Raw genomic sequence first — 54,338 nt, 5'->3', positions numbered from 1 at the left:
TTTGGAGCGCTGCTGCTCTATCTGTCTACGATCGCCTCGGTCAAATGGATCGGGTTTCGCCGCTTCGATAATTCCCGGCCACGCGACCCCGCCTTCTATGAGGACGCGCTCTCGCAGCGCGCGCTCGGCGCGCACCAGAACGGCATCGAGACGTTCCCATTCTTCGCCTTCGCGGTGCTGCTCGCCGAATACAGGGATTCGCCGCAGCGGCTGATCGACGAGCTCGCGGCATTGTTCCTGATCGTACGGATCGCCTATGTGCTGACCTATCTCGGCAACCGCCCAACGCTGCGCTCGATCCTCTGGACGGTCGGCTTTGCAATCAACCTCGGGATCTTCCTCATGCCGGCACTGAAGCGGTTCCTGCCGGTGTGAGGCGGCCTCATGGCGCCAGATGACGTTCCCGTGTCGCGATCAGCCCTCGCATCGAGGCCGGGATCGTGACCGGACGATGAGTCTCCTGGTTGGTGTAGACCCAGACGATCTCGCCGGTGACCAGCGCCTCCGTGCCGCCTTTCAGGAAGATGGCGAGTTCGAAGACGAGGCTCGAATTGCCGATCCGGGCCACACGCACGCCGACGTCGAGCTCCCAGTCGAAGCGGACCGGCGCCTTGTACTCGATGACGGACTTGACGACGTGGAAATCAATGCCGCTCGCCTGCGCGTCGGCATATTGGTCGAAGCCGAGCGCGCGGAAATATTCGGTAATGGCAGTGTCGAAATAGGTCAGATAATGCGCGTTGAAGACGACGCCCTGCCCGTCGATCTCGGAATAGCGCACCCGGAACGGATGAAAGAACCAGAAATTTTCGCGCGACATAAGATCCCCCGGCCGAGATCATTTCGGCTCGTCATTGCGAGGCGCCCTTGCGACGAAGCAATCCAGACTGCCGCCACGGAGGCACCCTGGATTGCCTCGCTACGCTCGCAGAACAGGTGCACGAGCGTCATGCCTAACTGAGCGCAGCGAGCCACGAAGACTACTCAAAAACACGTCGTCCGTTCGGCCGCGATATAGCCCAGCAACAGGCCCGCGCCGAACAGCAGCACGACACCCGCGGCCGCAAACTCGATGCCGCGCATGAACAGCGCACCGCCGCCATCCCGCCCTGCGCTGAGGCGAGCGGCGATGTCCTTGGCGGAGACGGCCACGACCGCGATGGCCGCGACCGTAATCGCAGTGCCGAGCCCCATCAGGAGGGTCGCGGCAATACCGGCCCAGAACAGGCCCTGCGCGAGCGCGAACACCAGCACCAGGATCGCACCCGAACAGGGGCGGATGCCAACGGTGACGATCGCGGCAAGGCCACGCCGCCAGCCACCGGGGCCCGCCAGCTCGCTCGGCGTGGGGCCGTGGGAATGGCCGCAATGCTCGTCATGGACATGATCGTGCACGTGGTGGTGATGCGCGTGACCGTGGTCGTGGTCATGATGACCATGCGCATCATGATGATGATGATGGTGATGGTCGTGATCATGGTGATGTGGCACGCCGGCGATTGCCGGCACCGGCTGGATCGCCTGGAGCGCGCGGATGAAGGTGCGGCCCTTGACCCAGACGAGGCGCAGCCCGAACAGTGCGATCAAGGCGTAGCTCGCGATTTCGATGACCCCTTCCGCCTTGCACATGGTTTTGGCGGTCGCGTTCAGCACCCACGCCGAAATGCCGACGATCAGGATCGCTACCAGCGACTGCATCAGCGCCGAGGCAAACGACAGCGCGATGCCACGCCGGGCAGTCTCGCGGTTGGCAACCAGATAGGAGGCGATCACCGCCTTGCCGTGGCCGGGGCCGGCGGCGTGGAAGATGCCGTAGGCGAACGAGATGAACAGCAGCGTCCACACTGCCGACCCGTCGGACTTCGCTGCCCGGATCGTCGTCGACATCTGGCGATAGAATTCCGACTGTTTTGCCAGGAGCCAGCCGATCAAGCCGCCCGCCTCGGGCTGGGCCGCTTGCGCCGGACGCGGCGCGCCAAAGGGGTTTTGCGCGAGGAGATCGTGAAGAACGGCGTCCGCGACCCCGAGCACGACGACAACCGCGGCGCAGGCGAGAAGCCCGCGGGCGAACGGGGATCGAAGAGGACCGATCAAGGGCAATCCACCGTGATCTTGTTGGCGAACATCATGCCGAAATTGGTGTTCTCGCCGTTCAGGAAGGTCTGCTCGTTGAGCTTCTGCGCACTGGCGGTGCCGTCATTCGGCCGCTCGAGCTTCGTCTGGCAGCCGGCGGGCGCGCCGACCAGCTTGACCGGATTGTCCTTGGCCATCTTGAAGTCGATGAAGAATGAACGGTCGAACACTTCGAGCACCAGTTGCTTGGGCTTGACCGGGTTCTTCAGCGGCAGCGTGAAGTGCAGCGTCAGCACGGTGTCCTTGTAGTCGAGGAAATAGTCGACCGGCTCCTGGAAGCGCTCCTTCTTGCCGTCGGCTCGCGCAAAGGTGAAGTAGGCATATTCCTTCAGCGACTCGACGTTGGTCTGCGCCAGCGGACCGAGCTCCTCGCGCGTATAGGCACCCTTGGTCTTGCTCTCGAGCCCCTGCACCGCATAGGTCGAGAACATGTCGTCGAAAGTCCACGCATGGCGGACGCCGGTGACGGTGCCGTCGGCCGCGTAGAGCAGCTCGCTGGTCGCGGTGATCCAGACATGCGGATGCGCGCTCGCCGCGCCCGCCGCGAGCATCGTCGCGGCGGCGAGCAGCCATCCGAACAAGCGGCGCATACTCATCAGGCTGCCTTGGCGTTGTCGAGCAGGCCGCGGCGGCGGAGCAGCGCGTCGGGCTCCGGCGGGCGGCCGCGGAAGGCCTCATAGGCCGCTTCCGGATCGACCGATCCGCCGCTCGCGTAGATATCGTCGTGCAGGCGTTTGGCCACCGCCGGATCGAAGATGTCACCGGCCTCCTCGAACGCGCCGAAGGCGTCGGCATCCATCACCTCCGACCACATGTAGCTGTAATAGCCGGCAGCATAATGGTCGCCGGTGAAGATGTGACCGAACTGCGTCGGGCGGTGACGTAGCGCGATCTCCTCGGGCATGCCGATCTTCTCCAGCGCGCGTCTCTCGAAGGCACGGACATCCTGCGCAGCGGAAGCCGGCTGGGTGTGGAATTCGAGGTCCACCAGTGCCGAGGAGACGAACTCGACCGTGGCAAAGCCCTGGTTGAATTTTCGCGCGGCAAGGAACCGTTGCAACAGCTCGTCCGGCAGCGGCTCGCCGGTCTGGTAGTGACGGGCGAACTTCTGCAGCACCTCGGGCCGCTCCTGCCAGTGCTCGTAGAGCTGCGAAGGCAGCTCGACGAAGTCGGTGAATACGGAGGTGCCCGACAGCGACGGATAGGTCACGTTGGAGAGCATGCCGTGCAGGCCGTGGCCGAACTCGTGGAACAGGGTGCGGGCGTCGTCAGGCGACAGCAGCGAAGGCTCGCCGCCGGCTCCCTTGGCAAAATTGCAGATATTGAGGACGAGCGGGGCGACGTCGCCGTCGAGCTTCTGCTGATCGCGCAGCGAGGTCATCCAGGCGCCGGAGCGCTTCGACGGCCGGGCGAAGTAGTCGCCATAGAACAGCGCCTTGTGCTTGCCGTCGGAGCCCTTGACCTCCCAGACCCGGACGTCGGGGTGCCAGACCGGAACGTCCTTGCGCTCCTCGAAGGTGATCCCGAACAGGCGCGTGGCACAATCGAAGGCGGCTTCGATCATGTGGTCGAGCGAAAGATACGGCTTGATCGCCGCGTCGTCGAAATTGGCGCGCTGCAGGCGCAGCTTCTCGGCGTAGAAGCGCCAGTCCCAGGGAGCGAGCCTGAAATTGCCGCCCTCCTCCGTGATCAGCGCCTGCATCTCGTCGCGGTCGGCGAGCGCCCGGGCGCGCGCGGGCTTCCAGACCCGCTCCAACAGGCCCCGCACCGCGTCCGGCGTCTTGGCCATGGAATCCTCGAGCCGGTAGGCGGCGTAGGTCGGATAGCCCAGGAGGTTCGCGCTCTCTTCGCGCAGCTTCAGTATCTCGACGATGGTGCCGTTGTTGTCGTTGGCATTGCCGTTGTCGCCCCGCGCAATGAAAGCCTTGTAGACCTTCTCGCGCAGGTCGCGCCGGGCCGAGCTCTTAAGGAACTGTTCGACCGAGGAGCGCGACAGCGTGACGATGGCCTTGCCTTCCATGCCGCGCTCTTCCGCCGCAGCCTTGGCGCTGGCGACGAAGCTCTCCGGCAGGCCCTGGCGATCGGCCTCGCCGAGCTCCATGAACCAGTCCTGCTCGTCGCCGAGCAGATGATGGCTGAAGCCGGTGCCGAGCTGGGCCAGCTTCTCGTTGATCTCGGCCATCCGCGTCTTGGCCTCCTCGGAGAGGCCGGCGCCGGCGCGATGGAAGCGGGTGTAGGTGCGCTCCAAGAGGCGGAGCTGCTCGGGGGTGAGACCGAGACCGGCGCGGTTCTCATGCAGCTGGCCGATGCGACCAAACAGCACGGCGTTCATCATGATCGGATTCCAGTGCCGCGCCATCCGCAAGGAAACCTCTTTGTCGATCTCCAGGATGGCCGGGTTGGAATGCGCCGAGACGAGGTCGTAGAAGACCGCCGCAACTTTGCTCAAGAGCTTGCCCGACCGCTCCAGCGCCGTGATGGTGTTGGCGAAGTCCGGCGCGGCGGGATCGTTGGTGATCGCCGCGATCTCGGCGGAGTGGTCGGCGAAGGCCTGCTCGAAGGCCGGGAGGAAGTGCTCCGGCTCGATCTCGTCGAAGGGCGGGGTCGCAAACGGCGTTACCCAGGCCTTCAGCAGCGGATTGGTCGCGGAGTCCGTAGTTTGGCGGGGTTCTGACATCGCAAGTCCCGGTTTTCATGGGTCGATTGTTGCGGCCAGCTATAGCACGCGATGGGGCTTTTTTGGGCCATTTGGCCTTGCTCCCGCCCGCCTTTTCGGGGAGATTGCGGCCCTTGATTGGACCACGGACCCCTGAGCTAATGAACGCGCCTTCCTCGTCTTCCCGTCAGATCGCCTGGCCAAGCGTCATCACGGTCATCAGCGCCGCCATCTTGATCGGCGCCGAAGTGTTCGGCGCGGCCTTTGCGGGCGGCTGGGCACTCGCGATCCTGTTCGGGCTCGGCGATCAGGGCACGCACATCCTGCAGGCCGTGCTGTTCGCACTCGGCGTGCTGGTGATGACCGCCTTCATCCGCGCAGCTCAGCGCATCGAGCCGTTCACGAAGCGCGGCTGACGCACGCGCGAGCATGACGCTCGCGCCGGCTTGAAAACTTAACGCCCGTTCATCTTCCGCGTCGCTCGCGCAACACTGCGCAAGCAGATGTTAGGCAATTCTGTTCTCAGCCTAAAAAAATTCTTGCGAAGCAGAGTCAAAACGCTTATGTGCGCTCTTGCCCAATTTCGCACGTGCCTGTGGTCGTGTGTCAGTCGGTAGGTATCCGGACAAGAGGCCGGACAGCCGCCAAGGGGTGAAGAAGCCGAGGGGCTCTTCGGAAGTGCGGAAGTCGGAAGGCTCATAGCCGGAAGACGAAAGCAAACCCGGAGCGTCCAGCATCTCTCTCAAGAGATGCCTTGTCGAAGGTGACTTCACTTTTTGCAACCGTGACTGGCAGCCGGAGGCGAACCGGCGCACCCCGCTCTCAACGGGGGACGCGACTTAAAGCAACGACGGATCGGGCTTTTTTGGTCTCTACCGGCATTCCAACGCCGGCGCGGGCTACTGAAAAGGCTTGTCCTTCATTGCCAGGTGTGCGGGCGGGAAATTCCCAACCAATCCACGGCAGCACAGTCTGATTTGAGTCTTTGGCTCGTCGCGCCTCCATCGCGCGATCTGGCCGGGGCGCTTATCCGACGACATTTTTTGAACGGATCCCCGTCGCTGGGCCGTTTGGGAGAGTGCTATGACCGAACGTATTCAGGAATTCCTGCGCAACCGCCGCAGCGAGGGCCAGGACACCGAGCCGTGCCTCGTCGTCGACCTCGAAGTCGTGCGCGACAATTACCAGACCTTCGCCAAGGCGCTGCCCGACAGCCGCGTGTTCTATGCCGTCAAGGCGAACCCGGCGCCGGAAGTGCTGTCGCTGCTTGCGTCCATGGGCTCCTGCTTCGACACCGCGACGGTCGCCGAGATCGAGATGGCGCTGGCCGCGGGTGCGACGCCCGACCGCATCTCCTTCGGCAACACGATCAAGAAGGAGCGCGACATCGCGCGCGCCTTCGCGCTCGGCATCCGGCTGTTCGCGGTCGATTGCTCCGCCGAGGTCGAGAAGATCGCCCGAGCCGCCCCCGGCGCGAAGGTGTTCTGCCGCATCCTCTATGACTGCGCCGGCGCCGAGTGGCCGCTGTCGCGCAAGTTCGGCTGCGACCCGGAAATGGCCGTCGAGGTGCTCGACGTTGCCAAGCGCCTGGGCCTGGAGCCGTGCGGCATCTCGTTCCATGTCGGCTCGCAGCAACGCAAGGTGAAGGCGTGGGACCGTGCGCTGGCGATGGCCTCGCAGGTGTTCCGCGACTGCGCCGAGCGCGGCATCAACCTGTCCATGGTCAACATGGGCGGCGGCTTCCCGACCAAGTACTTGAAGGACGTGCCGCCGGTCGTCACCTACGGCCGCTCGATCTTCCGCGCGCTGCGCAAGCACTTCGGCAACCAGATTCCGGAGACCATCATCGAGCCGGGCCGCGGCATGGTGGGTAACGCCGGCATCATCGAATCCGAGGTCGTGCTCATCTCGAAGAAGAGCGACGAGGACGAGGTGCGCTGGGTCTATCTGGACATCGGCAAGTTCGGCGGTCTCGCCGAGACCATGGACGAGTCGATCCGCTATGCCATCCGCACCCGTCACGACGGCGCGGACATGACGCCGTGCGTGCTCGCAGGTCCGACCTGCGACAGCGCCGACGTGCTGTACGAGAAGAGCCCGTATCCGCTCCCCGTCACGCTGGAGATCGGCGACAAGGTGCTGATCGAAGGCACCGGGGCCTATACGTCGACCTACTCGTCGGTGGCGTTCAACGGCATCCCGCCGCTGCGGACGTACCACATCTGATCCGCCTCTCTTTCTCCGAGGCCTGACGAACCCGGGAGCCGGCTTGCCGGCTCCTCCTCCACATCTCGATATCTGACGACGTCTTGAACTGGCGTGCCGCTCGCACGTCCGTTCAAGCGGGGATTGACGCGCCATGACCGCTTTTCGGAAGCCACAGATCGCCCTCACCTCGAAAGCCGCTCCGTTCGTGATCCGTGCGGAACGTGCTGCCGACGTCGCGATGCGTGAAGCGCTGCTCGATGCCTGCTTTGGCGAGAACCGCCATGGCCGCACCTGCCAGCGCCTGCGTGACGGACGTGCGCCCGCCACAGGCCTTGCCCTGTCGGCGGTGCGCGAGGGCAAGCTCGTGGGAACCGTGCGGCTGTGGCACGTCAGCGCCGGAGGCAGGCCCGCTCTGGTCCTCGGACCGCTGGCGGTCGACCCTGCCTTCCGCGAGCTCGGGATCGGCGCCGCGCTGATGCATCAAGCGCTGGCCGCCGCCCGGGCGCGCGGCCATGCCGCCGTGATCCTGCTCGGCGACGCGCCCTATTACGCCCGCTTCGGCTTCTCGGGCGAGAGGACCGGCGCGCTGTCGCTGCCCGGCCCGTTCGAGCGCGACCGCCTGCTGGCGATCGAGTTCGCGGAAGGCGCGCTCGACGGCGCCGCGGGGATGATCGTCCCGACCGGCGCGCCCCTGCCCAAACGGAGGTCGGTTCGCGCGCTCCACGCGCGCGCGGCCTGAGGGATCGCCATGATGGTGGCGACCGAAGCCGCCGCGAGCGGCCCGGCCACGCCTGCGCTAAGCCCGTTCGTTTAGGGTTGCGCAGGCGCCGGAAACGCCCTTTAACCCCGCGAAATCCTCCCGTCAGTCGAGGCCCAAGACATGTCCCGTCGCCTGATTTCCACTGGCTCCCCGTTCGAGAAAACCGCCGGCTACAGCCGCGCCGTGATCGACGGCGAGTTCGCCTTCGTCGCGGGAACCACGGGCTATGACTACACCACGATGACGATGCCGGCTGATGTCACGAGCCAGTCACGCAACTGCTTCAAGACCATCGAAGCTGCCCTGAAGGAGGGCGGCTTCGAGATGGCCGACATCGTCCGCGTGACCTACTACCTTACCGACATCAAGGACGCAGACGCGCATTTCGCCGTCTGCGGCGAAGTCCTCGGCGACATCCGCCCCGCCGCCACGCTTCTCGTCGTCTCGGCGCTGTACAAGCCCGAGATGAAGGTCGAGATCGAAGCCACCGCCAAGCGCCGCAGCATCTGAAGCGCCGCGGCGCCTGATCCACCCACCGTTTGCCTGCCAGCACGTTCCGGAGAAACCATCCCATGAGCCCCACCTCGCAGATCTACGCGAAGATCACCGGTCCCATCGTCATGGTCGGCTTCGGCTCCATCGGCAAAGGCACGTTGCCGCTCATCGAGCGGCATCTCGACTACGACAAGTCGCGCGTCACCGTGATCGATCCCAAGGACGAGGGCCGCAAGGCACATTGCGAGAAGCACAATGTCCGCTTCATCCAGAAGGCGGTGACCAGGGACAATTATCGGGAGTTGCTGACCTCGCTGCTCACCGAAGGCGGCGGCCAGGGCTTTTGCGTCAATCTCTCGGTCGACACCGGCTCCACCGACATCATGGAGCTCTGCAACGAGCTCGGCGCGCTCTACATCGACACCGTCAACGAGCCCTGGCTCGGCTTCTATTTCGATTCGTCGAAGGGGCCGGAAGCGCGCTCCAATTACGCGCTGCGCGAGGTGACGCTGGCCGCCAAGAAGGCGCGCCCGGCGGGCTCGACCACGGCCGTCTCCTGCTGCGGCGCCAATCCCGGCATGGTCTCCTTTTTCGTCAAGCAGGCGCTGCTCAACGTCGCCGCCGATCTGAAGCTCAATGCGCCCAAGCCCAAGACCAAGGCCGAATGGGCTGACCTGATGCGGCAGGGCGGCATCAAGGGCATCCACATCGCCGAACGCGACACCCAGCGCTCCAAGAAGCCGAAAGAACCGGATGTTTTCGTCAATACCTGGTCGGTGGAAGGCTTCCTGTCGGAAGGCGTGCAGCCGTCCGAGCTCGGCTGGGGCACTCATGAGAAATGGATGCCCGAGAATGCGCGGACCCACGAGGCCGGTTGCGGCGCCGCCATCTATCTGATGCAGCCCGGCGCCAACACGCGCGTGCGCACCTGGTGCCCGACCCGCGGCGCGCAATACGGCTTCCTCGTCACCCACAACGAGTCGATCTCGATCGCCGATTACTTCACGGTGCGTGACGCCTCGGGCACGGCGGTCTACCGGCCGACCTGCCACTATGCCTATCACCCCGCCGACGATGCCGTGCTGTCGCTGCATGAAATGTTCGGCCGCGCCGCCAAGATGCAGGAGAAGCACCACATCCTCGACGAGAACGAGATCGTCGACGGCATCGACGAGCTCGGCGTGCTGCTGTTCGGCCACGACAAGAATGCGTACTGGTACGGCTCGCAGCTCTCGATCGAAGAGACCCGCGCGCTCGCGCCCTATCAGAACGCCACCGGCCTGCAGGTGACCTCCGCCGTGCTCGGCGGCATGGTGTGGGCGCTGGAAAACCCGAAAGAAGGCATCGTCGAAGCCGACGAGATGGATTTCGATCGTCTGCTGGAAATCCAGCTGCCCTATCTCGGCCCGGTGAAGGGCTTCTATACCGACTGGACGCCGCTGACGGATCGTCCCGGACTGTTTCCGGAAGATATCGACACGTCTGATCCGTGGCAGTTCAAGAACGTTCTGGTGCGGTGAGGGCGCCTCTCTCGGAGAGGCCTACTTCTTGTCCATCGGCGGCGCGATCTTCTCGGGCGGAGCTGGCGGCAATGCCGGCTTGGCGGCACCCGCCGCGCCCTGCGTCTGGGAATCGGGCCGCGCCGGCTCGGGCGCCGGCGTAGTCGGCCGGTCGCCGCCGGGCTTGGCTTCCGCGGGCTTGTTCTGATCGTCGGACGGCGTGCCCTGGAGCGGCTGCGTCGCCTGCGCCAATTCCATCCGGCTCTGGGCTCGGATTTGTGCGAGCGACATTCCCGACACCACCACGCCCGCCGCGAACAGCGAACAGGCGACCATCAGGTCGCGTTTCAGTCTGCGCTTGTCATACTGGCCGGGCATGTCGATCACCGCCTTTGTCTGCGGGACCAACGAATTTGGCCAGTTGCGGTTCCTTGGCCAGCACGACGGGAACCGAACACCTGCGCGCCAAAACGCCGCGCTCACTCCGTCGTGCTGGCTTCCCACGTCGCATGGCGCACGCCGGGCAGGTGCTGGAGATCCGTCGCCACCGCGTTCAGCTCATTCGGGTCCACCGCGGACGCGACCAGCTTTGCGACGATCTCGATCAAATCATCCCCCGTCTCGACCACGTCGATATCGGCCACCGGATAGTTTGCGCCCTCGAGTTTCTCGACGAGCCGGTCGCGCATGTCGGGCACGGCATCCGCCGCGACCGCGAGCTTGAAGTAATAGGTCGCCTCCAGCGCCTTCTCGTTCAGCGGGATGCGGTTGATGGCGTTGACCAGCGGGCGCAGCATGGTGTTGCCGGCGATGACGAACACGGTCAGCGCAGCTGCCTGGGCGACCATGTCGGCTCCGGCGCAGGAGCCGACCGCGGCCGAAGCCCACAGCGTCGCGGCGGTGTTGAGCCCGCGCACGTCCATGCCCTGTTTCATGATGACGCCGGCGCCGAGGAAGCCGATGCCCGAGACGACATAGGAAATCACCCGCACCGCCCCGTCGGCGCCGGTCAGATGCATGGCAAGATCGACGAAGGCCGCGGCGCCAACCGCGACCAGCACGTTGGTGCGCAGGCCCGCGGTGCGCTGGCGATATTGCCGCTCGGCGCCGATCAGGGTGCCCAGCACGAAGGCCGTGAACAGGCTGACCAGCGTGTCGCCGAAGTCTGCTAGCTGGAAGGTCGTTAGAAACCGCATGGTCCCCTATAGGGCCGGAACCATGACAGATTAAAGCTCGAGCAGGCCGCCGTCCCCATTTTCATCGGCAAACGCCAGCAGCGTGCCTTTCGCATTCCAGGCGAGCGCCGCGACCGGTGGCGTGCCGTTGCGGCGGACCAGGATCTCCGCGCCGTCCTCCAGCCGCACCATCAGCACGGTGCCGTCGCTGTACCCGGCGGCGAGGATATCGTTCTTCGGATGGCAGGCGACCGCCGCCACGCGCGCCTGCAGCGGCGCGAGCATCGCGGGCTCCTTGCCCATCGGACCGTCCTTGCTGCCGAACGGCCAGATGATGACGGTGTCGGCGCCAGAGGTCGCCAGCCCCTTGCCGCCGGCGCTCCAGGACATCGAACGGACACGGCCGGGATAGCCGGTCATGCGCATGTGCCTGTTGTCGGCGAGCCGCCAGCCGTGCAGCGCGGCCTCGTGCATCGTGGTGACCAGGAACTTGTTGTCCGGGCTGAAGGTGACGCCGAGATGCGAGCCGGCCCAGGGCAGGAATTCGGCCGATCCCTCCATGTTCGGAAACCACAGCGTTGCGCCGTTGTAATGCGCGATCGCGAGCCGCAGACCCTTCGGCGCAAACGCAAGCCCGCCGACAGTCGAGGGCACCTCGAGCGACTTCTCCTCGTTCTTGCCGCTCTTGACGGTCGCGACCTTGCCGGCCGACCAGGCGAAGGCGCCATCCGGATGCAACGCCACCGCGTCGATCCAGCGCCGCTTCGGATCGGTGGCGAGCAGCGTCACCTCGCCCTTGGCGTCGAGCGACACGACCTTGCCGTCGTCGCCGCCCATGATGAGGCGCTTGCCGTCAGTTGCGGTCGAGAGAACGCCGCCGCTGTGCACGGCGACCGTGGTGATCTCTCCCTTGGCGTCGACGAATGCGACGTTCTCCTCGCCGCCGACGAAGGCGGCGCGGGGCCCGAGGAAGTGCACCGAGGTCACGCTCATGCCGAGCGCAACGGGCTTGACGCGGTCGGTGACGGAGACGATCGAGGCGGAATCGGGGGCGGGCGTGAACTCTTTCATCACGAGACGATGCAGCTCTCAAAACCCTCGCGGATCGCCTTTTCCGGCAGTTCGCGGCCGATGAAGACGAGGCGGCTCTCGCGCGGCTCGCCGTCCTTCCATTTCCGCTGGTGGTTGCCCTCCAGCATCATGTGGACGCCCTGGAAGACGTAGCGGTCATCATCGTCGTGGAAGGAGAGGATGCCCTTGGAGCGCAGGATCTTGCCGCCCTCGACCTGCACCAGGTTCTGGAGCCAGGGCATGAACACGTTGGGATCGAGCGGCTTGTCGGTCTTGAGCGAGAGCGACTGCATGTCTTCGTCGTGATAGTGCTTCAGACCGTGGCCGTGATCATGGTGGTGATGGTCGTGGCCGTGATGGTGATCATGATCGTGGTGGTCATGATCGTCGGCCGTCAAGAAATCCGGCTCGATGTCGAGAATGCGGTCGAGATCGAAAGCGCCGCGATCGAGCACGTCGGCCAGGGCCACCGAGCAGCGCTCGGTGCGGTGGAGTTTCGCATAGGGGTTGATGCCGCGGATGCGGGCTTCGACCTCGGCGAGCTCGCTCTTGCTGACGAGATCGGTCTTGTTCAGCACGATGACGTCGGCGAAGGCGATCTGGTTCTTGGCCTCGGGCGCATCCTTCAGCCGGTCGGACAGCCATTTGGCGTCGGCGACCGTCACGACCGCATCGAGGCGGGCATTCTTCTGCACGTCCTCGTCGACGAAGAAGGTCTGGGCCACGGGCGCGGGGTCGGCAAGGCCTGTGGTCTCGACGATGATGGCGTCGAACTTGCCCTTGCGCTTCATCAGGCCGTCCATGATGCGGACGAGGTCCCCGCGCACGGTGCAGCAGATGCAACCGTTGTTCATCTCGAACACTTCTTCATCGGCGCCGATGATGAGGTCGTTGTCGATGCCGATTTCGCCGAATTCGTTGACGATGACGGCGTATTTCTTGCCGTGGTTCTCCGACAGGATGCGGTTCAAAAGCGTGGTCTTGCCGGCCCCGAGATAGCCGGTCAGCACGGTCACGGGAATCTTGGAGGAGGTCGCTTCAGACATAAGAACTCCGACATCAGGCTTGTTCGCGCGACGCGAGGCGGGGTGGCCCCTGCCCTATTGGTCAAGCGCGCTGGTCAGGGTCTTTATATTGTGCCTGACCATGTCAATGTAAGTGGGTGCCGGCCCCTTTTCGCCCGTTAAACTGTCCGAAATCAGGGTCCCGCCGACCTTTGCGCCGGTCTCCGCCGCGATCCGCCGGATCAGGCGGTCGTCGCTGATATTCTCCAGAAATACCGCCGGGATTCTCTGGGCCCTGATCTGGCCGATGATGGCAGCGATGTCCCGCGCGCTGGGCTCGGTTTCGGTGGAGACGCCCAGGGGGGCGACGAACTGGACACCATATTCGGCTGAAAAATAGCCGAAGGCGTCATGGGTGGAGATCACCTTGCGCCGCTCCGGCGGGATTCTGGCGATCGCTTCCCGGATCTCACGATCGAGCGTGTCGAGCTTTTCCAGATAGGCCTTTGCCTGAGCGCGGAAGACATCCGCGTCATCCGGGGCAGCCGCGGAGAGCGCATTGGCGATGTCGGTCACGTAGACCTTGGCGTTGGGGACGGACTGCCAGGCGTGGGGATCTGCGGCCGAGCCGAGCTTCAGCGGCACGATGCCGGCACTTGCAGTGACGACCCGCGCCTTGCTGCCGGAAGACTGCACGAGACGCGGCAGCCAGCCCTCCAACCCGAGCCCATTGACGATGACGAGCTTCGCCTGCGCAACGCGCTTCGCATCGGCTGGTGCCGGCGTGTAGACGTGGACGTCGCCGTCGGCGCCGACCAGCGTGGTCAGATTGATCCTGTTACCGCCGACATTGCGGACGAAATCGGCGAGGATCGAGAAGCTCGCGATGACGTTGAGCCCCTCCGCGGCTTGGAGCGGCGAGGCGATCAGCAACAGGGCACAAAGCAGGATGATCCGCATCGTCACGCTTCCAGATGCCGGCCGGGAAACAATTGCCGGACGATGCCGCCGACGCGGCCGAACAGGACAGAGACGATGTAGAGCACCGTCGCCACCAGAATGACCGCGGGCCCCGACGGCACACGGGTCTGGAACGACAGCACGAGGCCCGCATAGCCCGAGACCGCGGCAGCAACGACAGCGATGCAGATCATGCCGGTGAGATCGCGCGACCAGAACCGCGCGATGCCAGCCGGCAGGATCATCAACCCGACCGCAAGCAGCGTGCCGAGGGCTTGAAAGCCGTTGACGAGGTTGATCACGACGAGCGCGAGGAAGGCGAGATGCGCAGGTCCGCCGGCACGGCTGACGGTCCGCAGGAACAGTTGGTCCACGCTTTCGATCACCAGGGGGCGGTAGATCACCGCGAGCACCAGCAGCGTCACGGTGGCGTTGAAGGCCACCACCAGCAGCGTCTGATCGTCCATCGCGAGGATGTTGCCGAACAGCACGTGCAGCAAATCGATGTTGGTGCCCTTGATCGAGACAATGGTGACGCCGAGCGCCAGCGAGGCCAGGTAGAAGGTCGCCAGCGAAGCATCCTCCTTCAGCCCGGTCGAGCGCGCAACCACGCCGGCGAGGATCGCGACCGCAAAGCCGGCGATCAGGCCGCCCGCCGTCATCGCAAACAGATTGAGACCGGACAGCAGGAAGCCGACCGCCGCGCCGGGCAGGATCGCATGCGCCATGGCGTCGCCGACGAGGCTCATCCGCCGCAGCATCAGGAACACGCCAATCGGCGCGCCGGCCAGCGACAGGGCGATCACGGCGGCAAGCGCGCGCCGCATGAACTCGAATTCGGTGAACGGGCCGATCAGCGCGTCATGGAGCATCGGATATCAAGCCGCCCGCGAACGGGCATCGTCAGCCGCACAGGCCGCGGCGCTGTCGTCAAAGGCCTCGCACATCCGCATCGCGACCAGCAGGTTCTCCGGCGTCAAAACCTCCGCCGTCGGTCCCCATGCCACGGGGCCACGCGCCAGCACCAGCGTCTGGCTGAAATGGTTACGCACCATCTCCATGTCGTGCAGCGCGGCGAGCACGGTCCGGCCCTCGCCTTGCCACCGTTTCACCAGCGCGAGCAGATCAGCCGTGGTCTTGCTGTCAATGGCGTTGAAGGGCTCGTCGAGCACAATGAGCGCAGCATCCTGCAGCAGCACGCGCGCGAACAGCACGCGCTGCATCTGGCCGCCCGAGAGCGTGCCGATCGGGCGGTTCTCGAAACCATTGAGCCCGACGGAAGCGATCGCGCGGAGGATCTTTTCGCGGGCGGCCTTGCCGATGCCGCCGAACAGGCCGGCCTCGCGCCAAAGCCCCGTGCCGACGAAATCGAACACCGAGATCGGAAAGCTGCGGTCGATCTCCGCGCTCTGCGGCAGATAGGCGATGTCCCTGCTATCGAGCCCGCCGAGATGGATGCTGCCGTCGAGCGGCTTGAGGATGCCGACGATGCCGCGCAGCAGGGTCGACTTGCCCGCGCCGTTCGGGCCGATCACGGCGACCAGCGCACCTCGCGCGACCTCGCCGTTGAGATGGTGCACGGCCGGGTGCCGGTCGTAACCAAGCGTGACGTTGCGGAATGCCAGCTGTGCCACGGTCACCTCATCGCCAGGAAGACCACGCCCCAGAGCACGGCACAGACGGCGAGCGCAGCCGCAAGGCGCGCGGCCATGGTCATGCGCAGAATCGACCAGGGCGCCGCCTGGGCAGGATGTGGCGAGGCCGCATCGTGGACATGGGCGTGGGTATGGTCGTGTCCATGCCCGTGCGCATGTGAATGGCTGTGAGCATGGTCGTGACGATGGGCGTGGGACGCGGCGGGAACCATGGCTGGACGTTATATTATAACATTACCCCTGTCCACGGCGGCTCAGGGCTTGCCGATCACCATGGCGATGGCGGCCGCCACGAAGGGAAACGGCACCGAGACGGCACAGCGGAACCAGACGAAACGGGCCGGCATGAACGGGATTTCCCACAGGATCACGCGCTGGAAGGCAAACAGGGCCCAGGCGACGACATAGGCGACCACCTGCGGCATCCCGCCGCCCGACTTCAGCGCAACCGTGCCGATGGAGAAGCCGACCACGGGCCCGCCGGGCGTCGCCGCGCCGGCGACCACAGCGGTCGCAACGCCAAGCCAGCCGCTGTCCGGCCCAAGCCAGCCGGTGATCACCTCCTGCGGAATGATGGCGGCGATATAGCCGGAGCCGATCACACCGAGCGCGATCCGCGGCACGATGTTGACGAAATCCATCGAGCCTTCACGCAGCGAGGCCTTGAACACGGCCGGGCCACGGCGGAAGGCGATCAGGCCGACGCCGAAGACCGAGCCCCACAGAAGGATATCGATCAGTAGGGACGCACTCACGTCTCCTCGTCCTTCCGCTCGGGCTTGGGATAGAGCCGGACATAGACGAAGCGGCCGAGGGCGCCTGCGAGCACCGGGAGCGGCAGCGAGATCAGGATCCGCCACAGCGTGAAATCGGTGCCCATGATCGGGATCTCCCAGGCCACCGCCCGGCCATAGCCGATCAGGGTCCAGCTTACGACCATGGCGATGGTGGCTCCGAAATCGGCACCGACTGCGAGCAGCGCGCTCGCCACCGGATAAGCGGTGAAGGGACCGCCGGGCAGGATCGCGCCGAAGGCGGTCCCGATCAGGAGACCCATCAGGCCGGACTTCGGCCCGAGCGAGCGCGACACTTTTTCGTGCGGCAGGATTTCCGAGATGAAAGCCCCGAGCAGGCAACCGGCCAGCACGCGCGGCAGGATGCCTGAGAACAGCGAAAGGTCATGGGTCAGGATGTCGAGAACGCCGTCGGTGCCGTCGCGGCGCCAGACAAGTGCCGCGCTCACCGCCACCAGCACGGCAATGATGATGGTCGACCAACCGATCGGCTTGCGGACTCGTCCCGGCCGCGGCTCGGACTCCGCGTCCTCGGCGGGCGCCGGGTTCTTCGGGGAAGGTTCTGACAACGGGTGCCGGTCGGCTCGAGGGTGATGCACGTCCTGATTAAGGGCGGTATTCCCCGGATGCAAACGATAGGACGGCAGACCCATGCGCGCGCCGCGCAGGGCTTTCCAAACAGCAAAAAGGCGGCCGCACATGCGACCGCCTTTCGCTATTCTTGTCATTCCGGGGCGGCGAAGCCGAACCCGGAATCTCGCGCCATAACTTCTGGATTCCGGGTTCGCCCTGCGGGCGGCCCGGAATGACCGAGAAGCTCAAGCCTTCTCGAACAGGGACTCGACGTATTCCCAGTTCACGAGGTTCTCGACGAACGCCTTGAGATAGTCGGGGCGGCGGTTGCGATAGTCGATGTAGTAGGAGTGCTCCCAGACGTCACAGCCCAGGATCGGGGTGGCGCCGTGAACCAGCGGATTCTCGCCGTTCGGGGTCTTGGAGATCTCGAGCTTGCCGTTCTTCACCTGGAGCCAGCACCAGCCGGAGCCGAACTGGCCGACGCCGGCCGCCTGGAAGTCGGTCTTGAACTTCTCGAAGCCGCCGAGGTCCTCGTTGATCTTCTTCTCGATCTTGCCCGGCAGCTTGGTGCCGCCGCCATTGGGCTTCATCCAGCTCCAGAAGTGGATGTGGTTGTAGTGCTGGCCGGCATTGTTGAACACCGCGGGGTTCTTGCCGAACGAGCCCTTGACGATCTCTTCAAGGGATTTGCCTTCCCATTCGGTCCCCTTGAGCGCGTTATTGCCGTTGGTGACGTAGGCCTGATGATGCTTGTCGTGGTGGAATTCCAGCGTCTCCTTCGACATGAACTGGCCGAGGGCGTCATAGGCGTAAGGGAGTGGGGGCAGCGTAAAGGTCATGGGTGTTGTCCGCGACTGATGGGGGAACGAGTTCTAACGGTCACCCCTTATAGAAGGTTCCGTGGCCGTTAAATACCGCCAATTTGCCAAAACGCGTGATGCGGCCGCTTGGCACGATTGCAAAAATCGGCGCGGGCGGCGGACGATCGCCCAGGGTTGGCCGATCGCCGCAAAATATCATTGCCTTTGAAGCGGTTATGACAGAACGAATGCACCGCGAACCGAACATGCGAGAGACGGAGCGATGAGCGTCGAGATCGACATCCTGAACGGCGATGCCTCTTGGCCGATCGCGGAGCCACTGCATCAGGCAATTTGGGCACCGCATCTGGTCGCCGACAAGCCCTGGGCTCACGTCAAATGGGCCAATGCCGATCTGCGCGTGCTGATCGAGACGCCCGAGGACGGCCTCGTCTGTCATGTCGGCATCTACTTTCGGACCGTCACCTGGAACGGACAGAAGACGCATATCGGCGGCATCGGCGGGGTCTGCACCCGCGAAGACCGGCGTGGCCGCGGCTACGCGACCCTGGCGATCGACGCGGCTGTGCACACCATGCGCGCGAATGAGGCGGTCCGGTTCGCACTGTTGTTCTGCGAGCCGCACAACGCCGCGTTCTACGCGGCCCGGAGCTGGCTGCCATTCGAGGGCGAGGTCTATTGCGAGCAGCCGGAGGGGCGGATCCGGTTCACCCACATGGCACCCTACGTCTTCAACATCGTCCGGGCGCCGACCTTGGGCACCATCGACCTATGCGGCTTGCCGTGGTGACCCCTGCGTGAGGTGAGGCTGCCGCCGGGCCCTGCCTGCCCCTATAACATGTCAATCATCATCTAAATTCCGTCCGGTGACACATGACGATCGACGCCACCCTAGACGCCGCCCCGCCGCGTGCCCCGGTCGCCTCCTCCATCGCCAGCCTGCTGACGGCGCCCATCCTGCCCACGTTGCTGCGGCTCGCGATTCCCAACATGATCGCGATGGTCGGCAGCACGCTGGTTTCGATCGCCGAGACCTCCTATATCGGCCGGCTCGGCACCGTTCCGCTCGCCGCGATCGCGCTGGTGTTTCCGTTCGCGATGCTGACGCAGATGATGAGCGCGGGCGCGATGGGCGGCGGCGTCTCATCCGCGATCAGCCGCGCGCTCGGCGCAGGCGATCGGGACCGCGCAGCGACGCTGGCGCTGCATGCCGCCATCATCGGCCTCTGCGGCGGACTGTTCTTCACGGTGATGATGCTCGTCTTCGGCCGCTCGTTGTTCGCGCTGCTCGGCGGACGCGATCACGTGCTCGAGGAAGCCTGCGGCTATTCGCAGGTGCTGTTTTCCGGTGCGGTCGCGATCTGGCTCGTCAACACGCTGGCCTCGGTGATCCGCGGCACCGGCGATATGCGCATTCCCTCGATAACGTTGATCGCGGCGGGCGTGCTCCAGATCGCGCTCGGCGGCACGCTGGGGCTCGGTCTGTTCGGCGTGAAGCAGTTCGGCATGCCCGGCGTCGCGAGCGGCCAGTTGATCGCGTTCAGCTTCGCCGCGATCTTCCTCCTCTGGTATCTCGCCTCCGGCCGCAGCCGACTGCCGCTGAACCTTCGCGCGTTTCATTTCGAGCGCGCAATGTTCCTGGACATTCTCAAAGTGGGCGCGGTGGCCTGTCTGTCGCCGCTGCAGACCGTGCTCACCATTCTGATCTTCACGAAAATCCTCGCCACCTTCGGCACCGAGATGCTGGCAGGCTACGGCATCGGCTCGCGGCTGGAATTTCTGCTGATCCCGATCACCTTCGCCTTTGGCATCGCCTCGGTGCCGATGGTCGGCGTGGCGATGGGCGCGGGACATGTGAAGCGCGCGCGACGCGTGGCCTGGACTGCAGCTGCGGCCTCCGGACTTACGGTTGGCCTGATCGGGCTCGTCATCGCGATCTATCCCTCGCTGTGGGTCACGCTCTTCACGCGGGATCCCGCCGTCACCGCCGCCGCCTACAGCTATTTCCATTGGGCCGGCCCGGCCTTCGTGTTCTTCGGCATAGGTGTGTCGCTCTACTTCTCCTCGCAAGGCGCGACGCGTGTCGGTGGGCCCGTCCTGGCCTCTACCGCGCGGCTTCTGATCGTTGCGATCGGCGGCATCGGCCTGATGACGGCGCAGGCGCCGGCCTGGACGTTGTTCGCGCTGGTCGGCGGTGCCATGGTCGTGTTCGGCCTGTCGACTGCGGCCTCGGTGGCCGTCGCGCGCTGGGGCAAATGAGCGCAGCCAAGTGAGCGGACGAATAAACGCAGGAATGTGATTCCGGCCAGCGTTGCACTATCCCGCCGGCCTGCTATGGAGGCGCTCCATTTTTCGGAACCCCTCTCCATGACTTCCAGATTCTCTGCTCTCATCGTCCTCATCGCCGCGCTGCTTGGCGCATCTGCCGCGCGTGCGCAGAGCGCCGACGGGACCTGGCTCACCCAGGCGGGCGATGCGCGCGTCAAGATCAGCAGGTGCGGCGACGGCATCTGTGGCCACATCGTCTGGCTGCGCGAACCCTACGACACCGCCACCGGCCAGCCCGCCACCGACAGCAAGAATCCCAATCCCGCGCTCGCCAGGCGTCCGATGATCGGTCTGCCATTGTTCAGTGCCATGCAGCCGTCAGGCCAGAACAAATGGTCGGGCCAGATCTACAACGCCGACGATGGCAGTAGCTATGCCAGCAGCGTCACCGTAACGTCGGCGGATTCGCTACGGGTCGAAGGCTGCGTCGGCGCGCTCTGCGGCGGCGAGACCTGGACTCGCGCCGGGCGCTGACGCCTCACGCCATCATTGCCTTCAGCGCGGTTGCCGCCGAGGCGTAGCCGCCTCGCGCGCCATCTATGAAGTGCACGTGATCGCTGCGCAGCACCGACGGGGTGAAGCATGTCATCATCGCAGCATCCTGCCGATGGAGGCCGTAACGCACGACGCCCTCGCCCGCGGCGGCCGCGAGGCGATCGCTCAACGCGCGTTCGAGCTCCTGCGTACAGTCAAGGATCATGCGCAGGCCGTCATCATACTTCCTGAAGTCCGAGTTCTCGACCACCTGACGCCTGTAGACGTTTGCCACGAAGCCGCCGACGTTAAGGTCGAAGCGCATGACGAGATAAACGAACAGCGTATAGGCCAGCACGCTGGCGCGGCGCGCGAGCAGCGGACCACCGCGCCTTGTGCGGGCCTCGAAGTCCAGCCCCTGCGGCGGCCATTTCAACGGTGGCCCTTGCGGGGGCACCGGGCGCGCACCATCCGGGCTGCGTTCGACGAGATGGATGATGTCCTCGATCACCTTGCGGAAGGCATTCGGATCGCCCCCGCGAGCGGGCATCACCAGAACCGACAGGATCAGGCCACGTGAGGCCGGTATCACCTCGAAGCGGCAGGACAGGCCGGAGAGATCCGGCTGCGTGCCCGCCGGCGCTTCGGGAACGGCAAACTCCCCGCGCTTCATCGCAGCATCGGCCCAGGCGAGGCCGCCGCCGGAGAACATCGCATAGGACAGGTTCGCCGAGGGACCGAAGCGTGCCACGCGCACATCGAGGCCTTGCGCGCGGATGGCGCTGACCGGCACCAGGGCCACCCGCATCTCCAGATCGAGATCCTCCCGCACCCAGGTCGCAGTTGCAGCCAGCGCGTCGCGGGCCAGTTCGGCATCGTGAGGCGCAACCGCAAAGCTGGCGCCGTCGCCGCCGAACACGAAGGGGAATTCGCGCCCCGCGAGCGCGTTCGTCACCGCCGCGATCACGGCCGCGCCGGCCATGTTGACCGCCTTGTAGCGCTGCGCCGCGATGGCCTTGGTGGAATCGACGATGTCGGCAACGCCGATGCTCCAATCGTCCGGCAGCGGCGCATAGAGCGCAGGGTCCATCAGGCTGGTGAAGCCGCGGAAGACGGGAATGCCGCCATAGAAGGATTCGCCTGAGGTCATCGCGGCTGCTGGGTGTCTGGAATGCGAAACAAATACGGGGCGGAATGGATCCGGTTTCGCCGGCCGGCGTCCCTTTCAATCTTTGGCCGAAACCGGCCAGGACAACAAGGTGCGGCGGCAACAAGATGTAACCGCGTTGCAATGCCGCAGCATGTCATTGATCGGCATCAAGCGAGGGGCCGGGGAGTGCGGCTATCCTTTTCGAGTTCAAGGGTTGCAAGGGATGATCGAGGTGTCCGACTTCGGCAACAAGGACTCCACCGTTCCGGTCCGCCGGCGCACCGGCATCGAGCCGGTCAGCGCGGTCAAGCTGCCCGAAAGACTGACGGAGGCGGTCGATGCCTGGGCTGAAGCCCATCGCCTGACCCGCTCGGACGCAATCTGCAAGCTGATCGAGCTGGGTCTGAAGATCGCGCCGCCGGCGCCCCTGGCGGGGCATCCGATCGCCTCGGACGACACCAGGATCGAAGAGATCGCAGTTCACGAGATCGAGACCCTGCTCGATCCCGCATTGCCGGCGGACGAACGCGAGCGCCGGATCCGCCGCCTCACCGAAGGCCCGCCGGAATTCTCACACCAACGAATCGACCTGCCGAAGCACCGGACGTGAGGAGCTGACGCATGATCCGGAAAATGGCCGCGGTTTTCCGAAAAGATCATGCTCGAACAAGAACCTGAAGCGCGATAACGATTCTTCCAATCTCGGCGCGCGTTAGTGCAGCTTCTCGTCCTGACGCTTGCGCAAGGTTTCGAGAGAGGCATCGTGGCAGCCGACCAGGCGCACGAATTGCTGCGGGTACATTTCATGGCCGTGACCGCCGGAATTCTGATGCGTCATCGGCGGACAATGGCCATCATTCGGCTTTGCGCGGGATTGTGCCGTGGCGTCCTGATTTGAAGCGGTCATGTCAGGCATGGCCATGGACTGCTCCCTGTCGATTAGGGCAGATCGATTGACGTAACCCAATCGATTGCGAGGCATCTTACGACCAGATCCGGCTGACTGTCATTGCGCCGGATCAACGCAGTGTTGATGTCACGGTTCCGCCTATGCCGTATTCCCGGCATCGACAGTGAACACGGTCCCGGTGACATTGCGGCCGCCCTCGCCGAGCAGGTATTCCACCATGCGCGCGACGTCGTCCGTCTCCGGCAGGCGGCGCAGCGCGCTGCGGCCGGCGATGCGCTTGCGGCCTTCGTCGGAAAGATTATGCGTGAGCTCGGTGTCGATGAAGCCCGGCGCGATGGCATTCACCGTGATGCCGACCTTGCCGACCTCGCGCGCAAGCGATCGGGTGAAGCCGGTGGCGGCAGCCTTGGTCGCGCCGTAGACGGACAGGCCGTTATAGCCGGTCGTGGCAATGATCGAGGAGATGTTGATGATGCGGCCGGCGCCGTCCGCCATCATCTGCCGCGCCACATATTTGGTGAGGATGATCGGCGACAGCACGTTGAGCTGCACCAGCGCCTCGATCTCGGAATTATGCATGGTGGCGAGCAGGCCTTCAGTGCCGAGGCCGGCATTGTTGACGAGGCCGTAGACCGGGCCGAATTCGTCGCGCACCAATTTTGCAAAGGCCGGAATGGCGTCGATCACCGCAAGGTCGCATGCACGGAAATGCAGCCGCCCGTCGGACCTGGCAATCGCAGCCTTGAGCTCTTCGCTCTCACGCCGCGCCGCCGCGATCACGTTGTAGCCGGCGCCGGCGAGGCGTCTGCCGATCGAAAGACCTATGCCGCGACTACCGCCGGTGACGAGAACGTTCTTATGCATCGGTTCGCGCCAGTTTTCCGGCCGGGGTGACATCGAGCGCCTCGACGAAGCGAATCACCGCCGGCACCTTGTGGGAGGCGAGCTGCGCGCGGCACCGATCCAGGATCTGGTCGCGAATCTCTTTGGCGCGCGCGGGATCGGTACCCGCAGTGAGGATCACGTCGGCGACGACGATGCCGCCGGTGATCGGGCTCTTCCGCGATTTTGCCCGCGACATCCGCACATCGGGATGTCGGTTGATCACCGCCTCGATCTCTTCGGGGTGGACCTTCAGCCCGCCGATATTGATGATGCCGCCGCGGCGGCCGACGAAGTAATAGCGGTCACCGCGCAGCTCGACGATGTCGCCGCTGTCGACAAATCCGTCGTCATCGGTGAGCGCCCCGGCGCTGCGGCCGACATAGGCATGCGCGGTGCGCGTCGAACGGATACGGAGCGAGCCGTCGACCACTTTCATCTCGACGCCGTTGCGATTGCCGAGATAATCGGCCGGAAAGCCCTCCAGCCCGTCATTCACGGCGAAGCCGACGCCGGCTTCGGTCGAGGCATAGGCATGACCGATGGAGGAGTTGGGAAATGCCGCCTTCAAACCATCGAGCACCGCCTGGTCGGCGATCTCACCGGAGAGACGGACGTACGCCGGGGCGAATTGCGTGGCCGAACCGCTCATCAGGAGCTTGCGCCAGTGCGAGGGTGTGCCCGAGATGTGGGAGACCCCGCGCGCATTCAACCGTGCGACGTGATCGGCCAGCGCCTCCTGCGGATCCGACAGCACCATGGAGCCGCCGGAGAGGATGGCACGGAGGAAGATTTGCAGGCCGCCATAGCGGCGGATGTCGTAGAACGTCGCCCACACCGGCGCAGGTCCGCGTGCGGGGCCCTCGGCGACGATCGCGCCGGTCAGCGCCTCCAGCGTATGGCCCGCGATTTTCGGCACGCCGGCCGTGCCCGACGTCAGCATCAGCCATTCGGTTGCGCGTTCGGACTTGGCTGGCGTGGCGGCTTCGAGTGGCAATTGCGCAGTGACGACGAGCGCGATGCCCGTGTCGGTCCAGCGGTCGGGCTCGTCGGTGACGACGGCGTCGATCGCGGCATCTGCGATCAGCGCGTCGAGATGTGCCGCGTTGAGATCGGGTGGACATAGCAGCATGCGACGGGCGATGCCGTCGAGCTCGATCATGGCAAGGCCGGAGCGAAGCTGGTCCGATAGTTTGAGCAGGACGGCGCGGCCCGACAATTCGCGCAGGCGGCCGCCCAGGACCGTGTGCGACAGGACGTCGGTCAGCGACACGACATCGTGCGCATCGGAGATCGTGCGGCCCTTCAGCTCCGCGCTGAGATGGTCGCGGAGCGCAAAGATCTCACGCGGGGACATTTTCGTAGGCCCGCACGAAATCGCCCACCGTGGCGGGAAATGCAGCGTCCTCGGAGATGGTGAAGGGGTCGACGCCGGTCTCGTCCTCGAGACGCGCGACCAGAATGGCGAAGGCGAGCGAGTCGAAGCCCGTCTCGTGCAGGGACAGATCGTCCGAAAGAGCGGGAAGCGTGACGTGCTGCTCCCTGGCGATCTGCTGGATCGCCTCAATGACCTTAGACCTTACCGACATGGCTGGCTCGCTTTGTTATCGTTGCTGTTGCGGCGGCTCTTGCTGGCCGCCTCCCCATGGCCGCTTGTTTACCCGAGAGAAGTAAATGGCTTCTTGGACAATTCAGATAAAATTGGACCTATCTGCGGATTTTGCCGGGTTTACAGCCTGATGGAGCCGTCCAGGATTCGTGCATAAGCCTCGGCGTCCAGCGGGACGTAGGCTCCGGATCTCGGGTCGACCATGAACAGCGGATCGGAGATCGCGGCGGGATCGAAGCCTTCCCGCGCGAGATCGCCCTTCTTCTGCTTGAACGTCTCGGTCGCATCGATCTCGCTGGAGATGCGGATGAAGACGGGACGTGCATAGGCCGGCAGGCGTTGCGCCAGATGTGCGGGCAATGCCCCAATGTCAAAGCCCTCGTTGACGACGATCGCGCTCATGCCGGCGCGACCGTCGGTGCCGGAGATGCCGACGCCGTAGGTGGTCGCATCGACCACGCCGGTGAAGTCGCGCATCGCGTCGTTCACCTCCGATGTCGCGACGTTCTCGCCTTTCCAGCGGAAAGTGTCCCCGATGCGATCGACGAAATGGAAGAAGCCCTTGTCGTCGATCCGCATCAGATCGCCGGTGCGGAACCAGGCATCGCCTTTGGCAAAGACATCACGAAGGATCTTCTTCTCGGTCTCGCCGGCGTCGGTGTAGCCCTCGAAGCGGCCGCCGCCCTCATCGGCGGTGCCGATGCGGCCGATGGCTTCGCCGGCCTCGCCGCGAGCGCAGGCGAGGCAAAATCCCTCTTCATTGCGTAGCGGCACGCCGCTGCCGGGGTCGAGCTTGACGAGATTGGCTGGAAAGCGATGCGCGAGCAGCGGCGGGACACGGCCGATCGCGCCCGGCTGGCCCTCGACGTTGAACAGCGAGAAATTGCCTTCCGTCGCCGCATAGAATTCGAGGATGCGGGGAATGGCGAAACGCGCCTGAAAGTCGTCCCAGATGTCGCTGCGCAGGCCGTTGCCGCAGACGAGGCGGAGACGATGACGGTTCTCGTATTCCGACGGCGGCGCCTTGAGCAGATAGCGGCAGAGCTCGCCGATGTATTGAAACAGCGTGCAGTCGTGCCGGACGATGTCGGGCCAGAAATGCGACGCAGAGAATTTCTCCGCGATCACCACCGAGCCGCCGGCGGCCAGCATGCTGCACGGCGCGACGATGCCGCCGACCGAGTGGAATAACGGCAGGCAATCATAGAGCCGGTCCTGGGGGGTCGCGCCGGTGAGGCCGGCGAACCAGAAGCCCCAATTGAGAATGCGGCGGTGGCTGATGCTGGCCGCCTTCGGCAGGCCTGTCGTGCCCGAGGTGTAGATCAGCAACGCACGGTCGTCGATGGTAACCTCGCCGCGCTCCAGCGGCGAAAGAGGAGCGTCGTCCAGCACGGCAAGCGCGACATCGATGGCACGATCGCTGCGGGCATCGCCATGCGTCCAGACCTTGGCCTGGGTCTTCAGATGCGGCGTTGAACTCTCGAATATCTCCGTGAGCTCGTGCGCCACGATGATATGCCTGGGCTTGGCGACGTCGATGCAATGCGCGAGCGACTGACCGACCAGCTTGGTATTGAGGAGCGCGACCACACCGCCGACGCGGCTGATGCCGAGCCATGCCGCGACATAGTCGATGCCGTTCGGCATGATCAACGCGACGATATCACCCTTGGTCACGCCGACCGAGAGCGCCCAGCGCGCGTAGCGACTGATCCGCTTCGACAGGCCTTTATAGTCGAGACTCGCGTCATCGGCGACCAGCGCGACACGGTCGGGCTGGCGCTGCGCCCAGTCGTCGATGACGTCGGCGAACAGGCGTCCCGGCAACGTCTCGATCCGCGCGGTGAGCTCGATGGCTTTCAGCCAGATCTTTGATGCCGAAGGGGCACGCCCGGTTTTCGGTTGCTCGATGACAGCGGTCGTCATTGCCGTTCATTCTTTCGGAACGTTTCTGCTGGTTCCGGCAACTTAGCTCGCGCGCCCTGCCCAGGTGTTAAAGGACAAGGTAAAACCCGGTTAGTGCGGAATTAACGCTAGCTATCCTTTACCAGGCCGGCGATCTCGGCGGCATGGTGTCGGCGCAGGCCGATGGCCGGCGCAAGATGGGCGGAGCGCCTGGCCCTCACATCATCTGCACAAGCGGACCACGATTGGCTTGGTGGCCTGTGCAGTGGCGCTAGCCGCTGCGCCGGTGACGCTGGCGCTGCGAGGGTGCATTGGACCGATAATACGGATTGAGATCGCAAGTGGCAGCGCGGCCCGAGGCTGTGGCGCGGCACTGCGGCATCGAGGTGAAAGAGCAATCATACCAATTCAGGCCGCCGCGGCCGGAATAGACGTGCATGCAGACGGGATAGCTCGGATCGTAGGTCTGCGCATGCGAGGGCGTGAGCGCGAGCAATGCCGCGACGACGATGATGGGGCACGACCAGAGACGCATGAAGAGTGCTCCTGCACGCCGCATCGACGATCGCTAGTGCGGCTTCTTGTGGCGCCGGCGAGGCGGCGACTCTTTGGGCGCGTAGTAGGGATTGACGTCACAGCTCGCCGCGAGCCCTGACGCCGTGGCCCGACATTGCGGCATCGAGGTGAAAGAACAGTCGAAATAATCACCGCCACCACCGCCGAAGCCGCCACCGGCCGTGTAAACGTGCATGCACACCGGATAGCGCGGGTCGTATCTCTGAGCATTGGCCGGTGCCGCAACGAACAGCGCCGCAGTCGCGGTGAGGGTCAAGATCGGCAGGCGCATGGACTTAATCCTCGAATCGACGACGTCGGCGGCGGGTCTGATGCCAACGGCCTGCTATGGCATAACACGAAGCCGGCGGCGACAGTTCCTGGATCGGATGACGGCAAGGTGAGCGCAGCGGGCTACGGCGCTATGCGCCGAGCCCCTGCAGCACCAGCCGGTTCAGCCTCGCCGCAAACGCGGCGGGATCTTCCGGCAATTCGCCATCGAGAATCTGCGCCTGTTCGAGCAGGAGCAGGCTGAGATCGTCGACCGCCTTGGAGCCGGCCTGCGCCTTGGTGATCGCGCCCACCATCGGATGGCGCAGATTGATCTCCAGGATCGGCTTGGTCTTCATGCCGCGGTTCTGCTGCGCCAGGATTCGCTCGAGCTCCCGGCTCGGCCCCTGGCTGTCGGCGACGAGGCAGGAGGCCGAGCTGGTGAGGCGCGTCGAGGCCTTGACGTCGCTGACGCGCTCGCCGAGCGCGGCCTTGATCACAGCGATGGTGGCGGCCTCGTCGGCTTCGGGCTCATCCTTCTTCGCCTCGTCCTTGTCGTCGACGCGCGGAATCAGGTCGAGATTGAGATCGCCCTGGCTCAGCGACTTCAGCGGCTTGCCCTCGAACTCCGAGGGCATCGAGGTCCAGAAGGCGTCGACGGGATCGGACAGCAGCAGCACCTCGATGCCGCGCGCCGTCGCGGCCTCGAGGCGCGGGTTGGACCTCAGCCGCTCGATGCTGTCGCCGACGAGATAATAGATCTCGGTCTGGTTCGGCTTGAAATCGGCGATGACCTGCTTCAGCGAACGCTTCTCGCCCGACGTCGTGGTGAAGCGCGACAGCGCCAGCAGTTTCTCGCGCCGCTCGAAATCCTCGTAGATGCCTTCCTTGAGCACCGCGCCGAAGGCGTCCCAGATCTTGGCGAAATTGTCCGGATCCTTCTCGGCGAGGCTTTCGAGCTCCGACACGACCCGGGTCGCCACCGCCTTGCGGATCTGCGCGAGCTGGGGATTGTTCTGGAGCATCTCGCGGGAGATGTTGAGGGGAAGGTCCTCGCTGTCGACGACGCCTCGGACGAAGCGGAGATAGCCCGGAAGCAGATCGGCATCGTCGGTGATGAAGACCCGGCGGACGTAGAGCTTCACCCGGCCCTTGCGGTTCGGCTCGAACAGGTCGAACGGCTTGGTCGAGGGAGCGAACAGCAGCACGGCGTAGGAATAGCGGCCCTCGGCGCGGTAATGCAGCGTCATCGCGGGATCGTCGAAGGCGGACGCGATCTGCTGATAGGCTTTCTTGTAGTCTTCTGCCGTGAGCTCTGATTTCGAGCGCTGCCATAGCGCGCTGGCCGAATTGATCTGGCGCGGTTCGCCCTCTTCCGGCACGAGCTCGATGGGAAACAGGATGTTGTCGGAATAGGCACCGACGATGCGCTCGATCTCGTAGGCCTCGAGGTATTTCTTGGCATCGTCCTTGAGATGCAGAACGATCTCGGTGCCGCGCGTCAGGCGCGCCGCCTCCTCGTCGCTGGCGCGGGCGATCTCGAAGCCGGAGCCACCGGAAGATGTCCAGGTCCAGACGTCGCTCTCGCCGGCACGGCGGCTGACCACGGCGATCTTCTCGGCGACCATGAAGGCGGAATAGAAGCCGACGCCGAACTGGCCGATCAAGCCGAGGCCATCCTTGGCCTCCTTCAGCTTCGATACGAACGCCTTGGTGCCGGAGCGGGCGATGGTGCCGAGATGATCGATCAGCTCCTGCCGCTCCATGCCGATGCCGTTGTCGGCGATCGTGAGCGTCGCGGCTTGCTTGTTGGGAATGATGCGGATCTTGAGCGCGTCGCCCTCGCCCAGCAACGCCGGGCTGGCGATCGCCTCGTAGCGCAGCTTGTCGCAGGCGTCGGAGGCGTTGGAGACGAGCTCGCGCAGGAAGATGTCGGTCTCGGAATAGACGGAATGCACCATGAGGTGCAGGAGCTCGGAAACTTCGGCCTTGAAGGGCTGCGTATGCACAGCCGTGTCTGACGTCGTCATGCGTTTACCCGGTCAAAACGAAGGGGAAGAAACCCGGGATATAACGCGAGCGTGCGGGGGATCAAGTGGACGTGAACGATCTTGCTCTCGGCGGAAGGACGCCCGGTCCGGCGTCCTTGCGGATCAGGTCACGCAACGGCCGGGCTGAAGCAGCTTTGCGACCTCGGTCAGGGAGCTGACCATCGGCTCGCAGGCGATCGTCGGCTTGTTGCGGACCTTCTTCTGGTTCTGGAGCAGCATCGGCGGCTTGGCGTTGCCGGTCTCGATCACCGCGGGCACCCGCAGCAACACCGAGGTATTGGCGAGATCGTTCAGCCGCATTGAGACGGTGCGGACGGGTACCGGTGCGGGCTTGATGTCGGCAAGCCGGTCGGCCTTGCCGGCGCGGTTGACGTTCTGGCTTGGCGCGGAGGTCGAGCCGTGGCTGGGGATATCGGCGACCGCCTGCCAGCGGTCGGCCAGATCGTGGCCGGAGGCCAATTGCGCCGCGCCGAGCGTTGTGGCAATCGCGATGGCGCCCAAAAATGCCTTGTAAATCTGTGACATGACTGCCGATCCCTCGCCCCATGGCGATCACGGGAACAACGCCGGCGGTGGACCAGGGGTTCTTGACCGTTACGATCACTTAACCGTGTGCGACAATGGCCGCAGCGCGCGCAAAATATTTCGCGGGGCGTGGAACGACTCGCGCAGGCAGGAGTCGTCTCAGCAGCCGGCTATTCCCCCCTGCCCCATAAGCCGGCGACGTAGGGCGCGACTGTGGTGATGCCAGTCGCGCCTTACTTTTTTCTGGGGCTCGCTTGAGTCGCGCTATTTGGCTTTTTCCGCGAGCCACTCCCGCCCCTCGCCATATAGCTTTTCGACCTCTGCGCCGGTCAGGCCCGGCATGTCGCGCTTGACCTTGTAGCCGATCAGCTCCTGCATGTAGGCGAGGTGGCGGTAGCCTTCGGGCAGCGCGGCGAGCGCCTTCTGGTCGAGACGGAGTGTCGCGGCGGGATCGACCGGGTCGATCCGGTCCTTCTCATAGATCGGCTGGCGGCGGACGATGCCCCATCTTTCCTGGCGCTTCTCCAGGAAATCGTAAAAGCGCCCGGTGCAGACGACGTCGCAGAGCACGTCGTGCACCAGGGCACGCTGCGAGATCGTCATCTTGGTCTGGGCAATGGCCCGCTCGCCCTTGAGGTCGATGCTGGTGCCGCCGAGGAAGTGCAGGATGCGCACGCCCTTGGCGAAGCCCTCCTGGCTGACGCGCATGAAATCCCGCGCCGGCCCCTGAAACCAGGTCGCGGACATCCAGCCCTCCTCGTGCCAGACCGTGGCAAAGCGCTCCCAGTCGCCGGCATCGCGCCACACCGCCCAGTTCTCGACGAGGTCGCGGATTGCGAGGCGGTCGAGGAGTTGCTGGTCCATGGTCCGTCTCCGGCTAGATTCATGCATGAGGTATGAGCGGCGCCGCGGATGCGCGTCAAGCGCGGACAACCGACACGAAAAATCCGGCGTGCCCTGCAGCACGCCGGATCAAATCGTTTCGCGAACGATGCCTTCCTTACGCCGCCGGCGCCTTTGGCGCGCGGTTGCGCGAGTTGCGCTGGAAGAACAGGGCCTGGCTCGCCACCGCCGACACCATCGCGGGCTGGAAGGGCTTCGAGATCAGGAACGCCGGCTCGGGACGCTCGCCGGTGAGGAAGCGCTCGGGGTAGGCGGTGATGAACACCACCGGCACCTCGAAAGTGCGCAGCAGCTCGTTGACGGCGTCGAGGCCCGACGAGCCGTCGGCGAGCTGGATGTCGGCGAGGATCAGGCCGGGCCGCTTGTTCTTGGCCAGCGCCACCGCATCGGCATGGGTGCGCGCGACGCCGACGACGTTGTGGCCGAGATTCTTCACCAGGCTCTCGAGGTCCATGGCGATGAAGGTCTCGTCCTCGATGATCAGCACGTCGGTCGCGATCTCGGCCGCCATCTCGCGGCCTGCGGCGTCCGCAAGGCGCCGCGTCTCGGCGACGTCGGTGCCGAGGATGTAGCCGACTTCCTCCTCCGAAAACCCCTCCAGCGAGAGCAGGAGGAAGGCCTGCCGTGGCAGCGGCGTGATGTTCGACAGGCGCCGCTCTGGCGGCATCGGCAGGGTCGTCACCTCCGAATCGTCGTTGACCGAGACCGAATTCCAGATCTGGGTGAACAGCCGGAACAAGCCGGCGCGCGGTCCATGGCTCTCGTCGAGCACCGCCGGATCTCCCAGCATGGCTTCCAACATGGCTGCGACGTAGGCGTCACCGGAGGCCTGGCTGCCTGTCAGGGCGCGTGCGTACCGGCGCAACAACGGCAAGTGTTCAGCAACAAGCTGTGAACGGGACATCCCCACTCCATTCGTGTTCGGGCCGGCCTTGAGGTCGAAATCCTGAGGTCAGGCGTCACGCGGGGGGCCCGGGTTCCCCTGCTGGGCTGATTACGCCTCAACTTGAGAAAAGTTCCGTCCGGCCGGGAACTTTTTCTCGAACCTGGAATTGTGCCTAACCAGGGAACGGCTCCCGGTTGAGAAAACCTCTCGAACTTACAGTCACTTAACTCGGGGAAACGTGGAACAGGTCATGAAAGATCTCAAGTCTCAAGCCAGCAGAAGCACGACCCCCGGCAAGGGAGGCCTCACTCCGGAGATCCAATCCCGGATAGGGCATCAGTTGCGCGCCATGTATGATGATGTCGTGCGACAAGGCGTTCCGGATCGGTTCGCAGAGCTGATCAAGAAGCTTGATGCGCCGGGAGCGACACCCCAATTGGGCGATGAGGGCGGATCCAACGACAACAACAATGGGAGGGACTAATGCCTCTCACGGATTCCCTGCGTAACGACATCCTGGCGGCCGTGCCCAGTCTGCGCGCGTTCGCCATTTCGCTCAGCGGCAATGCGGACCGCGCCGACGATTTGGTCCAGGAGACGCTGCTCCGCGCGCTCGCCAACATCGACTCGTTCCAGCCCGGCTCCAATCTGCCGGCGTGGCTGTTCACGATCCTGCGCAACCTGTTCCGTTCCGACTATCGCAAGCGGCGGCGCGAGGTCGAGGATGCCGAGGGCAACTACGCCAAGACGCTGAAGACACAGCCCTCGCAGAACGCACATCTCGAGTTCGAGGAGTTCCGCACGGCGCTCGAGAAGCTTCCGCAGGACCAGCGTGAAGCGTTGATCCTGGTCGGCGCCTCGGGCTTCTCCTACGAGGATGCGGCCTCGATCTGCGGCTGCGCGGTCGGCACGATCAAGAGCCGCGTGAACCGCGCCCGCTCGAAGCTCGCCGCACTGCTCTATGTCGACGGCGCCGAGGATTTCGGGCCTGACGAGACGGTGCGGGCGGTGATCGGCGGCAGCGGCGGCTGACGGCCATTCGACCGAGACAGACGAAGGCGGCCGTTTCCACGGCCGTCTTCGCGCGCGTCTGAGGCCGACGGCGCGGGACCACGCCGCTCGATCACTCCTCTGCGAAGGTGACCGTATCTGCCACGCTCGCACGCGAGGTGCGGTAGCTGTTGACCTTGTGGGCGTCGTCCGCATAACCGAACGAGATGCCGCAGACGATCCGGCGATCGTCGGGCAGGTTGAAGTGGCGGCGGATCAGACCGGAATGCCGCGCCAAGGCGGCCTGCGGAATCGTGCCGAGCCCGAGCGCCTGCGCCGCCAGCATGAAATTGCTGACATAGGCGCCGCAATCGATCGCACCGTAAATGCCGAGCGGCTCGTTGGTGTGGATGATCGCGACGTGCGGCGCGCCGAAGAAATTGTAGTTCTCCAGCGCTTGCTTGGCGTAGGCGCTTCTGTCGCCGCGGGCGATGCCCAGCGTGTTGTACAGCTGAAAACCGCTCTCGCGGCGCCGCTCCAGATAGATCCCGACATATTCGCGCGGCGGCGTGAAGTCGTAGTCGTCGCCGAGACCACCAGAAGCCTCCTTGTAGATCGCCTGGCGAAAGCGCTCCTTGGCAGCGCCGCTGGCGATGACGACCTGCCAGGGCTGGCTGTTGCACCATGAGGCCGTGCGCTGCGCGGTGGTCAGCACATGCTCGATGGTGGCGCGGTCGACTTCCTTCGGCAGGAAGGCGCGGACGGAATAACGCTCATTGAGGAGCTCTTCGAGCACGCCGATACGGTCTTCAGTGGAGTGGCGGGCATTGGGTGCTTTAGCGTCCATGGCTTGACTCGCTTTCGTGCCCCGGACGCGACACAGCACGAAGTGATGCGGCGCAGAGCCGGGGCCCATTGTGGAATTCCGGGTCCCGGCTCACGGCGCGCTGCGCCGCGTCCGGGACACGAGGATAATCACCGCCCCTTGGTCGGGATCTTGTTGTACGGCACGTCCTTGTCGACACGAATGTCGCCCGGCAGCCCCAGCACGCGCTCGGCGATGATGTTGCGCAGGATCTCGTCGGTGCCGCCCGCGATGCGCATCGAGGGCGCGGACAGCAGCATCTGCTGGAACTGGCCCTGCACCGTTTCCTCGTCGTTTCCGGTGAGAACACCGGCCGCGCCCTGTAGGTCCATCGCGTAGGTCGCAATGTCCTGGAGCATCATGCCCGAGACCAGCTTCCCGATGGAGTTCTCCGGGCCCGGCCGCTCGCCCTTCGAAAGGGCCGAGATGGTGCGGTAGCTGGTGTATTTCAGCCCGCTCGACTTCGCCGCCCAGCTCGCAAGCTTCGAGCGCACGGCGGGATCGTCGATGGCGAGCCCCTCCTCCAACATGAGGTTGGAGCAGAAGTCGAACATCTCGGGGACGCCGGTCGCAAGCCGCGAGCCGATCGACATGCGCTCGTTCATCAGCGTGGTCAGCGATACGCTCCAGCCCTCGCCGACGGCGCCGAGGCGCTGGCTGTCGGGAATCACAACGTCGGTGAAATAGACTTCGTTGAACTCCTGCATGCCATTGGCCTGCTTGATCGGCCTGACCTCCACGCCGGGGCTCTTCATGTCCAGGAAGAACATGGTGAGGCCCTTGTGCTTGGGCACACTCGGATCGGTGCGCGCGATCAAAAGGCCGTAGTCGGAGTAATGCGCGCCCGAGGTCCAGATCTTCTGGCCATTAACAACCCAATTGTCGCCCTTCTTCTCCGCGCGTGTGCGCAGACCCGCGACGTCCGAACCAGCGGACGGTTCGGAGAACAACTGGCACCAGATCTCCTCGCCCGAGGCGAGCTTCGGCAGATACCTGCGCTTCGCATCCTCGCTGCCGAACGCCATCACGGTCGGGCCGCACATGCCCTCGCCGATCTGGAACGGCTGCGTCAGCTTGCCGTAGACGCCCTCCTCCTGCTGCCAGATCACCTTCTCGATCGGCGTCGCGCCGCGGCCGCCATACTCCTTAGGCCAGTGCAGACAGGCCCAGCCGCCTTCGGCCTTTTTCTTCTGCCAGGCCTTGCCGACATCGACGATGTCGTGGCTGGCAAGGCGAATGCGGCCGAGCGAGGATTTCGACAGCTCGGCATGCAATTCCTTCGGCGCGTGGGCGTCGATCCATTTCCGCGCGGTCTCGCGGAATGCGGCTTCCTGCGGGGTGTCGTCGAAATTCATGGCGGACCTCTACCCTCTTCCCTTCGTCGGGATCTTGTTGAACGGCACGTCCTTGTCGACCCTGATATCGCCGGGCAGGCCCAGCACCCGCTCGGCGATGATGTTGCGCATGATCTCGTCGGTGCCGCCTTCGACGCGCGTGCCGGGCGCGCGCAGCAGCATCGCCTGGAAACGGCCGGCGAGTTCGGCATCCTCACCGCTGACCACGCCGCTAGCCCCCTGCAGATCCAGCGCGTAGGTCGCGACGTCCTGAATCATCGAGCCCGCCACCAGCTTGCCGATGGAATTTTCCGGCCCCGGCCGCTCGCCCTTCGAGAGCGCCGAAATCGCGCGCATGCTGGTGTATTTCAGCCCGCTCGCCTTCACCGCCCAGTTCGCCAGCTTCGCGCGCACGGCGCGATCCTCGATCGCCGGCCCGTCGTCGAGCATCAGGCTGGAGCAATACTCGAACAATTCAGGGAAGCCGGTCGAGACGGCCGCGCCGATCGCGCTGCGCTCGTTCATCAGCGTGGTCAGCGAGACGTTCCAGCCGTCACCGACCTCGCCGAGACGCTGGTGGTCGGGGATGCGGACATTGGTGAAATAGACCTCGTTGAAGTCGGAAGCGCCGCTGGCCTGCTTGATCGGCCTGACCTCGACGCCGGGGCTCTTCATGTCCAGGAAGAACATGGTGAGGCCCTTGTGCTTCGGCACGGTCGAATCGGTGCGCGTGAGCAGGATGCCGTAATCGGAATAATGCGCGCCCGACGTCCAGATCTTCTGGCCGTTGACGACCCACTCGTCGCCATCCTTCTCTGCGCGCGTGCGCAAGCCCGCGACGTCGGAGCCGCCGGCCGGCTCGGAGAACAGCTGGCACCACACCTTCTCGCCTGATGCGAGCGGCGGCAAATAGGTCCGCTTATGCTCCTCGCGTGCGAACGCCATCATGGTCGGCCCGCACATGCCGTGGCCGATGATGAACATGCGTGAGAGCTGACCAAACGGCCCCTCTTCCTGCTGCCAGATTACGCGCTCGATCGGCGACGATCCGCGGCCGCCATACTCCTTCGGCCAGTGCAGGCAGGCCCAGCCAGCGTCGGCCTTCTTCTTCTGCCAGGCCTTTGCGACCTCGAGAATGTCGGCATTCCTAAGCACGGTGCGGCCGAGCGAGGATTTGCGCAGCTCGTCCTCGTATTGCTTCGGCGCGTTCGCGCCGATCCAGGCGCGCGCGGTGGCGCGGAATTCGGCTTCCTGCGGGGTGTCGTCGAAGTTCATGGTTCTTTATCTCTTCTTCCGTCATTCCGGGGCGATGCGCAGCATCGAACCCGGAATCCAGAGGTTATCGACTCAACTCGAGATTCCGGGTTCTCGCTTCGCGAGCCCCGGAATGACGACAACATCAAGCCGCGTTCTTCTTGCGCATGCGGTCGATCAACTGGTCCTCCCAATAGGACAGGCTGCCGAGACCAAGCGCCATGGCGTTGGCGCGGCGATAGTACATGTGGCAGTCGAACTCCCAGGTGAAACCCATGCCGCCGTGAACCTGGATGTTGTTCTTGGCGCAGTGCTGAAACGCCTGCGTCGCGCTGATCCGGGCGGCAGCCGCAGCTTCCGGCAGCTCGCCAGCATTGGTCGAGAGCGCCCAGGCGCCGTAATAGCAGTTGGAGCGCGCCAGCGTCGCCGAGACATACATGTCGGCAAGCATGTGCTTGACCGCCTGGAACGACCCGATTTGCCGGCCGAAGGCGATGCGGTCGAGCGCGTAGTCCCGCCCCATCTCCAGCGCGCGATCGGAGCCGCCGACCTGCTCGAACGCGCAGAGCACCGCGGCGCGATCGAGCACCTGGGTGAGGATGCTCCAGCCCTCGCCGGCAACTCCTAGCGGCTCGGCCTTGCAGTCCTTGAAGATGATCTCGGCCTGACCGCGGGTCGGATCGAGATTGGTGAGGCTCTTCACCTCGACGCCACCGGACTTGAGGTCGACCAGGAACAGCGAGATATCGCTGTCCCGGCCGCTCGATCCGGTACGCGCGGCAACAACCGCGAAATCGGCGATGGCGCCGTCGGCGACCGGCTTCTTGACGCCATTGAGCACGCCGTTCGCAGCCGTGAGCTTGACGTTCTTCGGCGACGGATTCCCCTTGCCCTCGAATAGCGCCAGCGTGCCGATCGCCTCGCCCGACGCGATCGCCGGCAACCATTTCTTTTTCTGCGCGTCGCTGCCGGCGATCAGCAGCGCCTCGGCGGCGAGATACACGGTCGAGGAGAACGGCACCGGGGCATTGGCCCGTCCCATCTCCTCCGCGATCACGCAGAGCTCGAGATGGCCCGCACCCGCCCCGCCAAACTCCTCGGGAATCGCAACGCCGAGAAAGCCCATCTCGGCGAGGCCCTTCCATAGCTCCTTGTCATAGGGCGCCTTGCCGTCGAGCACGACGCGCACCGCCTTGGGCGAGCATTTTTCGGCAAGGAATTTGCGCGCCTGGTCGCGGAGCTGCTTCTGATCGTCGGAGAAATCGAAGTTCATGGCGGGCTACCTCTTGTTTGTTCGTCTTGTTCATTTTGAGACCGTCATTCCGGGGCGCGACGAAGTCGCGAGCCCGGAATCCATTTCGCCGCGTTTATGCGGCCTGATGGATTCCGGGTTCGCGCTGCGCGCGCCCCGGAATGACAGGCGAGAACGGTGCGTCATCGCAGCACGATCACATCCTGGTCCGGCTTGTCAGCATAGAGCCGCCCAACCAACACCGCTCTGCGCTCCAGGCCGGCGCGCTGGTTGATGTAGCCCTTGTCGGTGAGCTCGTTGCCGTCGATCGACGGCGGCTCGTCCATCAGCATGGCGCGCGCGATGATGCGGCTGCTGGCGCCTTCGCATTCTTTGTTGTGAGCTTCCAGCCCCCGTCTGAAGCAGGCAATGACCTCGGGATGCTTCACCGCATCAGCAAAGCTGAGATCGGGATTACCAACGAGCTGCCGGCAAGCGTGAAGGTTCGGCCAGGCGAGCAGGCCGATGAACGGGCGATCCTGCCCCGCGACCAGCGCGTCATGAACCACGGGCGTCGCCGCCGCGATCGCATCGGTCCGCAGCGAGCCGACATGCACAAATGTGCCGGTGGTGAGCTTGAAATCCTCAACGACACGGCCGGCAAAGATGATGCCTTTTACCGGATCGGCATCGTCGACGAAGATGCCGGCATCGCCGATGCAGTAAAAGCCTTCCTCGTCGAACATCTTCTTCGTCAGCTCGGGCTGGCCGAAATAGCCGGGCGTGACGTTGACGCCGCGCAGGCGCAACTCGTATTTCGAGCCGCAAGGCACCATCTTCAACTCAACGCCTGGGAACGGCAGGCCGATCAGGCCGACGCGCTCGGTGTCCCAATAGGTGCCGGTCGAGGTCGGCGCGGTTTCGGTCGAGCCCCAGCCGGTGTAGAACACGATGCGCTCGCCGGTCGTCTTCACGGCGAGGGCCTGCATGCGGTCGTAGAGATCGTCCGGCAGCCGCGCGCCGCCATAGGCCATGATCGAGAGATTTTTGAAGAAGGAACGGCAGAGCGCATCGTCCTTCTCCATGGCGGCCGCGAGCGCTGCATAGCCGGCGGGGACATTGGCGTAATAGGTCGGGGAGATCTCGCGCAGGTTCCGCAACGTCTCCTCGAACTGGCCGGGCATCGGCCGGCCGTCATCGATATAGAGCGTGCCGCCATCAACCAGGATCGGATGAAACGCGGCATTGCCGCCCATGGTGTGATTCCAGGGCATCCAGTCCAGCATGGTCGAGATCGGGCCGCCAGGGTCACGGGGCCTCACCTGCATCATCATCGCAGCATTGGCGCACATCATCTCCTGCGTGTTGATGACGGCCTTGGGCATGCCGGTCGAGCCTGACGTGAACAGCAGCTTGCCGACGGTGTCGGGCGTGATCGTCGCAATCGACGCCTCGACATCCTTCGTCACCGGCGTCGCCGCGAGTTCGGCGAAGCTGACGCTTGTGATGCCGTCGCAGGGCCGCGCGACGTGAACGACGGTGACGCCACCAAGGTCGAGCGCCTTCAGCGCCTTCTCGAAGGTCGGACCGTCCTGCACCATCAATACGGCCGGCTTGATCAAGTCGAACAGGTATTTCAGCTTGACGTGATCGTGGCTCATCAGCGAGTAGGCCGGCGATACCGGCGCCGCCGGTACGCGTGCCTGCATCGCCGCCTGCGTCATCAGCGCATGCTCGATCGAATTGCCGGAGAGGATCGCGACGGGACGGCCATCGAGCCCGAGATTGAGCAGGCCTTGCGTCAGCGCATCCACGGTGCGCTTGGCTTCGGCATAAGATACCTTGCGCCATTCGCGGTTGGGCCCGCCGCGTTGCGCCAGCCAGATGCGCTCGGGCGCTTCCCTCGCCCATTTCGCCAGCGACGCCGGGATGTGCTTCTCGTAAGACTGCAGCGGAATGCGCGACTTCAGCACCACCGTGCCGTCGGCGCGGCGCCCGACGTCGATGTCGCGCGCGAGCCACTCGACCTTGCGAAAGGCGGGCTTCGTCATCACCGCCGCCGCGCTCCCACTCATTTTGCGTCTCCCGGAATTATCGTCCTTTGCGGATCGTTCTCGTTCAGCGCTTGATATAGACAGGCTTTCGCTTCTCAAGGAAGGCCCTGATGCCTTCCGAAAATTCCTCGGAGCGGCTGCACAGGACCTGGTTGCGATCTTCCATTGCGATAACGGCCTCGAGCGAGCCGGCGTCGACGCTCATGTTGAGACATTCCTTGGACAGGCGCAGTCCGACCGGCGAGGCTGTCATCATCGCATCGACATAGGGCACAGCCGCATCGTCGAGCTTGTCCTCGTCGACGACCTCTGAGACCAGTCCGACCGCGAGCGCGCGCTCGGCGCCGATGAAGCGACCCGTCAGGATCAATTCCGATGCCACGGACACGCCGACGAGGCGCGGCAGGAAATAGCTGGTGCCGATGTCGCAGCCGCCGAGGCCGAGCTTGATGAAGGCGCAGTTCATCCGCGCCGATTTCGTCGCGATGCGGATATCGGACGCCAGTGCCAGCGCAAAGCCACCGCCGGCCGCCGCGCCCTGCACCAGCGAAAGGATCGGCTGTGGGCAGCGCCGCATCAGCATCACGATATCTGCGATGCGGCGCTGCGAATCGAGCGACTCCGTGACGCCGGGCGGTTCCTGCTGTCCTGCGCGGCGAGCCATCGCCGCCTTGAGATCAAGACCCGCACAGAAATTCTTGCCGGCGCCCCGGAGCACAACGACGCGCGTGTCGCGATTGCGCTGCAGGCCCTGGAAATAAACGTTGAGCGCGTCGATCAGCGCAGGATCAAGCGCGTTGAGACTGTCGGGGCGATTGAGCGTCACCCGGTCGACGCCGTCGTCATGTTCGATCAGCAGCGGTTGGGACATGGGCGCTCCTGAGTACCGCCGATCGCGGTGCCAATTGCTGCGCCCTCTCCCCTTGTGGGAGAGGGCATGTACATCGCTGACCACATACTCGCTTGGGTGAGGGGTCTGCCTCCACTGATGAGATTGTGGAGAGAACCCATCATCCGGCGCGCTAAGAAGCGCGCCACCTTCTCCCACATCCGCCTTCGCCTGAAGGCTTCGGCGGACAAGAGGGGAGAAGGAAAGAAGCTACCTTGGCGCCATCCGGATCGCGCCGTCGAGGCGGATGGTCTCGCCGTTCAGCATCGGGTTCTCGACGATGTGCACCGCCAGCGAGCCGTATTCGGCGGCATCGCCGAGGCGCGAGGGATGCGGCACCTGGGCACCCAGGCTCTTGCGCGCCTCTTCGTTCAGGCCCATCAGCAGCGGCGTGAAGAACAGGCCGGGCGCGATGGTGTTGACGCGGATTTTCTGGCTGGCGAGGTCGCGCGCGGCCGGCAGGGTCAGGCCGACGACGCCGCCCTTCGATGCCGAATAGGCGATCTGGCCGATCTGGCCTTCGTAAGCGGCGACCGACGCCGTGTTGATGATGACGCCGCGCTCTTCGCCGACCGGCTCGATCGTGACGAGGCGCTCGGCGAACAGGCGCAGGCAGTTGAAGGTGCCGATCAGATTGACGTTGATGATGCGCGCGAATTTTTCCAAGGGATAGACGCCGTCGCGGCCGACGATGCGCTGCGAGCCGCCGATGCCGGCGCAGTTCATCAGCACGCGGGCAACACCGTGCGCGGCCTCGGCCTCGGCGATCGCCGCCTTGATCTGCTCTTCGCTGGTGACGTCGGCATGGAGCGCAACGCCCTTCACTTCGGCGGCGACCTTCTCGGCATTGTCCTTGTTCTGGTCGATCACGCCGATCTTGGCGCCCTTGGCCGCCATGGCGCGGGCGGTGGCCTCACCGAGGCCCGAACCACCGCCGGTGATGAGAACGGCTACGTCTTTCAGTTGCATGACAGGCACCTTTCCTTGGGCGTTTCTTCTCTGGACTTGTGGTGTATTGGCCGGACTATCCGGCAGCGGCAACTTCCCCGGCTTGCGTGAGGATGCCGCCACAGATCAGCGTTTCCATGTGCTTGATGTATTGCCGGCAGACGTCGTCGGTAACCGGGCCGACGCCGGTCGCGCGGGACATCGCGTGCCGGCCGAAGAACAAATGATCGCAGGCGCCGATCAGGCTCGTGTAGAACAGCACCGGATCGGTCTGGCGGAATTCGCCGCGGCTGACGCCATCGGCCAGCAGGCGGCGGTGAAAGTCGAGCAGCGGCGCCACGAAGAATTTCGAGACTTCGTCGGCGGCGGCCGTGTTGGTCTCGTGCAAGAGGTAGTGGATCAACCGGTTCATGTAAGGGAACCGGTAATAGGCGCGGATGATGCCGCCGATATGCAGCTTCAGCTTCGCCGTGGCTGTAATCGGCTGCGCCAGCAGATATTCGAGATTGGAGAGCTCGGTCGCGGCATTGCGCTCGAGCAGCGCAAGCAGCAGGCCATCCTTGTTGCCAAAATGATATTTGACCAGCGCGGCGTTGGCGCCCGACTTCTGCGCGATGTCGCTGAGCGAGATCTCGATCGAGGAGCGTTCGATCATCAGCTCGCTCGCGGCCACGAGCAATTTCTCCGCGGTGGAATTCTTCCCGCTGGAGAGCCTGTTCGGTACGCTGGTAGCCACGGAGATCCCTGAATGCGCTGCGAGAGGCGCGCAGATAAGCCCAAGCAGCGCCTCATCACAAGAGTTAATTGATCGATTGACTAAACGATCTTCCGTCCCTTAAATCCGTCCCCGACAACCAACCCCAATCAAGAAATTCAGGGAGAAACCGACATGGCCGAGGCATACATCGTCGCCGCCGCGCGTACCGCCGGTGGGCGCAAGGGGGGCCGCCTCGCCGGCTGGCATCCGGCCGATCTCGCCGCGAAGGTGCTGGACGAGCTGGTCGATCGCACCAAGGTCGATCCTGCCCTGGTCGAGGACGTGATCATGGGCTGCGTGATGCAGGTCGGCGAGCAGTCCAACAACGTCGCGCGCAACGCGATCATGGCCTCGAAGCTGCCGGAGAGCGTGCCGGGCACGTCGATCGACCGCCAGTGCGGCTCCTCGCAGCAGGCGCTGCACTTCGCAGCCCAGGCCGTGATGTCGGGCACGATGGACGTTGTGATCGCCGCCGGCGTGGAATCGATGACGCGCGTGCCGATGGGCCTGTCGTCGCAGCTTCCGGCCAAGAACGGCTTTGGCAATTACAAGAGCCCTGGCATCGAGGCGAAGTATCCCAACATCGTGTTCAGCCAGTTCACCGGCGCCGAGATGATGGCTGAGAAGTACGGCCTGTCGAAGGATGATCTCGACGAGTACTCTTTCAACAGCCATCAGCGCGCGATCGCGGCGACCCAAGCCGGCCACTTCAAGAAGGAGATCGTGCCGCTCGAAATCACCCGCGCCGACGGCTCCAAGGACACCCACCACATCGACGAGGGTATCCGCTTCGACGTCACGCTCGACGGCATCAAGGGCGTCAAGCTGATTGCCGAGAACGGCAAGCTCACCGCAGCCAGCGCCAGCCAGATCTGCGACGGCGCTTCCGGCGTGATGGTCGTGAACGAGCGTGGCCTCAAGCAGCTCGGCGTCAAGCCGCTGGCGCGCATCCACCACATGACGATGACCGGCGGCGACCCCGTCATCATGCTCGACGCGCCACTGCACGCCACCAAGCGCGCGCTGGAGAAGGCCGGCATGAAGGTCGACGACATCGACCTGTTCGAGGTCAACGAGGCCTTCGCCTCGGTGCCGACCGGCTGGCTCAAGACCACTGGCGCGGATCCCGCGCGTCTCAACGTCAACGGCGGCGCCATCGCGCTCGGCCATCCGCTCGGCGGCTCCGGCACCAAGCTGATGACCACGCTGGTCCACGCCCTGCACCAGCGCGGCAAGCGCTACGGCCTGCAGACCATGTGCGAAGGCGGCGGCATGGCAAATGTGACGATCGTAGAGCGGCTGTAAGAAACAAAAGCGAGTAGCAAGTGGCGAGTAGCGAATGGTGAGTAGGCGAAGAGCGGTTTGCCCTTCCCTATTCGCCCTTCGCTACTCGCCATTCGCGTTTTGAGGAAACGCCATGACCCACCCCTCCGTCCACGCCCGCACCACGCCGAACAAGGTCGCCTATCAGATGGCCGGCACCGGCAAGGCGATCACCTATCGCGAGCTCGACGAGCTCTCGAACCAGGGCGCGCATCTGTTCCGCGCGCTCGGCCTCAAGGCCCGCGACCACATCGCGCTCTTAATGGAAAACCGTCTCGCCTTCATGGAGATCTGCTGGGCCGCGCAGCGCAGCGGGCTCTATTACACCGCGATCAGCCGCTATCTGAAGCAGGACGAGATCGACTACATCATCAAGGATTGCGGCGCCAAGGTCGTCATCACCACGCCGAACTGCGCTGACCAGATCAAGGATCTGGTCAAGGGCGCACCCGCCGAGCCGATCTTCTACATGATGGACGAGCCGCTGCCGGGGTTTCGTTCCTATGACAAGGAGGCCGCCGCGCAGCCGACGACGCCGATCGCGGACGAGGTCGCCGGCTACGACATGTTGTATTCGTCGGGCACCACCGGCCGGCCCAAGGGCATCAAGAAGGCGTTCGAAGGCAACAAGATCGACGTGCCGAACGCCTTCCTGCGCGTGCTCTGCGCCGACATGTGCGGCATGAATGCGGAGAGCACATATCTGTCGCCGGCGCCGCTTTATCACGCCGCGCCGCTGCGCTTCAACATGATGGCGACCGTGCTCGGCGGCACCTCGATCATCATGGAGCACTTCGACGCCGAAGATTTCCTGAAGCTGGTCGAGAAATACAAGGTCACGCAGTCGCAACTCGTGCCGACCATGTTCGTGCGCATGCTGAAACTGCCGGACGAGGTTCGCACCAAATACAACGTCTCCACGCTCAAGGGCGCGATCCATGCCGCCGCGCCGTGCCCGGTCGACGTGAAGGCCAAGATGATCGAATGGTGGGGACCGATCCTGATCGAGTATTACGCAGGCTCGGAAGGCAACGGCGTCACCGTCTGCAACTCACAGCAATGGCTGGAGCATCGCGGCAGCGTCGGCCGCGCCGTTGTCGGCAAGATCAAGATCTTGGACGAGAACGACGAGGAGCAGCCGGTCGGCGAGATCGGCACGGTCTATTTCGCCGACGCGCCCGCGTTCACCTATCACAACGACCCGGAGAAGACGAAGAAGGCCTACAACGCCAAAGGTTGGTCGACGCTCGGCGACGTCGGCTATCTCGACAAGGACGGCTTCCTCTATCTCACCGATCGCAAGTCCTACATGATCATCTCCGGCGGCGTGAACATCTACCCGCAGGAGACCGAGGACGTGCTGATCACCCATCCCGACGTCGCCGACGTCGCCGTGTTCGGCGTGCCGAACGAGGAGATGGGCGAAGAGGTCAAGGCGGTGGTGCAGCCGCACGACATGAGCCGCGCCGGCAAGGCGCTGGAGACCGATTTGATCGCCTACTGCAAGAGCCGCCTCTCCGCGATCAAGTGCCCGCGCTCGATCGATTTCGAGCCCGAGCTGCCGCGTACGCCGACCGGCAAGCTGGTGAAGCGGCATCTTCGCGACAAATATTGGCCGAAGGCGGCCGCGAAGATTTGAGGCGCCTCTTACCCTCCCCTGGACGGGGGAGGGTGGACCACCTCAATCGAACAGACTCGGCGTGTGGTTCACCAGCGCGCCTTCGATCTCCAGCATCTTCAGCTTCGTCACCACGCCGCCGTTGGCCGAAAATCCGCCGGGCTTGTTGCCGGCGGCGAGCACGCGGTGGCAGGGCACGACGATCGGACACGGGTTGCGACCGAGCGCCTGACCGACGTCCCGCGACAGCTGGACACCGCCGAGCTGCTTGGCGATATCGCCATAGGTGACGGTCTTCCCGGGCGGAATCGCGCGGGCGATCTCGTAGACGCCGCGGTTGAATTCGGGCACACCGTCGAGATCGAGCTCGATATCGGTGAGGTCATCCGGCTCGCCTGAGAGCAGTTTTGTTATCCGGTCGATCGCCTCTCGCACTTCGGCCGTCGGCTCGGCCTCGCTGGCGTCGGCGTGACGCTGGCTGATCCGGGTGCGGATCTTCTGCTCACCGCCCATCGGCAATTGCGTGCCGTTGATGCCGCGCGGGCCCCAGGCGACGGCGCAGAGGCCGATTTTGGTGTCGAACAGGGCAAAATGCTGGTTGGTCATGGATCGGTTCCTGGCTTGCGTCCTTTGTCGCACGCCCCCAATGAGATCTCGGTCCAAATCTAGGCTTGGAAATAGTTGCGATCCACCCGGTTTCCGGGGATCTTGCACAAGCGTTCCGGTCCCTCGCGAGCCTCGCATGCAAAGCCTCCACGTTAACGGATACGACATGCCCTATCTCGACGTGGGCGAAGACTGGGGTCGTCCGCCTCTGGTCTGTGTGCATGGCTCGCTCAACGATTTCCGCGTCTGGGGCTGCGTGCTCGGACCGCTGAGCCAGCGGCACCGGGTAATCGCCGTCAGCCTGAGGCACTTCTTCCCGGAACGCTGGGACGGCGTCGGTGACACCTATTCGATCGAGCAGCACGTCCAGGACGTCATCGGCTTCATCGAGAAGCTCGACCTTGGTCCGGTCGACCTGATGGGCCATTCCCGCGGCGGGCATATCTGCTTCCGTGTGGCACAGCGGAGGCCTGATCTGTTGCGCCGCCTGGTCCTCGCCGAGCCCGGCGGTGAACTCGATGTGAGCCTCGACCCTGATTACGTCGGCGGCCCGTCACCGCTGCTGGCGCGGTTCACGGCCTCGGCCGAGAAGATCGCATCCGGCGATGTCGACGGCGGCCTCGCCGTCTTCGTCGATACGCTGGAAGGGGCCGGCACCTGGCCGCGGCTGCCGGCGATGGTGAAACAGAATCTGCGCGACAACGCCATGACGCTGATCGGCCAGGTTCGCGACAACCGCCCGCCGTTCTCGAAGGCGGATGCGGAGTCCATCAAAATGCCGACGCTGTTCGTCCTCGGCGCGCGGACCAAGGGGCTGCTGCCGAAGGTGCTGCATGCGCTGGCCGCGCATGTGCCCTATTCCAGGACGGCGGTCATCCCGAATGCGACGCATCCGATGTTCGAGCAGGCGCCGCAGAAATACTCCGAAATGGTCCTGGATTTTCTGGCGAGCTGAGCATGCAGACATTCCACGTCAACGGTTACGACATGGCCTATCTCGAAGTCGGCGAGGGCCCGCCGCTGGTCTGCGTGCACGGCACGCTCGGGGATTTCCGCACCTGGTATTCCGTGCTCGGCCCGCTCTCGAAGACGCACCGCGTGATCTCGGTCAGCCTGCGGCACTTCTTCCCCGAACATTGGGATGCCGTCGGCGACGATTACAAGATGGCGCAGCATGTGGCCGACGTGACTGCCTTCATCGCGCAGGTGAGACCCGGACCCGTCGATCTGATGGGCCATTCCCGCGGCGGCCATATCGCATTCCGCGTGGCGCAGGCACGGCCTGATCTGCTGCGGAAACTGGTGCTGGCCGAGCCGGGCGGCGATCTCGATGCATCCCTGCCGGTGCCCGACGGCACGCCCAGCCACCCCTCGCTCGCCGCGCGTACCGTGCGCTCGGTCGAGATGATCCGCGCCGGCGATATCGAGGGCGCGCTGCAGAATTTCTACGAGGGAATCGAAGGCGACGGCTCCTGGCGGCGCGTGCCGGCGGCGGCCAAGCAGCAGCTGCGCGACAACGCGCTGACCTTCCTCGGCCAGATCAACGAGCAGCGCAGACCCTACACGCTTAGCGATGCGCAGGCGATCAGGACGCCGACGCTGCTGATCGGCGGCGGCGCGACGACAGGAAGCCTGTCGGTGATGTGGCGCGTGCTGGCCGCGCACATTGCAGGCGCCAAGACGGCGGTGATTCCGAACGCCGGCCATTGGATGTTCGAGCAGGCTCCGCTCGAGTTCGGCGAGGTGGTGAACCGGTTCCTGGCGGAGTAGCTCTTCCTTCCTTCTTCCCTTCTCGCCTTGCGGGAGAAGGTGGCGCGAAGCGCCGGATGAGGGCTCTGTCCGCGGTCACATCTGCAGATGAGTCTGCGGAGAGATACCCCTCACCCATGTGAATTCGCGTCTCCTTGCGGCGTTGCCCTCTCCCGCAAGGGAGAGGGCACGGACACTCACACCTTCCACACACCGACCGGCATCTTGATCGTCGCGTTCAGCCGGTTCCAGACGTTGATGGTCGCGATCGCGACGATCAGGGTTGCCAGCTCGCGCTCGTCAAAATGCTTGTCGGCCTCGTTCCAGATCGCATCCGGCACCGGATCCTCCCGATCGGCGAGGCGCGTGACGGCCTCGGTCAACGCCAGCGCGGCACGCTCGGCGTCGGTGAAATAGGGCGCATCGCGCCAGGCTGACACGGCGAACAGGCGCTCGTCGGTCTCCCCCAGCTTGCGCGCGACCTTGGGGTGCATGTCGACGCAGACGCTGCAGCCATTGATCTGGCTGGCGCGCAGGTGCACCAATTCCAGGAGCTTTTCCGGCAGCCCCTGCTTGGTCAAACTGCCGAGGGACTGAAGGACATTCATGGCTTCGGGGAGGACCATGACGGGGTGATTCATGCGGGCATGCATCTTTTCGTCTCCATCGTTCGAATTTCGAAGGTTCCGGTCACATCGGCCGGATTGGCTTCGTCATGGGCATGACGGATCGCGACCAGGGAATGTGACCGATGACCCAAAAAAACTCTGAACAGGATTTTCTCAGCCATCAGTTCGAGGCCAGCAGAGACCATTTGCGCGCGGTCGCCTACCGGATGCTGGGGTCCCGCGCCGAGGTCGATGATGCCGTGCAGGAGGCATGGCTGCGTGTCAGCCGCTACGACCTGTCCGACGTCGCGAATTTGCGCGGCTGGCTGACGACCGTCGTCGCGCGCATCTGCCTCGACATGCTGCGCGCACGGAAGTCGCGCAAGGAAGATCCGATGGGCCCGCATGTGCCCGAGCCGGTCGACGACACGCGGGAGCGCGAGGCGGAGCTGGCCGATTCCGTCGGCGCGGCGCTGCTCGTCGTGCTGGAAACACTTCAGCCGGCGGAGCGGCTCGCCTTCGTGCTGCACGACATGTTCGCAGTCCCCTTCGAGGAGATCGCACCGATCGTCGACCGCTCGGTCGACGCGTCGCGGCAGCTCGCGAGCCGGGCACGGCGGCGCGTGCAGGGGGCGCCGGTGCCCGAGACAGACATGTCGCGCCAGCGCGGCATCGTCGATGCCTTCCTCAAGGCGTCGCGCGAGGGCAATTTCGAGGGGCTGCTCGCGGTGCTCGATCCCGACGTCGTTTTCCGCGCCGACGACGCCGCGGTACGGCTCGGTTCGCTGCCGGAGATCCGCGGCGCCGATGCGGTCGCGCAAGTCTACAAGGGCCGCGCGCGGGCCGCGCGGACCGCGCTGGTCGATGGCGAGATCGGCGTTGCCGTTATCCTCGCCGGACAGCTGCGCATCGCGCTGCGCGTGACGATCAGGGACGACCGCATTACCGGGATCGAGGCGCTGGCCGATGCGGAGCGGATTGCCGCGCTTGAGGTGGAGGTGCTGGAGGGCTGAGGCCGATACTTTTTTTGCGAAAACAACCCCATGCACAGTAAACGGGGCCAGTGATGTCAATGGCTTAGCGCCGGCCTGCCGCCCCATCTTGCGCCCATCTTGACGCCATCGCTCTCTAGCGATATTTTCGAATACTGAATTCCGTATTCCTATTTATCTTCGGAGCTGCCGGCGTGATCCCTCTCGACCCGCTCCCGAACCTGATCGACCAGGTCTATGCCCGGATCCTGGAGGCGATCTCCGACCGCACGCTGCAGCCCGGCCAGCGCATCCGGCAGAACGAGCTGGCGGACAAGCTCGGCGTGTCGCGACAGCCTGTATCGCATGCGCTGCATCTGCTGCACCGGCAGGGATTGGTCGCCGAAAGCGGCAAACGCGGCTTCGAGGTCACCCAGCTCGACCCCTCACGCCTCCGCCAGCTCTACGAGGTGCGGGGCGCCATCGATGCGCTCGCCGCCGGGCTCGCAGCGGAGCGCGCGGGCTACGACGCAGCCGGCCGCGCGCGGGTGGAAGCGGCGCTCGCTGCCGGCAGCCGCATCGACCGCACGACGACGCTTGCCGAGCTGATCGTGCTCGACGTCGATTTTCACCGCGCCATCTATCAGCTCGCCGGCAATCCCGTGATCGAGGAGACGATCGCGCCGCAATGGCCGCATATGCGCCGCTCGATGGCGACGGTGCTGTCGGAGCTCGACTATCGCGGCAGCGCCTGGGCGGAGCATGCCGACATCGCCGCACGCATTCTCGCGGGCGACGCCAAGGCAGCCGAACGCACGGCGTTGGCGCATGCGCAGACGGCAGGACGGATGACTGAGGAGAGATTGAGGGCAAGCGAAGAGGCGGCGGCTTAGCCGCAACACACGCCGTCATTCCGGGGCGCGCCACTTGGCGCGAGCCCGGAATCCATCGGGCGGCAGCGACGGTGGATGAATGGATTCCGGGCTCGCGCTTCGCGCGCCCCGGAATGACAATAAGACAAAACCAAGGAGGACGACCCATGAAACTGTCTCAGGAGCAATTGGAGTTCTTCCACCGCGAGGGCTGGCTGTTCCTGCCCGAGCTGTTCACCCAGGAGGAGGTCGACCTGCTCGCGCGTGAGGCGGTCGGCATCTACGACGCCAACCGGCCGGAAGTCTGGCGCGAGAAAAGCGGCGCGCCGCGCACCGCCTTTGCCGCGCATCTCTACAACGAGGCCTTCGGCATTCTGGGCGCGCATCCGCGCATGATCGAGCCGGTCGAGCAGCTCTTCGGCGAGAAGGTCTACATGCACCAGTTCAAGATCAACGCGAAATCGGCCTTCACCGGCGATGTCTGGCAGTGGCACCAGGATTACGGCACCTGGAAACGCGACGACGGCATGCCGGAGCCGCGCGCGATGAACATCGCGATCTTCCTCGACGAAGTGATGCCGATCAACGGCCCCCTGATGCTGGTGCCGCGCAGCCAGAACGCCGGCGATCTCGAAGCCTCGCACGACCTGGCCACCACCTCCTATCCGCTGTGGACGCTGGACGAGGCGACGGTGACGCGATTGGTCGAGCAGGGCGGCATCGTGGCGCCCACGGGCAAGCCCGGGGGAATGCTGATGTTCCACGGCAATCTCGTGCACGGCTCGAGCGGCAACATCACGCCCTACCCGCGCAAGATCGTGTACCTGACGCTGAACGCGGTCTCGAACTACATCCGAACCCCTACGCGGCCGGAGTACATCGCCCACCGCGATTTTGCGCCGATCAAGACGGTGGAGGATGATGCGCTGGTGCGGCTTGCGCGAGCGCCGCGGCAGGCGGCGGAGTAACCTGTCATTCCGGGGCGACGCGTAGCGTCGAGCCCGGAATCCATCGCGCCGCGGAGACTGCGGACAAATGGATTCCGGGCTCGCGCTTCGCGCGCCCCGGAATGACGACTATTGATAGTTCGCATCGCCTAACGGCCATAACGCTCACGGACCCCTCCCATGAACCTCTTCCGCCTCCTCCAGGCTCGCGCTTCCGCCGGCAAGCCCGTCCGTGTCGCATTGATCGGTGCGGGCAAATTCGGCTCGATGTTTCTGGCGCAGGTACCGCACACGCCGGGGCTGGAGGTGCCCATCATCGTCGACATCGACCGCGACCGCGCGCGCGAGGCGTGCCGCACCGTGGGCTGGAGCGCCGAGCGGATCGCCGCGACCGTGTTCACCGATGACGGCGCGCGCGCCATCGCCGGCGGGGCGATGGACGTGGTGGTGGAGGCGACCGGGAATCCCGCCGTGGGGATCAAGCATGCGCGCGCCGCGATCGCCGCGGGCAAGCATATCGTGATGGTGAATGTCGAAGCCGACGTACTGGCAGGCCCGCTCCTCGCCGAGGAAGCGCGCAAGGCGGGCGTGGTCTATTCGCTCGCCTATGGCGACCAGCCGGCGCTGACGGCGGAGATGGTCGATTGGGCCCGCGCCACCGGTTTCCGCGTCGTCGCCGCCGGCAAGGGCACGAAATATCTGCCGGCCTATCACGATGTGACACCGGACGGCGTCTGGCAGCATTACGGTCTGACCGCTGGCGAAGCGCAGTCGGCCGGCATGAATCCGCAGATGTTCAACTCGTTTCTCGACGGCACCAAATCGGCGATCGAGATGGCTGCGATCGCCAACGCCTGCGCGCTCGACGTGCCCGCGGACGGCCTGCTGTTTCCGCCCTGTGGGGTCGACGATCTGCCGCACATCATGCGGCCGCGCTCGCACGGCGGCGTGCTGGAGCGCGCCGGCGTCGTGGAGGTGGTCTCCTCGCTCGAGCGCGACGGAAGGCCGGTGTTTCGCGACCTGCGCTGGGGTGTCTACGTCGTACTGGAGGCGCCGAGCGACTACGCCGCCGACTGTTTCAGGCAATATGGCCTCAAGACTGACCACAGCGGACGCTATGCCGCGATGTACAAGCCCTATCACCTGATCGGACTCGAGCTGAACATTTCGGTGCTGTCGGCCGCGCTGCGGGGCGAGCCGACCGGACAGGCGAACGGATTTCGCGGCGATGTCGTCTCGGTCGCGAAGCGTAACTTGCGCGCCGGCGAGATGCTGGACGGCGAAGGCGGCTACACCGTCTGGGGCAAGTTAGTACCGGCAGCCGCCAGCCTGCGGGCCGGCGGGCTACCGATCGGCCTCGCGCATGGGATCAAATTGAAGCATGACGTCGCGCACAGGACCATGGTGCGGTGGAGCGACGTCGAATTCGACGCCGGGAGTGAGACCATTCGCACCCGAAAAGCCATGGAAGCCGCGTTCGCAGCGCAACATTGAGGCAGCGCCGGTAGCGCAACCAAAGCGCGCTTGCTTTGCTACCGCCCTTTCGCCATCCTGTTCCCCGATCCGGAAGCTTTAATTTCGGACACAAAGAAGCGTCGGCCACGGCGAAGCAATGCGGCATCAAGTCCGCAATCCCTCGTCGAGGACTCGACATCACAGGAGGGAAGAGCATGGAACGTCGTAAATTTCTGACGGCAGGCGGATTGGGTCTTGCCGCAAGTGCCGTCGCCGCGCCGGCAATTGCACAATCAATGCCCGAGGTGAAATGGCGGTTGGCGGCGAGTTGGCCGAAGTCGCTCGACACGCTGTATGGCGGCTGCGAGTATTTCTGCAAGCGCGTCGCCGAAATCACCGACAACAAGTTTCAGATCCAGCCGTTCGCCGCGGGCGAAATCGTCCCGGGCTTGCAGGTTCTCGACGCCGTCTCCAATGGGACGGTCGAAATGGGCAACACCGCGCTCTATTACTATTGGGGCAAGAACCCCGCCTTCACGTTCGGCACGTCGCTGCCGTTCGGCCTCAACACGCGCCAGCATATCTCCTGGCTGATTTGGGGCGGTGGCCAGGACATGCTCAACGATCTCCTGAAGGAGCACAGGGCGATCGGCGTGCCCACGGGTTCGACCGGCGCGCAAATGGGCGGCTGGTTTCGCAAGGAGATCAAGACCGTCGACGACCTCAAGGGGCTGAAATTCCGCGTCGGCGGATTCGCCGGCACCATTATCGGAAAGCTGGGCGGCGTGCCGCAGCAGATCGCGGCGGGCGACATCTACCCCGCGCTCGAGAAGGGCACGATCGACGCGGCCGAATGGGTCGGCCCTTATGACGACGAGAAGCTCGGCTTCGTGAAGGTGGCGAAGTTCTACTACTATCCAGGTTGGTGGGAAGGCACCGGCCAAGGCCACAACATCATGAATCTCGAGAAGTGGAATGGGCTACCCAAGCATTATCAGGCCGCGATCAGCGCGGCATCGCTGGACACCTTCACCTGGGTGACGGGCAAATACGACGCGGTCAATCCGCCGGCGCTGAAGCGCCTGCTGGCTTCCGGTGCGGTTCTTAAGCCGTTCCCGCAGGAGGTGCTCGAAGCCTGCTATGGCGCGGCCAATGAGATCTACGCCGATCTGTCTAAGACCAACCCGCATTTTGCCAAGATGTATGCGAGCCTCACCGCTTTCCGGGCCGACTCGCTCGCGTGGATGCAGGTGGCAGAACTCAGCTTCGACAGCTTCATGATGCGGATGCGCACGCGGACGTAGCTGCATCGTGCGAGAACGCAAAGACGACAAAAGCCCCGGAGATGTCTCCGGGGCTTTTTTGCATTCACGGCAACGGATTTGACAAGACGACGCCACCCGGAAGGTGTCATCGCCCGGCGCCCCGGCCAGACCGGGGCATGACAGCGGAGGCTGGAGGTATGGCATGTCATCCTCACGCCGCGCGAAGCATCGCACTTTGCGAGGCAGGAGTTTTATCAGTTCTCCTCATCCCCGAGCGCGGCGACCAGCTTGTCGTAATACTTGGCAACGAGGTCGATATTGCCCTTGTGCTCGACCGCGGGCGCCGG

Annotated in this window: 59 protein-coding genes (2 of these 59 running past the window's edge); 21 read left to right on the top strand and 38 right to left on the bottom strand. The window is 64.7% G+C overall.

Annotation, left to right across the window (positions count from 1 at the left end; genetic code table 11):
- Positions 1–375 carry the 3' portion of an MAPEG family protein gene (locus tag ACFDR6_RS15750; protein WP_212079951.1) on the top strand. Its footprint begins 24 nt before the window's first position, so 375 of the gene's 399 nt are visible here — the last part of the coding sequence; its start codon lies beyond the left edge, outside the window; the stop codon is at positions 373–375.
- A 7-nt stretch (positions 376–382) separates the two neighbouring features.
- On the opposite strand, the gene ACFDR6_RS15745 is transcribed toward ACFDR6_RS15750, so the two are convergent.
- From ACFDR6_RS15745 to ACFDR6_RS15730, 4 genes are all read right to left on the bottom strand, one after another.
- The gene (locus tag ACFDR6_RS15745) at positions 383–820 is read right to left on the bottom strand and encodes an acyl-CoA thioesterase (RefSeq protein ID WP_375858807.1); all 438 of its coding nucleotides are present in this window, start codon (positions 818–820) and stop codon (positions 383–385) included.
- A 164-nt stretch (positions 821–984) separates the two neighbouring features.
- The gene (locus tag ACFDR6_RS15740; protein ID WP_375858806.1) at positions 985–2,100 is read right to left on the bottom strand and encodes a nickel/cobalt transporter; all 1,116 of its coding nucleotides are present in this window, start codon (positions 2,098–2,100) and stop codon (positions 985–987) included.
- Complete coding sequence (locus tag ACFDR6_RS15735) at positions 2,091–2,729, bottom strand: DUF1007 family protein (RefSeq protein WP_375858805.1); 639 nt, start codon at positions 2,727–2,729, stop codon at positions 2,091–2,093. Before ACFDR6_RS15735 ends, ACFDR6_RS15740 begins: the two co-directional genes overlap by 10 nt.
- Complete coding sequence (locus ACFDR6_RS15730) at positions 2,729–4,810, bottom strand: M3 family metallopeptidase (RefSeq protein WP_375858804.1); 2,082 nt, start codon at positions 4,808–4,810, stop codon at positions 2,729–2,731. The genes ACFDR6_RS15735 and ACFDR6_RS15730 overlap by 1 nt, the downstream gene beginning before the upstream one ends.
- A gap of 140 nt (positions 4,811–4,950) precedes the next feature.
- Between ACFDR6_RS15730 and ACFDR6_RS15725 the strand changes: the two genes are divergently transcribed.
- The 5 genes from ACFDR6_RS15725 to ACFDR6_RS15705 all read left to right on the top strand — a co-directional run bounded on the left by ACFDR6_RS15725 (position 4,951) and on the right by ACFDR6_RS15705 (position 9,772).
- Complete coding sequence (locus ACFDR6_RS15725; protein WP_094895990.1) at positions 4,951–5,205, top strand: hypothetical protein; 255 nt, start codon at positions 4,951–4,953, stop codon at positions 5,203–5,205.
- A gap of 667 nt (positions 5,206–5,872) precedes the next feature.
- The gene (locus ACFDR6_RS15720) at positions 5,873–7,015 is read left to right on the top strand and encodes a type III PLP-dependent enzyme (protein ID WP_317242238.1); all 1,143 of its coding nucleotides are present in this window, start codon (positions 5,873–5,875) and stop codon (positions 7,013–7,015) included.
- A gap of 133 nt (positions 7,016–7,148) precedes the next feature.
- Entirely contained in the window at positions 7,149–7,736 is a 588-nt protein-coding gene (locus tag ACFDR6_RS15715; RefSeq protein WP_375858803.1) for a GNAT family N-acetyltransferase, read from the top strand.
- Between the two features lie 141 nt (positions 7,737–7,877).
- Positions 7,878–8,267, top strand: coding sequence for a RidA family protein (locus ACFDR6_RS15710; RefSeq protein WP_317242236.1), 390 nt, complete (start codon positions 7,878–7,880; stop codon positions 8,265–8,267).
- Positions 8,268–8,329: 62 nt separating this feature from the next.
- The gene (locus ACFDR6_RS15705; protein WP_375858802.1) at positions 8,330–9,772 is read left to right on the top strand and encodes a homospermidine synthase; all 1,443 of its coding nucleotides are present in this window, start codon (positions 8,330–8,332) and stop codon (positions 9,770–9,772) included.
- A gap of 21 nt (positions 9,773–9,793) precedes the next feature.
- On the opposite strand, the gene ACFDR6_RS15700 is transcribed toward ACFDR6_RS15705, so the two are convergent.
- The 11 genes from ACFDR6_RS15700 to ACFDR6_RS15650 all read right to left on the bottom strand — a co-directional run bounded on the left by ACFDR6_RS15700 (position 9,794) and on the right by ACFDR6_RS15650 (position 17,825).
- Positions 9,794–10,129, bottom strand: a complete 336-nt coding sequence (locus ACFDR6_RS15700; RefSeq protein WP_212080764.1) for a hypothetical protein — start codon at positions 10,127–10,129, stop codon at positions 9,794–9,796.
- A 101-nt stretch (positions 10,130–10,230) separates the two neighbouring features.
- Positions 10,231–10,947 carry an MgtC/SapB family protein gene (locus ACFDR6_RS15695; protein ID WP_212079928.1) on the bottom strand — a complete coding sequence of 239 codons (717 nt, stop codon included), beginning with the start codon at positions 10,945–10,947 and terminating at the stop codon, positions 10,231–10,233.
- Positions 10,948–10,977: 30 nt separating this feature from the next.
- Positions 10,978–11,997 carry a WD40 repeat domain-containing protein gene (locus tag ACFDR6_RS15690; RefSeq protein WP_375858801.1) on the bottom strand — a complete coding sequence of 340 codons (1,020 nt, stop codon included), beginning with the start codon at positions 11,995–11,997 and terminating at the stop codon, positions 10,978–10,980.
- The gene (locus tag ACFDR6_RS15685; RefSeq protein WP_212079924.1) at positions 11,997–13,043 is read right to left on the bottom strand and encodes a CobW family GTP-binding protein; all 1,047 of its coding nucleotides are present in this window, start codon (positions 13,041–13,043) and stop codon (positions 11,997–11,999) included. Before ACFDR6_RS15685 ends, ACFDR6_RS15690 begins: the two co-directional genes overlap by 1 nt.
- A 54-nt stretch (positions 13,044–13,097) precedes the next feature.
- Positions 13,098–13,961 (bottom strand): metal ABC transporter substrate-binding protein, encoded by an 864-nt coding sequence (locus ACFDR6_RS15680; RefSeq protein WP_375858800.1) that lies wholly within the window; start codon positions 13,959–13,961, stop codon positions 13,098–13,100.
- A 2-nt stretch (positions 13,962–13,963) separates the two neighbouring features.
- The gene (locus tag ACFDR6_RS15675; RefSeq protein ID WP_375858799.1) at positions 13,964–14,833 is read right to left on the bottom strand and encodes a metal ABC transporter permease; all 870 of its coding nucleotides are present in this window, start codon (positions 14,831–14,833) and stop codon (positions 13,964–13,966) included.
- A gap of 6 nt (positions 14,834–14,839) precedes the next feature.
- Positions 14,840–15,595: a metal ABC transporter ATP-binding protein gene (locus ACFDR6_RS15670; protein WP_212079918.1), complete on the bottom strand. Its 756-nt coding sequence runs from the start codon at positions 15,593–15,595 to the stop codon at positions 14,840–14,842.
- Between the two features lie 2 nt (positions 15,596–15,597).
- Positions 15,598–15,828, bottom strand: coding sequence for a hypothetical protein (locus ACFDR6_RS15665; protein WP_317242232.1), 231 nt, complete (start codon positions 15,826–15,828; stop codon positions 15,598–15,600).
- A 42-nt stretch (positions 15,829–15,870) separates the two neighbouring features.
- Positions 15,871–16,371, bottom strand: a complete 501-nt coding sequence (locus tag ACFDR6_RS15660) for a hypothetical protein (protein ID WP_317242231.1) — start codon at positions 16,369–16,371, stop codon at positions 15,871–15,873.
- Positions 16,368–16,979: a permease gene (locus ACFDR6_RS15655; protein ID WP_375858798.1), complete on the bottom strand. Its 612-nt coding sequence runs from the start codon at positions 16,977–16,979 to the stop codon at positions 16,368–16,370. The genes ACFDR6_RS15660 and ACFDR6_RS15655 overlap by 4 nt, the downstream gene beginning before the upstream one ends.
- A 249-nt stretch (positions 16,980–17,228) precedes the next feature.
- Positions 17,229–17,825 carry a superoxide dismutase gene (locus ACFDR6_RS15650; RefSeq protein WP_028139981.1) on the bottom strand — a complete coding sequence of 199 codons (597 nt, stop codon included), beginning with the start codon at positions 17,823–17,825 and terminating at the stop codon, positions 17,229–17,231.
- A gap of 244 nt (positions 17,826–18,069) precedes the next feature.
- Here ACFDR6_RS15650 and ACFDR6_RS15645 point away from each other — a divergent pair, with 244 nt between their 5' ends.
- From ACFDR6_RS15645 to ACFDR6_RS15635, 3 genes are all read left to right on the top strand, one after another.
- Complete coding sequence (locus tag ACFDR6_RS15645; protein WP_212079907.1) at positions 18,070–18,597, top strand: GNAT family N-acetyltransferase; 528 nt, start codon at positions 18,070–18,072, stop codon at positions 18,595–18,597.
- A gap of 83 nt (positions 18,598–18,680) precedes the next feature.
- Complete coding sequence (locus tag ACFDR6_RS15640; RefSeq protein ID WP_375858797.1) at positions 18,681–20,066, top strand: MATE family efflux transporter; 1,386 nt, start codon at positions 18,681–18,683, stop codon at positions 20,064–20,066.
- A 108-nt stretch (positions 20,067–20,174) separates the two neighbouring features.
- Positions 20,175–20,609, top strand: coding sequence for a DUF2147 domain-containing protein (locus ACFDR6_RS15635; RefSeq protein ID WP_317242228.1), 435 nt, complete (start codon positions 20,175–20,177; stop codon positions 20,607–20,609).
- A gap of 4 nt (positions 20,610–20,613) precedes the next feature.
- Here the strand turns inward: ACFDR6_RS15635 and ACFDR6_RS15630 are convergent, their stop codons facing one another.
- Positions 20,614–21,759, bottom strand: coding sequence for a DUF3095 domain-containing protein (locus ACFDR6_RS15630; protein ID WP_317242227.1), 1,146 nt, complete (start codon positions 21,757–21,759; stop codon positions 20,614–20,616).
- A gap of 223 nt (positions 21,760–21,982) precedes the next feature.
- Between ACFDR6_RS15630 and ACFDR6_RS15625 the strand changes: the two genes are divergently transcribed.
- On the top strand, positions 21,983–22,369 hold the full coding sequence (locus ACFDR6_RS15625; protein WP_375859121.1) for a hypothetical protein: 387 nt from the start codon (positions 21,983–21,985) through the stop codon (positions 22,367–22,369).
- 102 nt (positions 22,370–22,471) lie between these two features.
- Here the strand turns inward: ACFDR6_RS15625 and ACFDR6_RS15620 are convergent, their stop codons facing one another.
- From ACFDR6_RS15620 to ACFDR6_RS15570, 11 genes are all read right to left on the bottom strand, one after another.
- Positions 22,472–22,681 (bottom strand): hypothetical protein, encoded by a 210-nt coding sequence (locus tag ACFDR6_RS15620; RefSeq protein WP_375858796.1) that lies wholly within the window; start codon positions 22,679–22,681, stop codon positions 22,472–22,474.
- Between the two features lie 126 nt (positions 22,682–22,807).
- Positions 22,808–23,533: an SDR family NAD(P)-dependent oxidoreductase gene (locus ACFDR6_RS15615; RefSeq protein WP_375858795.1), complete on the bottom strand. Its 726-nt coding sequence runs from the start codon at positions 23,531–23,533 to the stop codon at positions 22,808–22,810.
- Positions 23,526–24,908: a class I adenylate-forming enzyme family protein gene (locus ACFDR6_RS15610; protein WP_375858794.1), complete on the bottom strand. Its 1,383-nt coding sequence runs from the start codon at positions 24,906–24,908 to the stop codon at positions 23,526–23,528. Before ACFDR6_RS15610 ends, ACFDR6_RS15615 begins: the two co-directional genes overlap by 8 nt.
- Positions 24,895–25,140, bottom strand: a complete 246-nt coding sequence (locus tag ACFDR6_RS15605) for an acyl carrier protein (RefSeq protein ID WP_008135396.1) — start codon at positions 25,138–25,140, stop codon at positions 24,895–24,897. Before ACFDR6_RS15605 ends, ACFDR6_RS15610 begins: the two co-directional genes overlap by 14 nt.
- 140 nt (positions 25,141–25,280) lie before the next feature.
- Complete coding sequence (locus tag ACFDR6_RS15600; protein ID WP_375858793.1) at positions 25,281–27,086, bottom strand: long-chain-acyl-CoA synthetase; 1,806 nt, start codon at positions 27,084–27,086, stop codon at positions 25,281–25,283.
- A 250-nt stretch (positions 27,087–27,336) separates the two neighbouring features.
- Positions 27,337–27,600, bottom strand: a complete 264-nt coding sequence (locus ACFDR6_RS15595) for a DUF3551 domain-containing protein (RefSeq protein WP_375858792.1) — start codon at positions 27,598–27,600, stop codon at positions 27,337–27,339.
- Positions 27,601–27,633: 33 nt separating this feature from the next.
- Positions 27,634–27,912, bottom strand: coding sequence for a DUF3551 domain-containing protein (locus tag ACFDR6_RS15590; protein ID WP_375858791.1), 279 nt, complete (start codon positions 27,910–27,912; stop codon positions 27,634–27,636).
- Positions 27,913–28,042: 130 nt separating this feature from the next.
- Positions 28,043–29,920 carry a molecular chaperone HtpG gene (gene htpG / locus ACFDR6_RS15585; RefSeq protein WP_375858790.1) on the bottom strand — a complete coding sequence of 626 codons (1,878 nt, stop codon included), beginning with the start codon at positions 29,918–29,920 and terminating at the stop codon, positions 28,043–28,045.
- Positions 29,921–30,043: 123 nt separating this feature from the next.
- Positions 30,044–30,466, bottom strand: a complete 423-nt coding sequence (locus ACFDR6_RS15580) for a hypothetical protein (RefSeq protein ID WP_317242220.1) — start codon at positions 30,464–30,466, stop codon at positions 30,044–30,046.
- A gap of 264 nt (positions 30,467–30,730) precedes the next feature.
- The gene (locus ACFDR6_RS15575; protein WP_375858789.1) at positions 30,731–31,330 is read right to left on the bottom strand and encodes a nuclear transport factor 2 family protein; all 600 of its coding nucleotides are present in this window, start codon (positions 31,328–31,330) and stop codon (positions 30,731–30,733) included.
- Between the two features lie 136 nt (positions 31,331–31,466).
- Entirely contained in the window at positions 31,467–32,273 is an 807-nt protein-coding gene (locus ACFDR6_RS15570) for a response regulator (protein ID WP_212079884.1), read from the bottom strand.
- Positions 32,274–32,505: 232 nt separating this feature from the next.
- On the opposite strand from ACFDR6_RS15570, the gene ACFDR6_RS15565 reads away from it, so the two are divergent.
- Complete coding sequence (locus ACFDR6_RS15565) at positions 32,506–32,739, top strand: NepR family anti-sigma factor (RefSeq protein ID WP_063197653.1); 234 nt, start codon at positions 32,506–32,508, stop codon at positions 32,737–32,739.
- Positions 32,739–33,287, top strand: a complete 549-nt coding sequence (locus tag ACFDR6_RS15560) for a sigma-70 family RNA polymerase sigma factor (protein ID WP_011090521.1) — start codon at positions 32,739–32,741, stop codon at positions 33,285–33,287. Before ACFDR6_RS15565 ends, ACFDR6_RS15560 begins: the two co-directional genes overlap by 1 nt.
- 91 nt (positions 33,288–33,378) lie before the next feature.
- Here the strand turns inward: ACFDR6_RS15560 and ACFDR6_RS15555 are convergent, their stop codons facing one another.
- From ACFDR6_RS15555 to ACFDR6_RS15520, 8 genes are all read right to left on the bottom strand, one after another.
- Positions 33,379–34,092, bottom strand: a complete 714-nt coding sequence (locus ACFDR6_RS15555) for a nitroreductase (protein ID WP_212079882.1) — start codon at positions 34,090–34,092, stop codon at positions 33,379–33,381.
- A gap of 128 nt (positions 34,093–34,220) precedes the next feature.
- A complete protein-coding gene (locus tag ACFDR6_RS15550; protein WP_317242218.1) occupies positions 34,221–35,465 on the bottom strand; it encodes an acyl-CoA dehydrogenase in 1,245 nt (414 codons plus the stop codon).
- A 9-nt stretch (positions 35,466–35,474) separates the two neighbouring features.
- Entirely contained in the window at positions 35,475–36,719 is a 1,245-nt protein-coding gene (locus tag ACFDR6_RS15545) for an acyl-CoA dehydrogenase (RefSeq protein WP_317242217.1), read from the bottom strand.
- A gap of 124 nt (positions 36,720–36,843) precedes the next feature.
- On the bottom strand, positions 36,844–37,971 hold the full coding sequence (locus ACFDR6_RS15540; RefSeq protein ID WP_317242216.1) for an acyl-CoA dehydrogenase family protein: 1,128 nt from the start codon (positions 37,969–37,971) through the stop codon (positions 36,844–36,846).
- 161 nt (positions 37,972–38,132) lie between these two features.
- Positions 38,133–40,004 carry an AMP-binding protein gene (locus tag ACFDR6_RS15535; RefSeq protein ID WP_317242215.1) on the bottom strand — a complete coding sequence of 624 codons (1,872 nt, stop codon included), beginning with the start codon at positions 40,002–40,004 and terminating at the stop codon, positions 38,133–38,135.
- A 43-nt stretch (positions 40,005–40,047) separates the two neighbouring features.
- Entirely contained in the window at positions 40,048–40,854 is an 807-nt protein-coding gene (locus tag ACFDR6_RS15530) for an enoyl-CoA hydratase/isomerase family protein (RefSeq protein WP_375858788.1), read from the bottom strand.
- A 228-nt stretch (positions 40,855–41,082) separates the two neighbouring features.
- Positions 41,083–41,841: an SDR family NAD(P)-dependent oxidoreductase gene (locus tag ACFDR6_RS15525; protein WP_317242213.1), complete on the bottom strand. Its 759-nt coding sequence runs from the start codon at positions 41,839–41,841 to the stop codon at positions 41,083–41,085.
- A 55-nt stretch (positions 41,842–41,896) separates the two neighbouring features.
- Entirely contained in the window at positions 41,897–42,556 is a 660-nt protein-coding gene (locus tag ACFDR6_RS15520) for a TetR family transcriptional regulator (RefSeq protein ID WP_375858787.1), read from the bottom strand.
- Positions 42,557–42,709: 153 nt separating this feature from the next.
- Here ACFDR6_RS15520 and ACFDR6_RS15515 point away from each other — a divergent pair, with 153 nt between their 5' ends.
- On the top strand, positions 42,710–43,882 hold the full coding sequence (locus ACFDR6_RS15515) for an acetyl-CoA C-acetyltransferase (RefSeq protein ID WP_317242211.1): 1,173 nt from the start codon (positions 42,710–42,712) through the stop codon (positions 43,880–43,882).
- 112 nt (positions 43,883–43,994) lie between these two features.
- Positions 43,995–45,539, top strand: a complete 1,545-nt coding sequence (locus ACFDR6_RS15510) for an acyl-CoA synthetase (protein ID WP_375858786.1) — start codon at positions 43,995–43,997, stop codon at positions 45,537–45,539.
- Between the two features lie 42 nt (positions 45,540–45,581).
- Here ACFDR6_RS15510 and ACFDR6_RS15505 read toward each other — a convergent pair whose 3' ends face one another.
- A complete protein-coding gene (locus ACFDR6_RS15505) occupies positions 45,582–46,124 on the bottom strand; it encodes a methylated-DNA--[protein]-cysteine S-methyltransferase (protein WP_317242209.1) in 543 nt (180 codons plus the stop codon).
- A gap of 136 nt (positions 46,125–46,260) precedes the next feature.
- Here ACFDR6_RS15505 and ACFDR6_RS15500 point away from each other — a divergent pair, with 136 nt between their 5' ends.
- A complete protein-coding gene (locus ACFDR6_RS15500) occupies positions 46,261–47,079 on the top strand; it encodes an alpha/beta fold hydrolase (protein WP_317242208.1) in 819 nt (272 codons plus the stop codon).
- 2 nt (positions 47,080–47,081) lie between these two features.
- On the top strand, positions 47,082–47,894 hold the full coding sequence (locus ACFDR6_RS15495) for an alpha/beta fold hydrolase (RefSeq protein ID WP_375858785.1): 813 nt from the start codon (positions 47,082–47,084) through the stop codon (positions 47,892–47,894).
- A gap of 176 nt (positions 47,895–48,070) precedes the next feature.
- Here the strand turns inward: ACFDR6_RS15495 and ACFDR6_RS15490 are convergent, their stop codons facing one another.
- Positions 48,071–48,526, bottom strand: coding sequence for a carboxymuconolactone decarboxylase family protein (locus ACFDR6_RS15490; RefSeq protein ID WP_212079862.1), 456 nt, complete (start codon positions 48,524–48,526; stop codon positions 48,071–48,073).
- Between the two features lie 98 nt (positions 48,527–48,624).
- Here ACFDR6_RS15490 and ACFDR6_RS15485 point away from each other — a divergent pair, with 98 nt between their 5' ends.
- From ACFDR6_RS15485 to ACFDR6_RS15465, 5 genes are all read left to right on the top strand, one after another.
- Entirely contained in the window at positions 48,625–49,494 is an 870-nt protein-coding gene (locus ACFDR6_RS15485; protein WP_375858784.1) for a sigma-70 family RNA polymerase sigma factor, read from the top strand.
- A gap of 173 nt (positions 49,495–49,667) precedes the next feature.
- Positions 49,668–50,345, top strand: coding sequence for a GntR family transcriptional regulator (locus ACFDR6_RS15480; RefSeq protein WP_375858783.1), 678 nt, complete (start codon positions 49,668–49,670; stop codon positions 50,343–50,345).
- A 146-nt stretch (positions 50,346–50,491) separates the two neighbouring features.
- Positions 50,492–51,292 (top strand): phytanoyl-CoA dioxygenase family protein, encoded by an 801-nt coding sequence (locus ACFDR6_RS15475; RefSeq protein ID WP_212079856.1) that lies wholly within the window; start codon positions 50,492–50,494, stop codon positions 51,290–51,292.
- 159 nt (positions 51,293–51,451) lie between these two features.
- Positions 51,452–52,765, top strand: coding sequence for an NAD(P)H-dependent oxidoreductase (locus tag ACFDR6_RS15470; RefSeq protein ID WP_317242202.1), 1,314 nt, complete (start codon positions 51,452–51,454; stop codon positions 52,763–52,765).
- Between the two features lie 176 nt (positions 52,766–52,941).
- Complete coding sequence (locus ACFDR6_RS15465; protein ID WP_212079852.1) at positions 52,942–54,030, top strand: TRAP transporter substrate-binding protein; 1,089 nt, start codon at positions 52,942–52,944, stop codon at positions 54,028–54,030.
- A 215-nt stretch (positions 54,031–54,245) separates the two neighbouring features.
- Here ACFDR6_RS15465 and ACFDR6_RS15460 read toward each other — a convergent pair whose 3' ends face one another.
- Positions 54,246–54,338: the final stretch of a hypothetical protein gene (locus ACFDR6_RS15460; protein WP_375858782.1), read on the bottom strand. The gene runs 519 nt beyond the window's last position; only the last 93 of its 612 coding nucleotides appear in the window; its start codon lies off the right edge, out of view; it ends in the stop codon at positions 54,246–54,248.

This window comes from Bradyrhizobium tunisiense, assembly GCF_042263385.1.
In the GTDB taxonomy this organism is placed as follows: domain Bacteria; phylum Pseudomonadota; class Alphaproteobacteria; order Rhizobiales; family Xanthobacteraceae; genus Bradyrhizobium; species Bradyrhizobium tunisiense.
The sequence above is the reverse complement of the archived record's forward strand: the minus strand, read 5'-3'. Positions and strand labels throughout refer to the sequence as shown.

What these genes read in the sequence shown, in the direction of transcription:
- ACFDR6_RS15540 (WP_317242216.1), bottom strand. Translation starts at nt 37,971, where the DNA reads ATGAACTTCGATTTCTCCGACGATCAGAAGCAGCTCCGCGACCAGGCG.
- ACFDR6_RS15735 (WP_375858805.1), bottom strand. Translation starts at nt 2,729, where the DNA reads ATGAGTATGCGCCGCTTGTTCGGATGGCTGCTCGCCGCCGCGACGATG.
- ACFDR6_RS15555 (WP_212079882.1), bottom strand. Translation starts at nt 34,092, where the DNA reads ATGGACGCTAAAGCACCCAATGCCCGCCACTCCACTGAAGACCGTATC.
- ACFDR6_RS15535 (WP_317242215.1), bottom strand. Translation starts at nt 40,004, where the DNA reads ATGAGTGGGAGCGCGGCGGCGGTGATGACGAAGCCCGCCTTTCGCAAG.
- ACFDR6_RS15580 (WP_317242220.1), bottom strand. Translation starts at nt 30,466, where the DNA reads ATGTCACAGATTTACAAGGCATTTTTGGGCGCCATCGCGATTGCCACA.
- ACFDR6_RS15545 (WP_317242217.1), bottom strand. Translation starts at nt 36,719, where the DNA reads ATGAACTTCGACGACACCCCGCAGGAAGCCGAATTCCGCGCCACCGCG.
- ACFDR6_RS15590 (WP_375858791.1), bottom strand. Translation starts at nt 27,912, where the DNA reads ATGCGCCTGCCGATCTTGACCCTCACCGCGACTGCGGCGCTGTTCGTT.
- ACFDR6_RS15550 (WP_317242218.1), bottom strand. Translation starts at nt 35,465, where the DNA reads ATGAATTTCGACGACACCCCGCAGGAAGCCGCATTCCGCGAGACCGCG.
- ACFDR6_RS15715 (WP_375858803.1), top strand. Translation starts at nt 7,149, where the DNA reads ATGACCGCTTTTCGGAAGCCACAGATCGCCCTCACCTCGAAAGCCGCT.
- ACFDR6_RS15635 (WP_317242228.1), top strand. Translation starts at nt 20,175, where the DNA reads ATGACTTCCAGATTCTCTGCTCTCATCGTCCTCATCGCCGCGCTGCTT.
- ACFDR6_RS15605 (WP_008135396.1), bottom strand. Translation starts at nt 25,140, where the DNA reads ATGTCGGTAAGGTCTAAGGTCATTGAGGCGATCCAGCAGATCGCCAGG.
- ACFDR6_RS15705 (WP_375858802.1), top strand. Translation starts at nt 8,330, where the DNA reads ATGAGCCCCACCTCGCAGATCTACGCGAAGATCACCGGTCCCATCGTC.
- ACFDR6_RS15495 (WP_375858785.1), top strand. Translation starts at nt 47,082, where the DNA reads ATGCAGACATTCCACGTCAACGGTTACGACATGGCCTATCTCGAAGTC.
- ACFDR6_RS15560 (WP_011090521.1), top strand. Translation starts at nt 32,739, where the DNA reads ATGCCTCTCACGGATTCCCTGCGTAACGACATCCTGGCGGCCGTGCCC.
- ACFDR6_RS15510 (WP_375858786.1), top strand. Translation starts at nt 43,995, where the DNA reads ATGACCCACCCCTCCGTCCACGCCCGCACCACGCCGAACAAGGTCGCC.
- ACFDR6_RS15505 (WP_317242209.1), bottom strand. Translation starts at nt 46,124, where the DNA reads ATGACCAACCAGCATTTTGCCCTGTTCGACACCAAAATCGGCCTCTGC.
- ACFDR6_RS15695 (WP_212079928.1), bottom strand. Translation starts at nt 10,947, where the DNA reads ATGCGGTTTCTAACGACCTTCCAGCTAGCAGACTTCGGCGACACGCTG.
- ACFDR6_RS15725 (WP_094895990.1), top strand. Translation starts at nt 4,951, where the DNA reads ATGAACGCGCCTTCCTCGTCTTCCCGTCAGATCGCCTGGCCAAGCGTC.
- ACFDR6_RS15730 (WP_375858804.1), bottom strand. Translation starts at nt 4,810, where the DNA reads ATGTCAGAACCCCGCCAAACTACGGACTCCGCGACCAATCCGCTGCTG.
- ACFDR6_RS15620 (WP_375858796.1), bottom strand. Translation starts at nt 22,681, where the DNA reads ATGGCCATGCCTGACATGACCGCTTCAAATCAGGACGCCACGGCACAA.
- ACFDR6_RS15600 (WP_375858793.1), bottom strand. Translation starts at nt 27,086, where the DNA reads ATGACGACCGCTGTCATCGAGCAACCGAAAACCGGGCGTGCCCCTTCG.
- ACFDR6_RS15500 (WP_317242208.1), top strand. Translation starts at nt 46,261, where the DNA reads ATGCAAAGCCTCCACGTTAACGGATACGACATGCCCTATCTCGACGTG.
- ACFDR6_RS15485 (WP_375858784.1), top strand. Translation starts at nt 48,625, where the DNA reads ATGACCCAAAAAAACTCTGAACAGGATTTTCTCAGCCATCAGTTCGAG.
- ACFDR6_RS15685 (WP_212079924.1), bottom strand. Translation starts at nt 13,043, where the DNA reads ATGTCTGAAGCGACCTCCTCCAAGATTCCCGTGACCGTGCTGACCGGC.
- ACFDR6_RS15610 (WP_375858794.1), bottom strand. Translation starts at nt 24,908, where the DNA reads ATGTCCCCGCGTGAGATCTTTGCGCTCCGCGACCATCTCAGCGCGGAG.
- ACFDR6_RS15675 (WP_375858799.1), bottom strand. Translation starts at nt 14,833, where the DNA reads ATGCTCCATGACGCGCTGATCGGCCCGTTCACCGAATTCGAGTTCATG.
- ACFDR6_RS15745 (WP_375858807.1), bottom strand. Translation starts at nt 820, where the DNA reads ATGTCGCGCGAAAATTTCTGGTTCTTTCATCCGTTCCGGGTGCGCTAT.
- ACFDR6_RS15720 (WP_317242238.1), top strand. Translation starts at nt 5,873, where the DNA reads ATGACCGAACGTATTCAGGAATTCCTGCGCAACCGCCGCAGCGAGGGC.
- ACFDR6_RS15700 (WP_212080764.1), bottom strand. Translation starts at nt 10,129, where the DNA reads ATGCCCGGCCAGTATGACAAGCGCAGACTGAAACGCGACCTGATGGTC.
- ACFDR6_RS15690 (WP_375858801.1), bottom strand. Translation starts at nt 11,997, where the DNA reads ATGAAAGAGTTCACGCCCGCCCCCGATTCCGCCTCGATCGTCTCCGTC.
- ACFDR6_RS15525 (WP_317242213.1), bottom strand. Translation starts at nt 41,841, where the DNA reads ATGCAACTGAAAGACGTAGCCGTTCTCATCACCGGCGGTGGTTCGGGC.
- ACFDR6_RS15630 (WP_317242227.1), bottom strand. Translation starts at nt 21,759, where the DNA reads ATGACCTCAGGCGAATCCTTCTATGGCGGCATTCCCGTCTTCCGCGGC.
- ACFDR6_RS15650 (WP_028139981.1), bottom strand. Translation starts at nt 17,825, where the DNA reads ATGACCTTTACGCTGCCCCCACTCCCTTACGCCTATGACGCCCTCGGC.
- ACFDR6_RS15465 (WP_212079852.1), top strand. Translation starts at nt 52,942, where the DNA reads ATGGAACGTCGTAAATTTCTGACGGCAGGCGGATTGGGTCTTGCCGCA.
- ACFDR6_RS15640 (WP_375858797.1), top strand. Translation starts at nt 18,681, where the DNA reads ATGACGATCGACGCCACCCTAGACGCCGCCCCGCCGCGTGCCCCGGTC.
- ACFDR6_RS15565 (WP_063197653.1), top strand. Translation starts at nt 32,506, where the DNA reads ATGAAAGATCTCAAGTCTCAAGCCAGCAGAAGCACGACCCCCGGCAAG.
- ACFDR6_RS15665 (WP_317242232.1), bottom strand. Translation starts at nt 15,828, where the DNA reads ATGGTTCCCGCCGCGTCCCACGCCCATCGTCACGACCATGCTCACAGC.
- ACFDR6_RS15710 (WP_317242236.1), top strand. Translation starts at nt 7,878, where the DNA reads ATGTCCCGTCGCCTGATTTCCACTGGCTCCCCGTTCGAGAAAACCGCC.
- ACFDR6_RS15570 (WP_212079884.1), bottom strand. Translation starts at nt 32,273, where the DNA reads ATGTCCCGTTCACAGCTTGTTGCTGAACACTTGCCGTTGTTGCGCCGG.
- ACFDR6_RS15615 (WP_375858795.1), bottom strand. Translation starts at nt 23,533, where the DNA reads ATGCATAAGAACGTTCTCGTCACCGGCGGTAGTCGCGGCATAGGTCTT.
- ACFDR6_RS15490 (WP_212079862.1), bottom strand. Translation starts at nt 48,526, where the DNA reads ATGCATGCCCGCATGAATCACCCCGTCATGGTCCTCCCCGAAGCCATG.
- ACFDR6_RS15625 (WP_375859121.1), top strand. Translation starts at nt 21,983, where the DNA reads ATGATCGAGGTGTCCGACTTCGGCAACAAGGACTCCACCGTTCCGGTC.
- ACFDR6_RS15680 (WP_375858800.1), bottom strand. Translation starts at nt 13,961, where the DNA reads ATGCGGATCATCCTGCTTTGTGCCCTGTTGCTGATCGCCTCGCCGCTC.
- htpG (WP_375858790.1), bottom strand. Translation starts at nt 29,920, where the DNA reads ATGACGACGTCAGACACGGCTGTGCATACGCAGCCCTTCAAGGCCGAA.
- ACFDR6_RS15575 (WP_375858789.1), bottom strand. Translation starts at nt 31,330, where the DNA reads ATGGACCAGCAACTCCTCGACCGCCTCGCAATCCGCGACCTCGTCGAG.
- ACFDR6_RS15530 (WP_375858788.1), bottom strand. Translation starts at nt 40,854, where the DNA reads ATGTCCCAACCGCTGCTGATCGAACATGACGACGGCGTCGACCGGGTG.
- ACFDR6_RS15645 (WP_212079907.1), top strand. Translation starts at nt 18,070, where the DNA reads ATGAGCGTCGAGATCGACATCCTGAACGGCGATGCCTCTTGGCCGATC.
- ACFDR6_RS15595 (WP_375858792.1), bottom strand. Translation starts at nt 27,600, where the DNA reads ATGCGTCTCTGGTCGTGCCCCATCATCGTCGTCGCGGCATTGCTCGCG.
- ACFDR6_RS15470 (WP_317242202.1), top strand. Translation starts at nt 51,452, where the DNA reads ATGAACCTCTTCCGCCTCCTCCAGGCTCGCGCTTCCGCCGGCAAGCCC.
- ACFDR6_RS15475 (WP_212079856.1), top strand. Translation starts at nt 50,492, where the DNA reads ATGAAACTGTCTCAGGAGCAATTGGAGTTCTTCCACCGCGAGGGCTGG.
- ACFDR6_RS15515 (WP_317242211.1), top strand. Translation starts at nt 42,710, where the DNA reads ATGGCCGAGGCATACATCGTCGCCGCCGCGCGTACCGCCGGTGGGCGC.